Here is a 55,711-nt window from a genome sequence, read left to right on the forward strand (position 1 = left end):
CGACCTTGCCAAGGTCGAGGTCGCGAGTTCGAACCTCGTTGTCCACTCCAAGAAATATGGACCTCAATTCTTTTGAAGAGGGGTCCTTATTCTTTGGCTTTCCAAAGAAGCCAGGCATAAACTTTGGGCGATTGGCGCAGCGGTAGCGCGCTTCCCTGACACGGAAGAGGTCACTGGTTCGAACCCAGTATCGCCCACGAACAGTCAACACATCATGTGTGGATTATTCACGTGGACATAGCTCAGCTGGTAGAGCGCGACCTTGCCAAGGTCGAGGTCGCGAGTTCGAACCTCGTTGTCCACTCCAAGAAATATGGACCTCAATTCTTTTGAAGAGGGGTCCTTATTCTTTTAGCTTTCTCCAGGAAGCTAGGCAGTACCCGGATTCGCCGCGGTGGCTCTCCTCGATTTGATTGATCGGGAAATCACGGTAGAGTTCAGGTGCAGCAACTTTGGGCGATTGGCGCAGTGGTAGCGCGCTTCCCTGACACGGAAGAGGTCACTGGTTCGAACCCAGTATCGCCCACGAAGATCTATACTATTTGTATCGATGTTCATGTGGACATAGCTCAGCTGGTAGAGCGCAACCTTGCCAAGGTTGAGGTCGCGAGTTCGAACCTCGTTGTCCACTCGGAATAAAAGCCGTTCGGTTCTTCGGAATCGGGCGGCTTTTTCGTTAAGCCATCCTTCCTCCCCCGGATCCGGCCGCCAGCTTCAGGCACGCGATCTCCCGGCGTTGCACGTCAGCGTGGTTCCTTCCGGGCAGTGACCGATCCCGTTGGACGCTGCCAATGTTTTGTGACGCGCCACGTCACATTCGATGCCACACGCCACAAATTACGGCGTGTGGCCTGTTGCTTTGTTGACCGTTACACATAGTATGAATCTCAGTCGGGGCATACAAGCCCCCAAATCGAGAGGAGGTGCCTGTTGTCTATTTTTGACGAGCTGAAGGGCAAGGCCGAAGAATTGAAGGACAAGGCCACCGGACTGCTTCACGATAACTCGGAGAAGATCAGCGGTGCGATTGACCAGGCCGGCGACTTCGTCGACGAAAAGACCGGCGGCAAGTTCGCCGAGCACGTCGACAAGGTCCAGGATGGCGCCAAGGGTCTCCTCGACAAGGTCGATGGCGACGACGAGGCTCCGACCGCCTAGTCACCTCCAATCCCAGCAGGACTTGTGCCTTAGGCACGACAAACGGGTGCCGGTACTGCCGAGAGGCGGGACCGGCACTTGTTGTTTTATGAAGAAAGTTACGTCTTGACACACACCGTTCAGCAAAGCCCTGCAAGGCGTTCGAGCACGATCCAACCGATCATGGCGGGGCTGGTCACGGCCCTTGTCGGATACACGTCGTCGTTTGCCGTGGTCCTGACCGGTCTCAAGGCCGTGGGCGCCACGGATGCCCAGGCGGCCTCGGGCCTTTTTGCACTCACCATCACGTTCGCAGTTTGTGCGATCGGCCTGGCATGGTGCACCAAGCGGCCCATCACCACCGCATGGTCGACCCCGGGCGCCGCCCTCCTTGCCGGGGCGGCGGGACTCAACATGGGGTGGAACGAAGCGGTCGGCGCCTTCATCATGACCGGGGTGCTGATCGCCGCTACCGGTGCCATCCCCTGGCTTGGACGGCTGCTGGCCTCGATACCTGTCCCCCTGGCCCAGGCGATGCTGGCCGGCGTGCTGCTGAAGCTCTGTCTGGCCCCGTTTGTGGCGCTTTCGAATATCCCGCTTTACGTCGCCCCGGTGATCGTGGTGTGGCTGGTCTTCCTGCGATTCAGCCCCAGGTGGGCCGTTCCGGCCGCGATGGCCACCGCGCTGGCCATCGCCGGGATCACCATGGCACAGGCCACCGGATCCGGTTCCATGGGTGAACTCATGCCGAGCCTCGTGTTCACCGCACCGGCGTTCAGCGTCGAGGCATTCACGGGAATCACGTTGCCGCTGTTTGTCGTGACCATGGCCTCGCAGAACGTCCCCGGAGTGGCGGTGCTGGCGAGCTTCGACTACGAAACACCGTGGCGGGCCTCGATGCTTAGCACCGGGATCGGGACCTCGCTTGCGGGGTTGTTTGGCGGCCACGCAATCAACCTCGCGGCCATCTCCGCGGCACTTGCCGCCGGGGAAGAAGCTGGCGAGGACCGTTCAAGGCGCTGGATCGCCGCCGTTTCCTCGGGCGGCTTCTACATCCTGCTGGGTCTGGCGTCGGCTGCCATCACGGCGTTGGCGGCCGCCAGCCCCGCCGGCCTCCTGGAAGCAGCGGCCGGATTGGCGCTCCTTGGAACCCTTGGCATGGCGGCATCCTCGGCGCTGGCGGATCCGTCGAGCCGCATGAGTTCCCTGGTCGCATTCCTGGTTGCGGCGTCCGGGCTCAGCTTTGCCGGTATCGGCGGCGCCTTCTGGGCCCTGCTGGCCGGCCTGGCGCTGCGTTTCCTCATCGAACGGAAAGCCGGCTGACCGCACGGCACACATTCTTGACGCGAAAAGGCCGCGTTGCCCATGCATCGAATGCATGGGCAACGCGGCCTTGGTCGTTTCCCGGGCGGGTTGTCCCTAGAGCGCGGGTTCCCCGGCCTGGCCCTCTCGGGCCAGCGCCGTCAGACGGGAGACGGCGCGGAAGTACTTCTTCTGGTAGCCGCCGGACATCATTTCCGGGGTGAAGAGCTCGCTGAACGGCTTGCCGGAGGCAACGATTGGCACGTCCTTGTCGTAGAGGCGGTCGGCCAGCACCACAAAGCGCAGGGCGACCGACTGCTCGGTGATCGTTTCGACGTTGTGCAGCACCAGCACGTCAGTGTCGCCGATCAGGGCACGGTAGCGGCTGGGGTGGACCTTGGAGAGGTGCTCCGCCAGCTCGGAGAACTCGTCGATGGCAAAGGTCTTGTCGCCGTAGCGTTCCTTGGCGAACACCTCGATGGTCGAATCCTCCAGCGGATCCGGCGCGTCGGGCAGGCCGCGGTGGCGGAAGTCGACGCCGTCGACGCGGTGCACGTCGAACTGTTCGGCCAGGACCTTGATTTCACGCTGGAAGTCCACGGCGGCGAAACGGCCCTCGCCCAGGGCCCCGGGCAGCGTGTTGGAGGTCGCTGCGATCTTCACGCCGGCGTCGGAAAGCTCGCGCATGAGGCGCGACATCAGCACGGTGTCCCCCGGATCGTCGAGCTCGAACTCGTCAATGCAAACCAGCGAGTAGGTGCTGAGCACCTCGACCGTCTGGCGGAAGGAAAGCGCGCCAACCAGGTTGGTGTATTCGACGAAGGTGCCGAAGGCCTTGCGGCCCGGGGCCAGGTGCCACAGCGAGGCGAGCAGGTGGGTCTTGCCGACGCCGAATCCGCCGTCAAGGTAGATGCCCGACTTGTGGGCCTTCTTCTTGCCAAAGAGCTTGCCCAGAAGGCCGCCCTTGGAAGCGCCGATGTGGCTGGCGAAGTGCTTGAGCTTGGTGACGGCCTCGGCCTGGGACGGCGCCGACGGATCCGGGCGGTAGGTCTCGAACGACACCTCGCCGAAACGGTAGGACGGGTGGAAGCCGGCAAGCAGCTCTTCAATCGAGACCGTTGGGGTCCGTTGGGAAAGATGCGCAATCGTGGCCATACGGCGGAACGGTCCTTAGCGTCGAGGTGTGGTGATGAGTGGCGCGCGAAACACGCCCCCGCTATTTTACCGCCTCGTGAATCGGCAACCAGCAAATGAGACCCATCACACGTCGGCGTCCAGCGGCCGCAGTCGCCCCGGACGCTGGAAGCGAAATATGGCAGAAGATGACTGCCCGGGCCACCATTGCCCTTCCCGGATCGCTAGGCTGGTAGTGCAGTATCTTTTCCCATATTTCTTGTTGCGAGGTCAATTCATCATGAGCCTGCCCATCGACGCCGATCCCCGGTTCGCCAGCTACGCCCACCCGGAACGGCTGGTGTCCACCGACTGGTTGGCGGCAAACCTCTCCGCCCCGGGCCTGGTCATTGTCGAATCCAACGAGGATTTCCTGCTCTACGACACCGGCCACATCCCCAACGCCATCAAGGTCGACTGGCACACGGACCTGAACGACGAGGACACCCGCGACTACGTCGACGGCGAGGCCTTCGCCGCCCTGATGGCCTCCAAGGGCATCAGCCGCGACAGCACCGTGGTGATCTACGGCGACAAGTCGAACTGGTGGGCCGCCTACGCGCTGTGGGTCTTCACCCTCTTCGGCCACGAGGATGTCCGCCTGCTCGACGGCGGCCGCGACAAGTGGATCGCCGAGGGCCGGGAAATCACCCGCGAAAAGCCCGCGATTGTCCCCTCCGACTACCCGGTGGTCACCCGCGACGACAGCACCGTCCGCGCGTTCCTGCCGCAGGTGCTCGAGCACTTCGGCAATCCGCTGATCGATGTCCGTTCCGCCGAGGAATACAGCGGCGAACGCACCCACATGCCCGCCTACCCGGAGGAAGGCGCCCTGCGCGGCGGTCACATCCCGTCGGCCGCTTCCGTGCCGTGGGCCCTGGCCGCGGCCGAGGACGGAACCTTCCGCTCGCGCGAGGAACTCGAGGAGGTCTACCTCGGCAAGGCCGGCCTGACCCCGGGCGACAAGGTCATCACCTACTGCCGCATCGGCGAGCGTTCCAGCCACACCTGGTTCGCCCTGCAGTTCCTGCTCGGTTTCGAGGACGTGCGCAACTACGACGGTTCCTGGACCGAGTGGGGCAATGCCGTGCGCGTTCCCATCGTCAAGGGCTCGGAACCCGGCGCCGTGCCCGCAGGTATTGGAGCATAATCCCATGAGCACCCTTCCCAAGGAACTTGCCGAAATCGTCGACGATTTCCAGGCCGTCACCGAACGCGAGCGCCTGGAACTCCTCCTGGAATTCTCCGAGGAACTCCCCGCGCTGCCGCAGCGCCTGGCCGACCACCCGGACCTGCTCGAACAGGTCGTCGAGTGCCAGTCCCCGCTGTTCCTGACCATCGAGGTCGAGCCGGCCGGGGAGCAGAACGTTTCGCTGTTCTTCTCCGCCCCGCCCGAGGCGCCGACCACGCGCGGCTTCGCGTCGATCCTGCACCAGGGGCTCGACGGCCTTCCCGCGGCGGCGGTGCTGTCCGTTCCCGACGACATGCCCAACCAGCTGGGGCTCACCCGCGCCCTGACTCCATTGCGTTTGCGCGGCATGACTGCAATGCTGGCACGCATCAAGCGACAGGTTAACGAACGCCTCGCGGCGACCAACGAGTAGCAACACCGGTGGCGGCAGACGCCATCCACCGTGACGGGAATCGAGTTTGGGCATCGGCGAAAGCCGTTGCCCAAACCCTTCTTGAGGAACAGGCGATGACGAAGAAGAAAAACCACGCGACGGCCGGCACCCCAGCAACCACCCTGCTGGACCGCGAAAAGGTCGACTACACGCTGCACCCCTACACCCACGATCCGGCCTCGGTTTCCTTCGGCCTGGAGGCCGCCGAGGCCTTGGGCGTGGCACCCAACCGGGTGTTCAAGACGCTGCTGGTCGCCACCGGCGAACAAGGCGCCTCGGCCCTGGTGGTGGGCATCGTGCCCGTCGACCAGTCGCTGGACCTGAAGGCGATCGCCTCCGCCCTGGGCATCAAGAAGGTCGAAATGGCCGATCCGGTGGCCGCCGAACGCCGCACCGGCTACGTGGTCGGCGGCATCTCGCCGCTGGGCCAGCGGCAGCGTTCGCGGACGATCCTCGATTCAAGCGCAATGGCCCATGAAACCATCTACGTTTCGGGCGGGCACCGCGGTCTGGACATCGAGCTGGCGCCGGCGGACCTGCAGCGGCTGACCGACGCCCAGGTCGCGCACATCGCCCACCACTAGCCCGCGGCTTCGGCGGGCTCCCCCGGACGGGTCGAGTTGAGCACCGCGCCCACGAAGTCCTTGACCTCCCGGTCCCAGCGTTCCGGGTCGACGTTCCATTCACGGGTGTGGCCCGCCCGGGTGAACCGCTTCAGGACCACCGTTTCCGGGTTGAGCTCGGCCAGCTGTTCCGACGGGCCGATGGGCACGAAGTCGTCGTCTTCGCTGTGCATGATCAGCGTCGGGATGCGCAGCTGGTCGTGCCGCTCGACCCAATTCAATTCCTTGAGGTCCAGCGGCGCGGCCAGCCCCGTCATCCACCGGCCGGCCTTGTTGCTGAGCAGCCATTGGCCGAACCGTCCCACGGCCTCCGGAATCCGGTTGAGCTTGGCCTGGTGCGAGAGCACGTCGATCCAATTGATCACCGGCCCGTCAAGCACCATGGCGGAGATGCTGCGGGCGTTGCCGGACCTGTCGGCGGCCTGGAGGCCCACCGCGCCTCCCATGGACCAGCCAAAGAGCATGATTTCCCTGGCGCCCCGGGAAAGCGCATAGTCGATCGCCGCATCGACGTCCGGCCATTCCGTGGCGCCCAGGCCGTAGCGCCCGTCGATGGCGGCCGGCGCGACCCCGTCGTTGCGGTAGGAGACCAGCAGGGCGCTGAGCCCCAGCTCGCCCAGCGTGGGGAGCGCCCGGATTCCTTCCTTGCGGTTGGCCCCGCGCCCGTGCACGCAGATCGCCCAGGTGTCGGCCCGGTCGGTCCCAGCGACGAACCACGCCGGGGCCCCCCCGTTTTCCGTGGGGATCTCAATCTCGGTGTATTCCACGCCGACGTCGGACGGCGAGTTGAAGACGACGCCGGATAGCCTGCCGCGCACCGCGGCGGAAAGGTCGCCTGAGTAGACCTCCTCCACCGGGCGGGTGACGGTGCCGTCGCCGGTGCGGTATCCCTTGGGTTCGCCGAGGCGCGCGTGTCCGCGGTCGGCCGAGAAGAAGAGCGAATACCGGCCCGGGGCCGTGGAGTCCTTGTTGGCGGGAAGGATGATGTCCTGGCCATCGTCGGTCGGGACCACGGCCAGAATCGCCAGGCTCTCCTCCGGCACCGCATTGGGGGTAACCACCCTGCGGGCAAAGTACGCGGCCAGGGCCGAGACGCTGCCGGCGAACAACGACCCGGCCGCGGCGCCCACGCCGACACCCAGTAGAGCGATGCTCAGGCCCTTGCCCGTTGACTTGGTACGCGGCAGACGCGGTGCTTGTTTTGCCATCATGGTTACATCATCGCAAATCTTTGCACCGCTGCCTTGCGGCCGTGCGGCGTTTTCTCCGCCCGGATCCCCGGCGTCCGCGGATCGCGCCGGGCCAACGGGCGCCGATTCCGGGAATGACAACGGCCCATGCGGCGTTGAAACCACCATGAGCGATAGCCAGCAATCAGAGAAATCCCCCGTGCCGGAGGAACCAACGGTGCAAAAGACCGAGGAACAATGGCGCAGCGAGCTGACCCCCGACGAGTTCCGGGTGCTTCGCAAGGCAGGCACCGAGCGACCTTTCACCGGGGAGTACTGGGACACCCAAACCGAGGGCGTCTATGCCTGCCGGGCCTGCGGCCAGGAACTCTTCACCAGCAACGCGAAGTTCGACGCCGGCTGCGGCTGGCCGTCCTTCTTCGCGCCGCTGGCCGAGGACCGCGTTCGGTACATCCGCGACTCGACCCTCGGCATGGTCCGGGTCGAGGTGCGTTGCTCCGCCTGCGATTCGCACCTTGGCCATGTTTTCGAGGGCGAGGGGTTCAACACTCCCACCGACCAGCGCTACTGCATGAACTCGGTCTCCCTTCGGCTGAAAACCACCCAGTAGCGTTCGGTTTTACCGGGCGGGGACGGTCGCTGGCCGTCCGTTCCCGCCCGAGCATTCCCCCGAGTCGCACCTTGGAGGGCCACAGCGATCCGGAGCATTAGAGACACTAATGCTGGGGCATATTTTCAACCAGCAACCATCGCATCTCAGTAGGCTGGTTACAGAAGGCCACGGGCAACTCCGTGGCACGCCCATCCGCACCGAAAGGGGTGTCAGATCATGACCCACGCGACTCTTCCCAAGCCGCTGTCAAACTCCGAGCTCGTATCCTCCGAAGCCTGGACTACCCTCAAGCTAGCCGCGACCGAGTTCCAGACCCTCCAGGTCAAGGATGGATCGGTGCCCGAGGCCGCGGACCACGCCCGCGCGGGCGAACTGGTCGAATCGATCGTCGGGTCGGTCAACGCCCTTGCGCCGCAGTTCCCCCACGACGCCGTCTACCTCGAGGCCCTCATCCGGGACCTGAATGCCTGGCGCTCGGCAGGATTCGGCGTGCCCGACTTCCTGGATTCCCTGCTCGGCTTCCAGCCGCAGACCCAGCGCGAGGACGGACTGCGCCACCTGGTCCTCTTCCCGATGTACACGCAGAACGGTTCCACCAACCGCTTGCTCGAGGCAGTGCTCGTCGAGGTCATCTGGCCCGAGTTCATCGGCGCGCTCGAGGCCGGGGACTACGGCAACAAGCTCTTCGTGCCGCTGCGCTTCCTGGACTTCACCCCCGGCTACGACACCAACTCCGCGGTGCTCTTCCCCGAATCCGTCGCGATCCGCGAAACCCCGTCCTTCACCTGGGGCGCCATCTTCCAGGACCGCGAGGCCGCACGCTTCCGCCGCGTGCTGAAGGCCGCCGCGGAGATCACCAACCTCGAGCTGCCCGCCGACGCCGCGGCAATGCTCGGCGACCAGTCGCTGACCGAGGAAACCTTCGTGATGTGGGACCTGATCCACGACCGCACCCACATGCGCGGGGACCTGCCCTTCGACCCGTTCATGATCAAGCAGCGCATGCCGTACTTCCTGTACTCGCTGGAGGAACTGCGTTGCGACCTGACCGCATTCCGCGAATGCGTGAAGATCCAGGGCGACGAGTCCCAGGACGAGGAAACCCGCCACCACGCCAAGCTGGTCCAGTACGCGGTGATCTTCGACCGCATCTTCCGCTTCGCCATCACCGGCACCCGCCACCGCAACTACGACGCCGTCGGCGGACAGCTGCTCTTCGCGTGGATGCACCAGCACCACGTGCTGCACTGGACCGACACCAAGCTGGCCATCGACTGGGACGAGGTCCCGGCCGTGGTCTCCGCGCTCGGCGACGCCATCGACGAGCTGTACTGGCGCTCGATCGACCGCCCGAAGATCGCCCACTGGCTCGCCGCCTACGAGCTGGTCTCGGCCACGCTGACCCCGCACCCGGCCTCGGTCTGGGCCAAGGGCCCCGACGCCCTGCCGCTGACCGCGCCGCTGCGCGAGATGACCGACCAGGTGCTGGACGACGAGTTCCCGCTCTCGATGTTCTACGAGGCACTGGGCAAGAAGATGACCCCGGTCATCGAGTCGACCATCGGCATGACCGGCTCCAGCGCACTCTAATTCCCCGGGGTTGCAAGTGCACCGCAAGGTGCACTTGCAACCCTTCTACATGTGAGGTCTACACTCAGGATCATGTCAACGCTTACGGATCTGACAATTCTCATCGCCGGTGCCACGTCCCCCGCCGGGGTGGCCGCGGCGCGCGCCCTGTGCGACGCCGGGGCAACCGTCCTGGCCGCCGGCTCCAACGCGGACCGGCTCGCCGAACGCCTGCCCTTCGTCCACGGGCGCTACGAGGTCGACCTGGCCAACCACGCGGCCGTCACCGAGCTGCACCAGCTCATCGACACCGAACGCGGGCGCATCGACGGCCTGCTGCACCTGGTCGGCGGCTGGCGCGGCGGCAAGGGCCTGGCCGGGCAGTCGGACGACGACGCGGACTTCCTGCACACCCAGATCGTCACCACCCTGCGCAACACCACGCGGGTCTTCCACGACGACCTCCTGGCATCCCCGCGCGGCCGCGTGGCGATCGTCAGCGCCACCGCCGTGGATGCGCCCAGCGGCTCCAACGCCAACTACACCACCGCCAAGGCCGGCGCCGAGGCCTGGATGCGCTCCGTCGCCGCGGCCATGAACAGCGCGCAGTCGGGGAACAAGACCGCCCCGGAACCCCAGCGCGCCGCGGCGGTCCGCTGGGTCATCAAGGCCTTCAGCGACGAGGCCACCCGGGCGGCCCACCCCGAGCGCAATGTCGCGGGCTTCACCGACGTCGAGGCGCTCGGCGCCGCGGCGGTGTCCCTCTTCACCACCGACGCCGCCACGCTCAACGGGGCGCGCATCACGCTGCCGGTCCTCTGAGGGCGGCGCTACACTTTTTACCGACGCACGGGCCCTTTGCCCAGGCGATCCACACTCTTGACAAGTTAGGACCCTTCCCCGTGACTTCATCCGTGACTTCGGCATTGCACGACACCTCCGTGCGCGGCTTCGCCTCCGACAACTACTCCGGCATCCACCCGGAGGTGCTTGCGGCACTGGCCGAGGCCAACGGCGGCCACCAGGTCGCCTACGGCGAGGACCAGTACACCGAGCGCCTCGGCGAGGTCATCCGCGGCCACTTCGGCCCGGACGCCACGATCTTCCCGGTCTTCAACGGCACCGGCGCCAACGTCACGGCCCTGCAGTCGCTGCTGCCGCGCTGGGGCGCCGTCATCTGCGCCGAATCCGCGCACATCAACGTCGACGAGAACGGCGCCCCGGAGCGCATCGGCGGCATGAAGCTGCTCTCCGTGCCGACCACGAACGGCAAGCTCACCCCCGAGCTGATCGACCGCGAGGCCTGGGGCTGGGGCGACGAGCACCGCGCGCAGCCGCTGGCCGTCTCGCTGACCCAGTCCACCGAGCTCGGCACGCTGTACACGCTCGAGGAGCTGCGGAACATCACCGCGCACGCCCACTCGCTGGGCATGCGCGTGCACATGGACGGTGCACGGCTCTCCAACGCCGCGGCGGCCCTCGGCGTCGGGCTGGGCGAGATGACCACCGGCACCGGCATCGACATCCTGTCCCTGGGCGGCACCAAGAACGGCATCATGTTCGGTGAGGGCATCGTCACCCTCTCCCCCGGCCCGGCCGACTCGCTGAAGTACCTGCGCAAGATGAACATGCAGCTCGCCTCCAAGATGCGCTTCATCTCCGCCCAGCTGCTGGCCCTCTACGGCACGGACCTTTGGCTGGCCTCGGCCGGCCACGCCAACACCATGGCCGCCAAGCTCAGCGCCGCCGTCGCGGAGGTCGACGGCGTGGAGCTTGTCTACCCGACGCAGTCCAACGGCGTCTTCGCCGCGCTGCCCAACGCCGCGGCCGATAAGCTGCGCGAGCGCTTCCGCTTCTACGACTGGGACCGCGCCGCGGGCCAGGTCCGCTGGATGTGCTCCTTCGACACCACCGAGGCCGACGTCGACGCCTTCGTCGCGGCGCTCAAGGAAGAAATGGCAGCCCTCAAGGTCTGACACCCCCGTTGCAGCGGCAGGGCGCCGGGAGGCGGGGACACGAGTCAAACCCCTCCCGGCGTGCCTTGACGCAACAAAGCGCCGCGGCACTTTAGACTCGCCATGTGAGCTCCCATGGACCGATATCAGTAGTGCCGCCAGCGTTCCTCGAAGCGCTGGCCGCGGTGCGCCGCACCAGCTGCCGCAGCGAATTGCGCCTGGAAGAGATCCCGGCCCCGGCGCGGTTGGCCCCCTACGCGCTGGCGTTGGCCGCCGACGTCCACGAACGCGTCCCGCGCAGCACCCTCGGCGCGGCCAAGGCCGGAGTCGATCCGCACCAGGCGATCCACGGGGAGGAGCTCGCCACCGGCCGCTTCATCCTGCTGCACGACCCGGCGGGATCCGCCCTCTGGGACGGCGATTTCCGGATCGTGACCTACATCAGGGCGCGCATGGAATCTGAAATGGGCAACGACACGATGCTCGGCTCCGTGGCCTGGACCTGGCTGGTCGACGCCCTCACCGAATCCGGCGCGGAGTACCGCCAGGCCGGAGGCACCGCCACCCGCGTGCTCTCGGAGAGCTACGGAACCCTTGCCGAGCGCAACGACACCATCGACATCGAGCTGCGCGCCTCCTGGACCCCCGGGGACGGGAACATCTCGGCGCACCTGGAGGCGTGGGCGGACATGGTCTGCACCTTCGCCGGCCTGCCGCCGCTGCCCAGCGGCGTCACGGCGCTGCCGCACCGCCGCTTTTCCTGAAGGTCCCGAACCGCCCCCGGCGGCCCCAAATCCCGCCGTGCTTGCATTCGGTACTAGAATTGGATGCACCATGACCCGTACCGAACACGCCCAGCGCCCCGGCGCAACAGATGCCCCCAGCCTCGACGCCGCATCCCGGGAGTCGACAGAACCACAGGCCGCGGAGGTTGTTGCCGAACCGACTCTGCTGGACACCCCGCGCGACGGCGTCCCCGAGGTCATCGTCACCGTTCCCGGACTCAAGCGAGCCGCGCGCGCCATCGCGGCGGGCACCGGCCCGGTTTCCGTCGACGCCGAGCGCGCCTCCGGCTTCCGCTACGGCCAGCGCGCCTTCCTGGTCCAGCTGCGCCGCGAGGGTTCGGGCACCTGGCTGATCGACCCCGAGCCCTTCGAGAACCTGGACGAGATCCAGCAGGCCATCGGCGACGAGACCTGGATCCTGCACGCCGCATCCCAGGACCTTCCGTGCCTGGCCGAGCTCGGCATGGCGCCCGCGCGCCTCTTCGACACCGAGCTTGCCGCGCGCATCGCCGGCCTGCCGCGCGTGGGCCTGGGCCCGGCCGTGGAGTCGCTGCTGGGCCTGCGCCTGGCCAAGGAACACTCGGCAGCCGACTGGTCGACCCGCCCGCTGCCCGAACCGTGGCTGCGCTATGCGGCCCTGGACGTCGAGGTGCTGGACCGGCTGCGCGAGGAGCTCATCAAGCTCCTCGAGGAGGGCGGCAAGCTCGAGTTCGCCGAGCAGGAGTTCGAGGCCGTGCGCACCGCGCCCGCCGCTCCCCCGCGCACCGACCCGTGGCGCCGCACCTCCGGGCTGCACCAGATCCGCGACCGCAAGACCCTCGCCGCCGTCAAGCAGCTGTGGGAGGCCCGCGAGGCGCTGGCCCGCAGCCGCGACGTCGCCCCCGGCCGCCTGATCCCGGACTCCGCGCTGGTCGCGGCGGCCAAGGCCATGCCCACCAGCGTCCCGGCACTGCTGAAGACCCCCGGCTTCCACGGCCGCTCGGCGGCCAAGGACGCGCCGCGCTGGCTGCGCGCCCTGCAGGACGCCCGCTTCAGCAAGGACCTGCCGCCGAACCAGGTGCCGTCCAACGCGCCGCCTCCGCCGCGCGTCTGGGCTGACAAGGACCCGGTGGCCGCTGCGCGCCTGCAGACCGCGAAGACCCGCATCACGCGCACCGCCGAGACCTGGAACATCCCGCTGGAGAACCTGCTGACTCCCGACTACCTGCGCCGCCTGTGCTGGAAGCCGCCGGCGGTCATCGATCCGGACACCGTGACCGAGGCCCTGCGCGAGCTCGGCGCCCGCCAGTGGCAGATCGACCTGGTGGCCCCGGTGATCACCGTGGCCCTCCTGGATCCGGACAAGCTGGCCGCCCGCTAAACACCCCGACCGGCATCCCCGCGGCACCACCGCGGGGATGCCGGTTTTTTCATGCCCGGAAGCGGCTCGACGCACTTGTCCCGCGATGCACTTGCGCTCTAAGTTACCGACCAGTAGCGTATGGGGTGGATCACATTCCACCCAGCAATCGCAAGGAGCACCGGTGAGCCCACAGTCAGTGAACACGCGCCAGGCCACACGCCAGGTCCGCGACGTCGTCTTCGTCGACGGCGTCCGCACCCCCTTCGGCAAGGCCGGGGACAAGGGCATCTACCACGGCACCCGTGCCGACGACCTGATCGTCAAGTGCATCCGCGACCTGATGCGCCGCAACCCCTCGCTGCCGGCCGAACGCATCGACGAGGTGGCCATCGCGGCCACCACGCAGACCGGAGACCAGGGCCTGACCATCGGCCGCACCGCCGCGCTGCTGGCCGGCCTGCCCCAGTCGGTGCCGGGCTTCGCCATCGACCGCATGTGCGCCGGGGCCATGACCGCCGTGACCACCACGGCCGGATCCATCGCCTTCGGCGCCTACGACGTGGTCATCGCCGGCGGCGTCGAGCACATGGGCAACCACCCGATGGGGGCCGGCGCGGACCCGAACCCGCGCTTCCTCTCCGAACGCATCGTCGACCCCGCGGCCCTGAACATGGGCAACACCGCGGAGAACCTGCACGACCGATTCCCGGCCATCACCAAGGAACGCGCCGACCGCTACGCCGTCGCCTCCCAGGAGAAGCTCGCCGCCGCCTACCGGGCCGATCAGATCCAGCCGGACCTGGTCCCGGTCGCGGCCCGCCGCCCCGAGGAGGGCTGGGCCCTGCACACCGCAGACGAGCCGCCGCGCCCGGGCACCACGCTGGACTCGCTGGCCGAGCTGCGCACCCCGTTCCGCGCCCACGGGCGCGTCACCGCCGGCAACGCGGCTGGCCTGAACGACGGCGCCACCGCGGCCATCCTGGCCAGCGCCGACGCCGCCGAGGAGCTCGGCCTGCCGGTCAAGATGCGCCTGGTCTCCTACGCCTTCGCCGGCGTCGAGCCGCAGGTCATGGGCATCGGCCCGGTCCCGTCCACCGAGAAGGCGCTGGCCCAGGCCGGACTGGACATCGGGGACATCGGGCTGTTCGAGATCAACGAGGCCTTCGCCGTCCAGGTACTCTCCTTCCTGGACCACTTCGGCATCGACCAGGACGATCCCCGCGTAAACCGCTACGGCGGGGCCATCGCGGTGGGCCACCCGCTGGCCTCCTCCGGCGTCCGCCTGATGACGCAGCTGGCCCGCCAATTCGAGGAAGACCCCTCGGTCCGCTACGGGCTGACCACCATGTGCATCGGGTTGGGCATGGGCGGCACCGTCGTCTGGGAAAACCCGCACCACGCCGACTTTGGAAAGGACGCCTAGCCATGAGCCAGGGCACCATCGAAAACTTCTCCGCCCTCGCGGCGGCGATCCCGAACGAAATCGTCACCCACTCGCTGGTCAGCGACGTGGTCCTGCCCGGCGGCAAGCGGCTGGCGCTGCTGACCCTGGACAACGGCCTTGACCACACCAAGCCGACCACGCTGGGCCCCAACACGCTGATCGAGCTGCACGGCGTGCTCACCGAGCAGAAGGCGCGCGCCGCGGCCGGGGAAATCGACGCGCTGGCGGTGACCGGCAAGCCGTACTTCCTGGTCGCCGGCGCGGACCTCTCCGGCGTCAAGCACCTCTCCTCGCCGGAGCACGGCGCCGCCATGGCCACCCTGGGACACGCGGCCTACGACCTGCTCGCGGACCTGGGCGTGCCGACCTTCGCGTTCATCAACGGCGTCGCCCTGGGCGGCGGCCTGGAGATCGCCCTGGCCTGCACCTACCGGACGGTGTCCTCGGGCGCCAACGGCATCGGCCTGCCGGAGGCCTTCATCGGCCTGGTCCCGGGCTGGGGCGGGGTCTACCGGTTGCCGCGGCTCACCGGCCCGGAGGCCGCCATGACCGTGATGATCGAGAATCCGCTGAACAACAACCGCTCGCTCAACGGCGTTGCGGCGGCCAAGATCGGCATCGCCGATGCGCTCTTCGGGCCCGCCGACTTCCTGGAGCAGTCGCTGCTCTGGGCCGGCGGCGTGCTGGGGGGCAGCGTCGAGGTCGAGCGCCCCAACGCCGTGGACCCCGCCACCGATCCCGCCGTCGCGGCCCGCTGGGCGGCGGCTGCCGCCAAGGCCCGCGCGTTCGTCGAGGCCAAGACCTCCAACGCCGCCCCGGCACCGGCCAAGGTGATCGAGGTCTTCGAGGCCGGCGCCGGCATCAGCCAGGCCGAGTCCGCGCAGCTGGAAATCGCCGCGCTCACCGAGCTCATGCAGACCAACGCCTTCCACAACACCGTGTACTCCTTCCTGGACCTGACGCAGAAGCGTTCCAAGCGCCCCGCGGGGGCGCCGGATGCCAAGCTCGCCCGGCCCGTCACCAAGGTCGGCGTCGTGGGCGCGGGACTCATGGCCGGCCAGCTGGCGCTGCTCTTTGCCAAGAACCTGAAGGTGCCCGTGGTCATCACCGACATCGACCAGGCGCGCGTGGACAAGGGCCTGGCCTACATCCACGGGGAGGTCGACAAGCAGCTGGCCAAGGGACGCATCTCCCCCGACGCGGCGAACCGCACCAAGGCCCTGGTCACCGGATCGGCCACCAAGGAATCCTTCGCCGATGCCGACTTCGTGATCGAGGCCGTCTTCGAGGAACTCGCCGTCAAGAAGCAGGTCTTCGCCGAGGTGGAGGCCGTCGTCTCGCCCGAGTGCATCCTGGCCACCAACACCTCCTCGCTGTCGGTCACGGAGATGGGCCGGGACCTCAAGCACCCCGAACGCCTGGTCGGATTCCACTTCTTCAACCCGGTGGCGCTGATGCCGCTGCTGGAGATCGTGCGCACCGAACACACCAACGACGTTGCCCTGGCCACGGCCTTCGCCCTAGGCAAGACGCTGCGCAAGACCAGCGTGCTGGTCAAGGACGAGGCGGCATTCGTCGTCAACCGCATCCTGCTGCGCCTGATGGGCGAGGTCTCCAACGCCTTCGACGACGGCACCGACGCCACGGTCGCGGACAACGCGCTGCGCCCCATGGGACTGCCGATGACGCCGTTCACCCTGCTGGCCATGGTCGGCATCCCGGTGGCGCACCACGTGTCCGGGTCGCTGAATGCGGCATTCGGCGAGCGCTTCCGCGTCTCGGACAACCTGCAGGTGCTCATCGACAACGGCATCAAGTCGTTGTGGGTCCCGACGGCCGACGGCGGGCAGGAAATCCCCGAATCAACGCTGGAGCTCCTGACGTTCGGTTCGAGCCCGAGCACGGCCGACGAGCTGCTCCTGCGCACCCAGGACGCCCTGGCGCAGGAGATCGGCCTGATGCTGGCCGAGGGCGTCGTGGCTGGCCCCGAGGACATCGACCTGTGCATGATCATGGGCGCGGGCTGGCCCATGCATCTGGGCGGCATCACACCGTACCTTGACCAGGTCGGCGCCTCCGAACGGGTCAACGGGAAGAAGTTCCACCAGATCTAGCCCTCGGGCATTGGTCTGCGGGTGGCTCGGGAGCGCATGCTTCCGGGCCACCTTTTGTTTGTGTCCAGGAGGGGGCGCGCAAAGATTCACCTTCCCCCATCCATCGACCTTGCGCCGTTTCTACGCGACACTGTGCTTATGAAACAGAACATCACTTTGTCGCCCACTCGCAGGGTTGTTCTTGGCACCTCCCTGGCTGCCGGCGCCGCGGCCACCCTGGTGGCCTGCGGGCAGGGCAAGTCCAGCGACGCCATCCCGTCCGCCACCGGCACCGAGTACGACGCCACCGACCTGTCCAAGCTCCCGGTCCTGGGCACCACATCCGTGACGGTCAACGGGCACAACTACCTGCTCTACCGTCCCGATGAAAAGACGGTCCTGGCGTACACCTCGGTCTGCACCCACCAGGGGTGCAAGGTGGGAACCGGTGACAGCAAGAACTTCATCTGCCCGTGCCACGGGTCCGAGTATTCCAAGTTGGATGGCTCGGTCACCCAGGGTCCCGCCCCCAAGCCCCTGACCAGATACGCAGCAAGCATCGAGGGCGACAAGGTCAAGATCTACCTGTAGCCGGGCAGGCTGCCGACCCGTGGAATGATGGAGGGCATGAGTTCCATTTCTCCACAGACCCGTCGTGCCTTTGTTGGATCCACCATGGCGGCCGGTGCCGCCGTTGCCTTGGCAGCGTGCGGCGACGGCTCATCCGCCGCGCCGAACAATGTCCCTTCGGCCCCGCCCGAGCCCAGCGGCGAGGGCACGGTCGTGGCAACGCTTTCGGAGTTGGGCGTTGGTACCCGGCTCTCCGTCACCGCGCCTCGGACCGGCGCCGACGGGAAGACCAAGGATGCGGGCTTCCTGCTCTTCCGCCCCAACGAAAAGACCGTCCTCGCCTACACGGCCATCTGCACCCACCAGGGTTGCGCGGTGACCACCAAGGCACCCCAGGGCGAGGACTTCTACTGCCCCTGCCACGGCTCCTACTTCCAGCCTTCGGACGGCAAGGCCATCGCGGGCCCGGCACGTGGCGCCCTGGAACGCATTGCCGCCCAGATCAAGGGCCAGGACGTGCTGATCTTCGCCTAGAGGCCCGTCCTAGCCCACACGGCGGCCCTGGCGGCCGCTACGGGTTTCCCCGCGCATAAAACCCGCCCACGATCGACTCCATGATTTTCAGGATTTGGTCGGGGCGGGTTTCGCTTGCCCGCTGCCGTTGGAGGATCCTCGAGCTCAGCACATCCTGGACGGCCAACTCCCCCGCCCAGCCTTCGGGGACCCTCAGGTACCAGTCGAAGCCTGATGGCCGTGGAGGAATCCCCGCATCTGCGAGGTACCCATTGACCGATTCGTCGACGTCGGCACGGTCTTCGGCGCCAAAAGTTTCGAGGTAGGTTCCTTCCGAGCCGTGCTCGATGCAAGTGACCCGAACTGTCCTTCCGACATCGCTCCCGGGGAATCTGCGCAGGTTGGACACACCGCAGGCCCAACCGATCATGGCAAACCAGCCGCTTTCCGGCAACGGTTCCCAGCCAGGTTCCGGCGCCAAGACCGGCACGTCATTCCACATGGCCACAACCCTAGGCGGCGAGCACACCCGGTGCCCAGGCCGCCCCGTCGACGGCAGGCCCTTCCCCAAACACCGCAGTGCGTACTAGATTCGCTGGTGATGCCACCTCCGGCAACCATGCACAGACAAGGGAGCCCCTTCATGTCCAACGAATCCACAGCGGTTGTCTTCATAGAGTTCCAGAACGACTTCACCTCCCCAGGAGGCGTGCTCCACGACGCCGTCAAGGACTCCATTGAAGCGAACGCGACGCTGGACAACGCGGCCAAGGTGCTGGCTGCCGCCCGCGAAAACGGGGCCACGGTCATCCACGCGCCGATCAGCTTCGCGCCGGGCTACAACGAGATATCCTCCCACCCCTACGGCATCCTCAAGGGAGTCGTCGACGCCACGGCCTTCGTCAAGGGCCAGTGGGGCGCGGAAATCGACGAACGATTTGCGCCAGTCGAATCCGACATCGTCATCGAGGGAAAGCGCGGCCTTGATGCCTTCGGCAGCACCAACCTCGACTTCATCCTGCGATCCAAGGGCATCACCAAGGTGGTTCTTGCCGGGTTCCTCACCAATTGCTGCGTCGAATCCACAATGCGCACCGCATATGAGCGCGGCTTCGAAGTCGTGACGCTCACCGACGCGGTGGCGGCAACCTCCGTGGAGGAAGGCGAGTCGGCGGTCCGGTTCAACTATCCGATGTTCTCCACCCCGGCCACCGCCGACGAGTTCATCGCCACGCTGGAATCGTCACAGGAGCTTGCCGACACCTCGCGCGGTTACTGAGGTACGCCGGGGGGCTTCGGCGCGAAGCCCCCCGGCTCGCGAACCCGGCGGTTGGAAAATCCACCCCGGGCGAAGGGACCGAGGATGATTGACACGGAAATTCTCGCCAAGGAGTCAAACGGCGATGATCGTGCAGAACTGCGGATAGGCTCCTGCCATGGACGAGTATCGACTTCACCCGAGCCTGGTCACGCATTGGCACGATGGCGATTTGGAACCACTTCCGGATAGTGCGGCAGCGAACGAAACGGTCTGGTTCGCATTGCCGGTGGATGAAGACGGCGTTCAATACTGGGAAGGCCTAAACGGGAAGGTCGAAAGCGATGGCTCCATCACCGTTCTGGGCGTGCCGGCCTACGCCTACGATCTACGTTTCGGCGACCGAGTCACCGTCGTTCGATCGGCGGAGGGACCCTTCGTGGCTACGGGAATGGCGCAACGCAGCGGCAACTACACGTTCAGGTTCCTCTTGGCCGACGCGAGCGATGAAACCGGGTGGTACCCATTGGCTCAGGAATTCGCCACTTTGGGATGCTTGGTCGACGTACTCACGCCCAGGTTTACGGCGCTGTCCTGCGACCCCAATGTTTCACAGGCGGTAACCGAACGCTTGGCGCAGCTCAGTCAGGAAGGACTCCTGGAGTACGAAATCGGCCATATGTACTCAGACTGAAACGGGGTCGATTTCTTCCCGCAGCCCGCTCGGCATGCGGTCAAGACGATGAGGCGATCCAGCCACCCGTGACAACGCAAGGGACGTTGGCGTGAACGATCCATTTGAGCCGGCCGAGCCGCTGCCACGGCTGCCGGCGCCGCCACCCCGGTACTTCGGCGAATACAAGCCGGTGGACCCGACCGATACGGCACCTCCACCAACCAACGTTGGCGGCTATGACGAACTGCTCCAGTACTTCCGGGTACGGGGCCAGGAGTTGCCGCGCACCCCCGACGGCCTTGCCGCGATCGATGCCCTGATCGACAGCACCGTCGAGGACGGGCTGACAGAGCTTGCCCGTCCAATCGGCATGTTCTACGGAGACGTCCTGACACACAACGTTCCCGACGCGCACTGGGAGGCAACAGGCGGATCCCCCTGCGTCCAAGTCACCAAGACCGTCGCCGTTGACGTCATTGGAGTTGCAGAACGACGCCTCACCATCGCCTACCCTAGCCTCGTGCAAAGCTATGCCCACGTTCTTGAGATCGTCGCCCGCGACGCATAGTGGGCACCAGTCAGCTCAGCGTTCCCCTTCTGCGGCAATGGCGCAGTGCCGTCGTGCATCCCTTCGGTCGCCATGTCAGGATGAGGTAGGAAAAGAACCGTTCCCCCGAAAAGATCGGCTCTCGCCTAAGTCGCTCCATGAGCGAACTTCTGCCAGTATACATTTCCCGCCATTGCGCCCCGAACGAACTATTCGGCGGCATCGTGCTCGATCTGGACGCCGAGCGGGTCCTCCTCGCAGGTCTCCGGGACGGCGGCTACTTCGATGGATACACGATTTTCAGGCTCGCCGACATCCGCGCGGTGAGGGCCAGCAAGACTTTCATTCCATTCCTCCACTCGCACCAACCATGGCCTCCGGCCCGACCCCCTGAACCCATCGACCTAGCGGGGCCGGCGTCGTTCCTCGCGGACATTTCACAAACGGCCGCCGTCATCGGCCTACATACGGAAGTTCGACGCCCGAACATGCTCTGGATTGGTACACCCGTGGAATGGGGAAAGAAGTCCGCATGGTTCCACACCATCGATCCCCGCGCGCAATGGGACGACCTCCTGATCAAGGTCAAGTTCAAGCACCTGACACGGGTCGACTTCTCCGACGACTACATCAACGTAGTATTTGAACTTGCCGGCCACGCGCCCGCCAAATCCACTCCTGGATGCGAGAACACCGCATCGGCAATTCTCGACGAATCGATGCCCCACGGAACGTTCCCCACATGAACCGGCGATCTGCGATCCAGTGCTCACCCATTCTCTTCGTGAAGACTGTGAATGTCAGCGGCAAGTGGCGGTGTTCAGGTATCTCTCCGGCCGCGGGACGACGCGACCGATGCCGCCACGATTGCCGCGTCGAGGCCCACTCCGAACATGAGCGCGGAACGCCGGACCCGCATGAAGTGCACGCCGCAGAAGAACAGCCCGGGATTCGGGCTCGTTCCGGCGTCGGTGATCGGAAAGCCCATGTCGTCACAAACCGGGAGCTCGATCCATCGGTAATCCGGCCTGAAGCCCGTGGTGTAGATGACCACCCCGATGTCGTGGAGGTCGACCTCCGTCACCGGGTCGTAACGGAACGGATCCGCAATCGGCAACTCGGGCACGGCGTACCCCCGTGTCGGGAGTTCGCTGGCGAGGAGGGCGCGCCACTCGGCCCAGCGCGCGTCGCCAAAGGCCACCGACGCGCCCAGGTCATCAACGAATGAAGCGCGGTGCCCGTTGACGCCGGCCAGACGCCCCAACAGAACGACGCCGAGCCGTTGCAGCGTGCGGAAGTGGAGGTCGCGACCACCGCCAGCGCCCGTGGTCTGCGGGTTCGCCAGCAGTCGGCCCGCGGGTGACGGCAAGGAGTTCAACGGCTGGTCGAAGAAGCCAATACGGGCAAGCCACGTGATCGTGTCAACGTCATCCAGCCGTCTGGGCACCCAGGGCGCGCGACCGCAGGACAAGAACACCTCGCGCCCGGCCAGGAAGAGTTCCTCGGCCAGTTGGCAGCCGGTCTGCCCGCTCCCGATCACCAAGACCTTGCCGGCTGGGAGTTCAGCGGGGTTGCGATACTCGAGCGCATCGATCACCGGCATCCCGGGCGGCAGTACGCCGGTGGGTGGCCGGTACGGCTTCTGGAACGAACCGGTGCAGACGACGACGTTGTTCGCGGCTATCCGACCGAGCGATGTGGCCAGTTCAAAACGCGAACCGCTCGCGGCCCGCAGCGAGTCGACGTCCACTCCCTCCCGGACCGGCGCGTCCCAGGTCGAGCGATAATTCTCGAGGTAGCTGATGATCTCGTCTCGCGACACGTGGCCCTCGGGGTCCGGGCCGGCGTACGGAGTCCCCGGCAGGTCCATGGTCCAGTTGGGTGTCACCAACGAGAAGCTGTCCCACCGGTCGCGCCACGCCTGCGCGACCCGAGACCGCTCGAGAACCACATGCTCGACGCCGCGAACACCGAGTTCGCGACTGACGGCGAGGCCAGCCTGCCCGGCTCCGATGATGACCGTGTCGATGTGTTCCGACATCGCATCCCCTCTCACGTCGAGGCTGCTTCGACGATCAGGATCGCCAGCGTCGGCGCGGTTCCCGGAGTTCGACCCAAGGAGCGCGCCGCGGGGGCCCGCGGCCCAGCCCGCACGGCGTCGATGGCGGCCTCGCCACGTCGCCGGGTGCGGATCGCTCGACGGTCTTGCCCGTCATGCACGAGGCGTGTGTTCAAGAACCCGTCCGGGACATCTTGCGCCAGGATTGCCTGGTACACCGATACGACGGCTCCGGCCCGCTCGACCGGAACTTCAGCGCTCGTGATGGTGACGATCTGCTTGCTCAAGGAATGACCTCCCGAGCCCCGGACAGGATGCCGCATTCAGCTGACGGAGCGCCCAAGGCTTAATTTTCATACTGGCACCGCCACAGGTACACCACAAGAGGTTCCCCAGATGGACGCAGCCGTGGGGCCGCATCTGGGCAAATGACGATATGGAGGAGTACATGCGGTCGCTGGCTAGCGGCATTTTCAGCACCATCGGCCCAGGTATCGGTGGTGTTGGCACTCGCCGGCTTCCTACGACCCAGTCACCGACCAGATGGCAGAAGTGGAGGTCGTTCGCGCTCCAGGGGATGCAGTGGTCGTGGTGGAAGGCATGACCCCGATGGTCGGGGGCCGGACGAATGATGCCGTAACAATGGATTTGCCGGAGACGTGTTGATCTACCGCAAGGACGGTTGCACCCAGCTTGTTGCCCCGTTGCAGTCAGTTAGGCCACTCAAGGATCCCTCGCGTTGGAGGTTTCAGGGACGCCCGGCGCGTCCTGGGCGTCAGTGCGTGGCCTCCGCGACCAGGCGATGGGGTCCGTGTCAGGCGGTGGGGTCCGTGTCAGGCGGTGCCGTCGTTGGGGTCCTGCCAACCCTCGCGCTTCTTGAGTAGTTCGATGTCCTCTTCCTCAAGCTGCCCGGGCTCGATGTCGGCCGTGCAGTACTTGCACTTGATGGCGTCGATGGCCACGAATTCCTTGCAGTACGGGCATTCCTGCTGGCCCTGGGCACGGAAGTTGCCCATGCCAAAACGCTTGAGGAGCTTGACGATCCCGAACAAGACAACCGCCAGCAGCAGGAACCGGATCAGCACAGTGAGGAAACTGCCGTACCTGATTTCGGCGTTGTTGAGAGTGAAGCTCAGCGCCGTGAAGTCCGGGGTGCCAAAGATTGCTGCCACGAGCTGCAGGAGGATGTCGTTGGCCAGGCTCTCCACCAGGGCAGCAAATGCGATTCCGATGATGAAGCCAAGGGCAAGGTCAAACATGTTGCCGCCCATGGCAAAGGCTTTGAATTCTTTCCACATATTCGACATGGCACGATGCTAGCCCTCCCGGGGCCGCAACGGGAGGCCCCCTAAGGTCGGGACTCGGTCCCCGTCTGCAATCCCGAGAGGTGCTGGCGGCCAGCCGACCGGGCAGCGGCCCTGCAGCCAGCACGGGATGATGTAGCACGTGGCGACTGCGCACAAGACCACAGGTTCCCAAATTCCGGCGATGACCAATGAGGTCGCCAGAAAACAGAACGACAGCAGCTCCGGTTCCTCTTCTGGTGGCGTGATTTTTCACTAATCGCATTGGCAGGCCTGATGCCCAACGGAAGGATGGCTTACGGTCCACCACTGCCTGCCTGACGTAACTTCTGGTCTGGCGATTCCACCAGTGCCTTGAGGCTGATTCATCCGCCTTGTGGGTCCGGCATCATCCTGCCCCCTTGCCATGGCTGAGTAGGAAGTAGGACGAATCGCTGGTCCTCACCTTCAGCCAGGGTTCCGACGGGACACTCGTGCCAACAAGCGGTTGGGCTCATGCCACACGCGACATTCCTGCCCTTGCATGAGGCTTGAGAGCCATGCTTGGGGCATGGGATGCCTGCATTGTCCTGCTCTATTGCCGGATCGTGTCCGTCAAGGAAAGGTCTTCGACATTCACGCGGGCAATGGAAAGGTCCCGGTTCAACACATACGCCCGGTTTTGGTCAGCACTGAACACAATTGCCTGGCGGGGCTCCTTGAACCCATTGAGCGTCTTCACGACGGTGTTCTCGGTGACGTCGATGACGTCGATTGTGTTGTCGGCCTTGTTGCTGGCAAAAAGGGTCGTGCCGTCCGGCGATAGGGCGGCACCGTACGGTTCGCGACCGACTTCGATTTCGTTCGTTACCTCCCCGTTCCGTACGTCGACCACGGAGATGCTGTTGCGCCCGCTGTTGGCGGCAAACAGGGTGTTCCCGTCAGCGGTCACCGAGATTCCCCGGATCTTGGAGAATCCGGTCAGTTCGCGGAGAACCTGCCTGCTGTCGGCGTCGACAACGGTGACCTTGTCACCCTCGAAGTTCGTCACAAAGACACGTTTTCCATCCGGGGACACCTTGATGCCTTGCCGCGGCCGGGAAAAGCCGGTGATCACGTCGGTCGGCTTCCGCGCCTCGAGATCGACAACCGTGACGGAGCTATGTGCCTGGTTGTTTACATAGAGGGTCTTTCCATCCGGACTCACCGCTGTTCCGAATGCTCCCGGTCCAACCACTACTTCATCCTGCAGCGTACAGTCATCCGTGCTGTAAAAACGGAGGGTGCCGAGGCTGCTGTCGGAGACGACAAATTGCGAGCCTTCATTGATAAACACAATGTTTCGCGGCGTGCCAAAGCCATCAATCTTCTTGCGCAGCCCACCTGCGGCCAGGTCATAGACCAGGAGCGATTTTTCGCGGCTATCCGAGACCACCGCGGTCTTCTCATCCGGGCTCACGGCAAGGGAGTTGTTGGTAATGTCGGCGTCAAAGGCGGTTCCGCCGTCTCCGGCAACCACCGGATCCGAACTGGCGGCAGCATCGGTGGACTGGTAGGTTGCGCCATTGGCCGTGTCTGATGCGGCGCCGCAGCCGGTGAGTGACAGCGCGATCAGGGATAGCGCCGCCGTGGTCGTTCCGATTCGTTTGTGCATAAAGCGTGGCTCCTCTGTGGGTCTATTTTGCGGCCAGGCGCGACGCCCGAGGCACACCGGAAAATCCGGTTGACGTGCCTGGCCGGTTCAGGCAGGAGCGCATTCGTGGCAACTCCCTGCCGAAGAACCAGACGATTGCGCCCAACACCCCCCAGAGCAGCCGGCCACAGCGGGAATTCGACGGTTACTGGTTTCGTCGTGGTTCTTCCTCGGCTCGGCTGGCAGATGGATAAGGGAATGTTGCGGCGCCAAAGACCGGCTCCAGAGAGTAAGACGCGGGATTGGGCCGCATCGTTCACTTGCAAAAAATTCTCTCCGCCGCACCAGGGCCATTCGGGATCCGTTCAATGCGCAGGGTGGACCCCGGGGGTCGACATGCCCACGCCGAGGGCGGGCCACGGTGGCCGTGCAAAAGCTTCCGAGGTTACCGGAAAACACGCCTTGGGCGCGCCCGCACCTGTCTGCATCCGGATGCGGGACGCCACCTAGATCCTGACGGGAGCGTCCGGTTCCATCCGGTGCACGCGGTGCGCGGTGGCGTTCATGAACGCCTCATCGTGGCTAGCGAACAGCACCGCGCCGCCGCGCTCCAAGACTGACCCGATCGCCGCGTGCAGCCGGGCCATCCCGTCCGCATCCAGCGCCTCGGTCGGCTCGTCGAGCAACAAGACCATCGGCTCCCGCACCAGCACCGTGGCCAGGGCGACCAGCCTGCGGGCCGAGGCCGGCAACTCGTAGGGATGGGTCTCCGACTCGTCCGCCAGCCCCAACGAGGCCAACACCTCAGGGACCCGCGCGGCCCGGGGACCACGCTTGGGAAGGCCGAACGAGACCTCGCGACGGACCGTCCGTTCGAACAGCTGGTCGACCGGATTCTGCAGCAGCAGGCCCACGGATCCCCCCGGGGATCCGTTCCCGGTCACGTTTCCGGCGCCGGGTCGCATCAGGCCGGCGGCGGCCTTGAGCACAGTGGTCTTGCCGGTCCCGTTCGGACCGGCAAGCGCAACGCATTCCCCGGCCCGCAGCTGCAGGTCCAGGCCGGCCACCACGGGCGTGGCGGAACCCGGGTAGCCGAGGTCGGCACCCGTGAACTCGAGCAGTGCGGGTGCGTCGGGCACCGGTCGTCGCCCCGGAGAGGTTGAGACGGGTGTCGTGAATGCGGCCGCCGTGTCCCACACCTCGTGGCAACGGCCATCGCGCAGGAACAGCACCCTGTCGGCACCGACCGCCAGCCGGTCCATGAAGCGGGTAAGCAGCACCACCGCGGTGCCCCCGGAGCGCAGCCGGTCCACCAGTGCCGAGACCCGGGCCGCGGCCGCGGTGTCCAGGCCGGCCAGCGGCTCGTCGAGCACCAGCACCGGCGCCTCGCCCAGCGCGAGGGCGGCCAGCGCCACCAGGCGTTCCTGCCCTCCGGAAAGCTTGCCGGGGTCGCGGCCCATCAGCTGGTGCAGTCCCAGCCGGTCCGCGAGCGCGGCGATCCGCTCACGCATCTGCGCGCGCGGCACCCCCGCGTTCTCCAGGCCCAGGGCCAGTTCCTCCTCCACGGTCTCGCGCACCCCGGAGAGGTAATGCCGGGCGTCCTGGGGCAGCATCCCGACCTGGCGGGCCCACCCCACCGGATCGATGCGCACGTTGCTGCCGGCGCCGTGGCGGATCTGCCGCCCGGCCAGGGTCAGCGTCGCCTCCAGCTCGTCGCCGTCGTGCCGCGGCAGCATCCCGGCCAGCACCGCACCGAGCGTGGACTTGCCGGACCCGGAGTCCCCCACGATGGCAGTCAGCGATCCCGGCGCCAGGGACAGGTCGACCCCGGCGAGCGTGTCGATCGCGGCCCCGTGGTAGCGGAACCTCGCCAGGTCCACCCCGAGCACCGCGGTGTCCTGCGCGCTCATGCCAGTCCCGCCCACGTCGGGGTCAGGACGGCCAGCGGACCCAGGACGACGCACGCCAGGGCAATCCAGCGCAGCCGCAGCTGGGCGGCCGAATCCGGGACGGAACGCAAACGGGTGTGCGCACCGGCCGCGGGGAAGCCGCGTGCGGCCAGGTGGGCCGCACGGTCCGCGGAATCCTGCAGGGAGGAGAGCACCAGCGGCACTGCGCGCAGGGTGACGCGCCGCCACCAGCCCCGGATCCCGGTCCCGGTGGCGGCGCCGCGCAGCGCCTGTGCCTCGCCGATGGCCCGCTGCCGGTCGGCCATCCGGGGCAGCAGGGAGAGCGTTGCCGCCAGCAGGTAGCCCAGCTGGGGCGGGGCCGGCGAGAGGTCGACCGCGGCGACCAGGTCGTGCCGGTCGATGAGCAGCGTGCACAGCAGCCCGGCGACCACCAGGACCGCGGTGCGCAGCCCCAGCTGGCCGGTGGTCGCCAGCCCCTCGGCGGTGATCCGCAGCGGGCCTGCCGCGGCCAGCACGTGGCTGCCGGTGGTGTCGACCATCCCGTGGATGAGCAGCTGGGATCCCCAGGCGGGCAGCAGGATGGCGGCGGCGAGCCCCGCCAGTTTCCGGGCGCGGCGGGCCCACGCGGCCAGCAGCAGGCACCCGAGCAGCACGGCGCAGCTGAGCCACCAGCGGCCGGCGGCCGTGGTGGTTGCCGTGACGGCGGCGGCGAGGCTCAGCACGGTGAAGGGGTGCAGCGGAGCTGTGCGGGGCCGGGGCATTGGCTAGCGGGAGCTGCGGCTGCCGAGCACGCGGTAGCGGCGCACGAAGGCGAAGCTTGCGGTCAGGCGTCCGGGCAGCGCGTAGATGAGCAGCGCGGCAAGAAGGAAGACGATGGCCTTGTCCCCCGGGTCGGAGATCAGCGCCTGCTTGGTCACGGCGGAGAGCAGCGAGTCGCCCATGGAGCGGAACGCGGCGACCACGGCGCCGGTGCCGACGCCCGAGGTGCCGCCGAAGACGAAGGCCGCGACCGGGGCGGAAACCACGCCGACCAGCACGCCGGCGGCAAGGCCGGCGACCGGTGCCAGGTAGGGGCGGCGCAGCGCGCCGAAGCGGGCGGCGGTGCCGGCCAGGAAGCCGACCAGTGCGGCGCCGGCCGCGAAGGGCAGCACCGTCGGGTTGAACAGCGACCAGATGAGCGTGCCGAGCACGCCGGTGGCGGCCCCGGCCCGGCGCCCGGCCAGGAAGCCGACCAGCACGGTGCCCAGCGAGTCCAGGTACAGCGGGACCATCACGGAGCCGACGAACTGGCCCAGCACGATGTTCAGCGCCAGCGCCACGGGGATCAGGGTGAGCGTGGAGACCGGCAGCTCGGGAAGCACGGCGGCCAGGAGCAGGAGCGCGGCGACCAGGTAGGCGGCGAAGGTCGCCAACGCCACGGAAGCCCCGAGGCCGTCCGTGAGTCCGGCGGGCTGGGTCAGCACCAGGGTGGCGTAGGTGCCGGCGAGCAACAGGGCTCCGGCCGCGGCCATCAGGCGGCGGCGCAGCGGGGTCCCGGCGGCGGTCTCGGGCAGGGTCAGGTTCGGTGACATGGGGGAATTCCTCGGATGCAAAGACGCCAGCGGGAACACCGGTGGCGCCGGGGAGTGTGATCGACGGGCCTATGTCACCTTGACCCGGACAACGATTCTAGCCGACGTGCGCACACTCCCCCGGCCGCCCGACTTCTCAGTCGGCCGCCTCCAACCTCCGGGCCAGCGCACCGAGCCGATCGACGAGCTCGGCGAACCCGGTGTCCGGGTCGTTCCAGGACACCACGTGCGCGTTCGCCGGCTTGCCCCACAGCGAGCGGAAGTCCGCCACGGTGGTCCCGAACAGCAACTTGGATTCGGTTTCGACGTCCACGGTCGCCAGGCGGGTGCGGTGCTGCAGGGTCCCCGCGGCGATCCCGGCGGCGAAGAAATCGTGCACGTGGGCGATGTAGCCCTGGTCGTAGAGGCGGTGGAACTCGAAGTAGAAGCGCAGCGCGTCGGAGAGGTAGCGCACCAGCGGGTTGGAGGCGGTGCTGCGCTTCCCCTCCGGGTCACCGGCAAGCACGACCTCGGGTTCGGCGCAGCCGGCCGCCGCGGCCAGGTCCGTCAGCAGCGACGGCTGCATCTCGAAGCGCTCGGTGGTGTCCAGCGAGCAGACGATCGGCAGCTTCGCCGCATCAAGCCCGGCCTCGGCGGCGGCCGTGTAGGCGGCGAAGACCTCTGCCGCGGCGTGCGGATCCACGTGCATGTTCCACTCCGCTGTCGGGGTCGTGTTGCCCTGGTAGTAGAAGGCGCCGCCCATGATCACGACCTTCCCGAGCAGCCACGGAAGCCGCGGTTCGCGGCGCAGGGCCAGCGCAAAGTTGGTCAGCGGTGCGGTCAGCAGGGCCGTCAGTTCCCCGGGGTTGGCGCGGGCTGCCTCGATCCAGTGGTCGACGGCGTCGCGCTCCCCCGACCCCGGATCGGCCGGTCCGGGGTCGGGCAGCGTGGCGTAGCCGACCCCCTGCGGGCCATGGGTTTCCGGGGTGGTGACCAGCGGGACGCGCAGCGGTTCCCGCGCCCCGATCAGCACCGGCACCTGCGGCTGCCCGCACAGCGCCAGCAGGGCCCGGTTGTTCGCGGCGACCTGGTCGGCGTCGACGTTGCCCGGCGTGGCGGTGATCGCGACGATCTCCACGTGCGGGCACGCGGCCAGATAGGCAAGAGCGAGCGCGTCGTCGATCCCGGTGTCGTTGTCGAGCAGGATCCGGACGCGTGGCGGTGTCAGTGGCGGGTTCATGGGCTAGAACAGCGCGATCTTGGGGATCTTGGGGAAGATCTCGTCGAGCTCCGCCAGGTCCTCGGGTCCCGGTGTCCAGGAGACCGCGCGCGCATTCTGCTCGACCTGCTCGGGCAGGGTCGCCCCGGCTATCACGCTGGCAACGCTCGGCTGTGCGGCCAGCCAGGAGAACGCGACCTCGAGCTCGTTGAAGCCGCGCTCCCGGGCAAAGTCGGAGAAGCGGCGCAGTTGGCCGAAGTCGACGGTGTGCATCAGGTGTTGCCGCGCGTGGGTCAACCGGCTGCCTTCCGGCGCCTGCCCCGAGGAGTACTTGCCGGTCAGCAACCCGTTGGCCAGCGGGAAGTACGGCAACAGGCCCAGCCCGAAAGCCTCCGCGGCCGGGGTGACCTCGAGTTCGGCGCGGCGGTCGAGCAGGTTGTAGTGGTTTTGGGTGGAGACGAAGCGCTCGCCGCCCTGCAGCCGGGCGGTGAACTCCGCCTCGGCAATCTGCCAGCCCGCGCGGTTGGAGTGCCCGATGTAGCGCACCTTGCCGGCCCGCACCAGGTCGTCGAGCGCGGCAAGCGTCTCGGCGATCGGGGTTTGTGCATCGGGGGTGTGGAATTGGTACAGGTCGATGTAGTCGGTTCCCAATCGCGTCAGGGACGCCTCGACCGCACGGATGACGTACCTGCGCGAACCGCGGGCCCCGAAGTCGTTGCCGTTGGCCCCATTCATGTCCAGGCCGAACTTGGTGCCGATCACGACCTCGTCGCGGCGCGACCCCAGCGCCTTGCCGAGCATGATTTCCGAGAGGCCGGGCTCCATGCCGTAGACATCCGCGACGTCGAAGAATGTGATTCCGGACTCAAGTGCGGCATTGACGACCGCGTCCGTTCCGTCCTGTGTCTGAGTGGCGGTCCCGGCCCGACCCAGGTTGTTGCAACCCAATCCGACGACCGAAACCGCCAGCCCGGAATTGCCCAAACGTCGATGCTCCACCGTACTCATAAGGATTCATCCCTTCAAATATTTATGCATTCACAGTTTCTCGCACGGGCGTCGCCGGCGAGGACCGGGGACCACAGCCCCCAGAAAATTCAAGCACGGCCCGCGCCCGGCGGCACAGTGTGTCACCGATCAGTCTTGCCGAGTTCTCCGGAAACGCCCAATGACCCTATAGGATGGGGAACATGTCTAAAGTCCTCACCTCCCTGCCCGTTGGCGAACGCGTAGGTATCGCGTTCTCCGGTGGCCTCGATACGTCCGTTGCAGTTGCCTGGATGCGTGAAAAGGGTGCCATTCCCTACACGTACACCGGCGACCTTGGTCAGTACGATGAACCGAATATTGATGCAGTCCCGGGCCGCGCCCTGGAGTACGGTGCGGAAGCCGCGCGCCTTGTCGACTGCAAGCCGGCACTGGTTGAAGAGGGCCTTGTTGCCCTGGCCTGTGGCGCCTTCCACATCCGCTCCGGCGGAAAGTCCTACTTCAACACCACCCCGCTGGGCCGCGCCGTAACCGGCACCCTGCTGGTTCGCGCCATGCGCGAGGACGGCGTTGACGTCTGGGGCGACGGCTCCACCTACAAGGGCAACGACATCGAGCGCTTCTACCGCTACGGTCTGCTCTCCAACCCGAAGCTGCGCATCTACAAGCCTTGGCTGGACCCGGCATTCGTCGCCGAACTCGGCGGCCGCCAGGAGATGAGCGAATGGCTCGTTGAGCGCAACTTCCCGTACCGCGACTCGGCCGAAAAGGCCTACTCCACCGACGCCAACATCTGGGGCGCAACGCACGAGGCCAAGACCCTCGAGCTGCTGAGCACCTCGCTGGAATCGGTTGAGCCGATCATGGGCGTGCGCTACTGGGACGAGTCGGTCGAGGTCAAGACCGAAGACGTCTCGATCACCTTCGAGGCCGGCCGCCCGGTCGCCATCAACGGCGTCGAGTTCGCCAACGCCGTGGCGCTGGTCGACGAAGCCAACAAGATCGGTGGCCGTCACGGCCTGGGCATGAGCGACCAGATCGAAAACCGCATCATCGAGGCCAAGAGCCGCGGCATCTACGAGGCACCGGCCATGGCCCTGCTTCACATTGCCTACGAGCGCCTGCTCAATGCCATCCACAACGAAGACACCGTGGCCAACTACCACGCAGAGGGCCGCCGCCTGGGCCGCCTGATGTACGAAGGCCGCTGGCTGGACCCGCAGGCCCTGATGCTGCGCGAATCGCTGCAGCGTTGGGTCGGCTCGGCCGTCACCGGCACCGTCACCGTGCGCCTGCGCCGCGGCGACGACTACACGGTCCTGGACACCGTGGGCCCGAACCTCAGCTACCACCCGGACAAGCTGTCCATGGAGCGCGTTGGCGACTCGGCCTTCGGCCCGTTGGACCGCATCGGCCAGCTGACCATGCGCAACCTGGACATCGCCGATTCCCGCTCGCGTCTTGAGCAGTACGCCACCCAGGGCCTGCTGGGCAACAAGACCGTCGAACTCGTCGGCAAGCTGGAAGCAGGCGGAGCCTCGGCGATCGTCGACGCCGAAGCAGCTGACGCCGACGAACTGGCCCAGGACCGCTCGCTGGAGCGCGCCGCCTTTGATTCGGGAACCGACTAGGCACTAGCCTTGTTGGCGCAGGACTGACGTACAAAGGGCCTTGTTCATCCCCGGGAAACCGGGAATGAACAAGGCCCTTTCGCATGCGCAACGCATACATATGCGAAAGGGCCGGGTGCTGCAACGAATTTCTCGTTGCAGCACCCGGCCCACCGGCGCTTGTGAAAGCGAGCCCTACGAAAGGGAGAAGGTGCCCTTGGCCGGCAACGGGTGTGCCTGCTTGAGGTTTTCCAGTCCGTCGAACGGCGCGGTGGCGATGGAGAGCTTGGTGAAGTCCAGCTTCGCCTCGCGCAGGCAGGTCTTGATGGCCGAGACCGCACGCTTGGGCTCCGGGGACAGGATGCGGATGTTGAGCTTGCGCGGTGCGTAGTCCGAGGACTCGACGGTGCCCAGGCCGCGCCAGGCCAGGTGGCCCGTCAGGGCTTCCTTGGCGGTGGTTTCCAGGTACTTGTCGCGGTCGGTGCCCTCGACGGACTTCAGCGTGTACTGCACGATGACCCAGTACTGGTCGGCTTCGGTCAGCGGCAGGAAGCCGTCCTCGGTGCACTGTTCGGTGAAGGCGTCGAGCAGGCCTTGGGCGGTCGCCTCGGTGACGTCCTTGGCGGTCTCGGTCTTGGACTGGTGGCCGACGGTGCCGTGGTTGACGACGAACTGTCCCAGCTCTTCACCCTCGTACTGGGAGAACCAGGCTTCGCGGAAATTCAGGGTGCCGTCTTCGTCGCGGCGGTAAGTGCGAACAATTGACATGTGGTGGTGCTCCTTTAGCGGGATGTTGCGTCGGAATATGCGGCGCGGCCGCGGGTAAACCAAGCGGTCATGGTGTCGTCAAAGGGCGCGTGCCCGGTGCCGACCAGATTCAGTAGTGATGCTGCTTCATTCTCGATGGCCGCCACCAGCTCCTGGGGGTAGGCCATCTGCGCCGAGTGCTCGGCAAATTCGTCTTGGTCGTCCAGATAGACACCGCGTTCCCGGGATTCGATGACATCCAGGTCCATGTCCACGGAGTTCACTTCCCATCCCCCGCGGGGCAGCCCGCGCCAACCGATGTGGGATGACAGGTCCAGGTAGATGCGCAGGTCCTCGACGGCCGGGTCGTCGTAGAACGTGCCGACCCAGTACCCGGTGTGCGGCACCAGGCACACCGCGTCGGTGTCCGCCCAGTGCCCGTGGCCGGGACGCGAGACAAGCGATCCCGCGGGTTGGTAGATCCAGTGGCCGTGGAGGTCCTTGCCCAGGTAGTAGCCGGGAACGACCCAGTGGGGCTGCCCGTCGTACTTCCAGGCGCGGGCCACCACGATGTCGCCGACCGCGGCGTTCGCCGGGTCGCGTGGAAGGTCTGCGGGGATCACCGCTGCCGGCTTCATACCTGCGGGATCTGTCCGGTGGGCAGTTCCTGGCCGGGCAGCGGGCGGGCGAACGGCACCTTGGTGCCCAGCACCTGCGCCAGGGTGTCGTTGGCGATCTGCGCCGCACTCAAGCCCACGCGGTCCATGACCTCGCTGCGGGTTCCGTGGGCCAGGAACTCGGTGGGCAGGCCGACCTCGTTCAGGGCGGTGTCGACACCTGCCGCGCGCATTTCCTGGCGGATCCGGGAGCCCACGCCGCCGGCGCGCACGCCGTCCTCGACGCAGACGACGATGCGGTGGCGGGCTGCCAGGCCGATGATCGAGCGCGGCACCGGAAGCACCCAGCGCGGGTCCACGACCGTGACGGAGACGCCCTGGGCGTTCAGCCGGCCCGCGACATCCAGGCAGAGCTCGCTCATGGCGCCGACCGAGACGATCAGCACGTCGCGTTCCTCGCCGGAGCCGAGCTTCGCGAGCACGTCGACTCCGTCGTGCAGCCGCTCGAGGGCAACGATTTCCGGCCCGACCTCTCCCTTGGAGAAGCGGACGACGGTCGGCGCGTCCTTGATGGCGACGGCCTCGCGCAATTCCTCGCGCAGACGCACCGCGTCGCGCGGGGCGGCCAGGTGCACGCCGGGAATAATCTGCATCAGGGCCATGTCCCACATGCCGTGGTGGCTTGGCCCGTCCGGACCGGTCACGCCTGCGCGGTCCAGGATGACCGTGACGCCGGCCTTGTGGAGCGCCACGTCCATGAGCAGCTGGTCGAAGGCGCGGTTCAGGAAGGTCGCGTAGATGCAGACCACCGGGTGCAGCCCGCCGAAGGCAAGGCCGGCGGCGGAGGTCATGGCGTGCTGTTCGGCGATGCCGACATCCAGCACGCGGTCCGGGTGCCGTTCGGACATGGCCTTGAGTCCCACCGGCTGGAGCATGGCCCCGGTGATGGCCACGATGTCCTCGCGGTCGTCGGCGATGTCCGCGATTTCCTCGCCGAAGACGGAGGTCCAGGAGCGTGCGGAGGCCTTCTTCAGCGGCTCGCCGGTTTCCGGGTCGATGACCCCGACGGCGTGGAACTGGTCGGCCTCGTCGGCGCGGGCCGGCGCGTAGCCGCGGCCCTTTTCGGTCAGCACGTGGACGATCACCGGTCCGGAGAAGTGCTTGGCCTGCTGCAGGGCCTCTTCGACGGCTGCCTGGTTGTGCCCGTCGATGGGGCCCAGGTACTTCATGCCGAGGTCCTCGAAAAGCCCCTGCGGAGCCCACCAGTCCTTGACGCCCTTCTTGGTGGCGTGCAGCGACTTGTAGGCGAACTGGCCCACGGCGCCCGAGTCCTTCAGGCGGTCCTTGAGCTTGTCCATGGTGTGTTCGTAGGCCGGAAGCGTGCGGAACTTGTCGAGCTGGCGGCGAAGGCCCGCGAGCTGGTCCGCCAGGCCGCCGATGGTCGGCGCGTAGGAGCGGCCGTTGTCGTTGACGACGATGACCACGCGGCGGTCCTTGTCGGCGGCGATGTTGTTCACGGCCTCCCAGGCCATGCCGCCGGTCAGCGCACCGTCGCCGACCAGGGCCACGACGTAGCGGTCCGATTCGCCGGTGAGCTTGCGGGCGCGGGAAATCCCGTCGGCCCAGGAAAGGGAGGAGGACGCGTGCGAGGACTCGACGATGTCGTGCACGGACTCGGCGCGTTCCGGGTATCCGGAGAGCCCGCCCTGCTGGCGCAACGTGGAGAAGTCCCGGCGGCCCGTCACCAGCTTGTGCACGTAGGACTGGTGCCCGGTGTCGAAGATGATGGAATCGCGCGGGGACTCGAAGATCCGGTGGATGCCGAGCGTCAGCTCGACGACGCCGAGATTGGGGCCCAGGTGCCCGCCGGTGCGTGCCACGTTGTCGATGAGGAACGTCCGGATCTCCTCGGCAAGCTGGTGCATTTCGGCCATGTTCAAACCCTGCAGGTCGCGTGGATCGTTGATGGCCTGAAGCAATGACACGGAGGCGGTCCTTTCGAAGTGACAAATACCCGTTCAATCTTACCGCTCTGGATTTGCCTCCGGGGCAACATAGCGGCGGATGCCACAGTGGCACGCGGCACCAGCGTGGCAGGCCTGCGTAAGATCGTGGGGCACGAATGCTCGCTTTCCCGATTCAACGTAGAGGATGAAGCCCCGAATGAACTCCCAAGACAGCACTGCACAGCCAACGGTCCTGTTCGTATGCAACACCAACGGCGGCAAGTCGCAAATGGCAGCCGCCCTGCTGCGCCGGGCCGCCGGGGACGGCGTCCGCGTGGAATCGGCGGGACTCATCCCGGCCCACCACGTCAACGAGCTGGCCGCGGACGTGGTCCTCGAGGCAGGGGCGGACATGCGTGCCGAGGTTCCGTCGGCGTTGACCGAGGAGCGCCTGAGGGCGGCAGACCGGGTCATCATCGTGGGCGAGGCCCGGATCCCGGAACTGGAGGGCGTCGAGATGGAACGTTGGATTCCCGCCCCGGCACCGAAGGAACTCGCCACCGAGCGCGAACGCATGGAGTTCCTGCGCGACGACCTTGCGGCGCGGGTCGCGTCGTTGAACGAGGGACTCGGCCAGGCAGGCAGCTGATCCGCCCGTGGCCATTGCGTGATCCGTAATTTTCCGTAAGCTGGCCTCGTGGCCAACAAGTGCCACGTCCCCTGGGATTCTCCGGCGGTCCAAGGTGCATCCCACGCCCGCAAGGATCATTGCCCATGCGATTCCATGCCCTGTCCGTCGCCGCCGTGCTGGCGCTGGCTCTGGTTGTTCCGGCACCGGCTGTCGCCGCCGGGCAGCCGGCCGGCCCCGCGTTCTCAGTCTCCGTGGCGGCAGCGCCGCAACCGGCCGCCGCGCAAACGCTTCCCCGGCACCGGTACGAAGCCCTCCGGAAGACCAGCCTGCGCTCCTCGCCCAGCAAGGGCACCATCGTGGCAGTCGTGGCCCGGGGCAAGGAACTGTCCTCCACCGGGCGGACCAGCGGCAAATACGTCCAGCTCTCCAGGGCGGGAAAGACCGGCTGGGCCGCATCCACCGATATCCGGCGAGCCATCGTGGCCAAGTACCAGACCTCCTCCGCAATCCCGCTGTATGCCTCGGCCTGTTCAACGAGGCAACTGGCGAAGGTCCCTGCCGACTACACGCTGGGCACCCGGACCAATGCCAGGTCCAACGGGCGGGTCAAGGTCGAGTACGCGGGCAAGTCCGGGTGGATCCGCTCCTCCCGCGTTGCCAAGGTTTCCCTGGGGGTTCCGATCGGCAAGCTGGGCTGGAAGGCCTCCGCGGCAAAGAACATCGCCAAGTGGTGCAAGGGGGTGCCGCTGTCGGTCGGAGCGAACAAGCCCAACATGGCCGAGGCCAGCGGCCGGATCGGCCACATGAATGAGCTGATCACCCTGGACACCAGCGGCTTCGGCGGCAAAAAACTCGACCCGAACCACCCCATGGCCGTTGCCGTCCAGTACCACGAGTGCGCCCACATCCTGCAGTACCGGACCTACAAGTACGACTTTGCCAAGCTGGATCGACGTATGGACGCCGTGTACGGGAAGCCCCGGGTCGCCGACGGGGCCGAGCACATGGCCGATTGCATGGCCGTCGCCATGGGGGCCAAGCTCACGGGCTCCGAGTACGATCCCGGATCGGGGAATACCCTCACGTGGTGGGCGGGATATGGCGGGAAATGCAGCTCCCATCACCTGGCCGCCGCCCGGAAGGTCATTGCCGGCCAGCAAGTCTGACCGACCGTCAACGAAGTACGGGCCACAGAAAATAATGCGGGCAACCCCGACCCTTCGTACTCCTCGTGGCCGGCCCGGCGGATCGCGAAACCCCGGCATGATGCAGCACTCCCGGCCCCATTGCCTTCAAGGTTCCGGGGGCGCTTGTGCTTCAAGGAGGTCTACGCTCAGGTACATGGAGCCTTCATCGAACGGCCAACATGTTCCCGCGGCTGATAGTGGCGCTGGTGGGACAGGCGCGAGTTTCCGTGCCGAGCTTGACAGCAAACGCTACGATGTCGTCGACGAGAACTGGGCCGGCGCTGTTCCCGCGCAGTACGGAGTTGCCCCGCGGATCCGGATCGGCCACGGCAAGTGGTTCAACCTCTTGTGGCTGATCCCCATCGGATTGGTGCTGCTGGTAGTCGGCATCGCCGTCGCGAAGGGCATCCGCGAGCTCCCCGCCGTGCAAGATTTTATGCACCGCTACCCGGGCACCTCTGGGCTGCCTGAGAACGCACCCGTCGGGCTCCCTGCATGGCTGGGCTGGCAGCACTTCATGAACCTGTTCCTGATGACTTTCATCATTCGGTCCGGGGCGACCATCATGGCCGACCATCCCCGGCTCTACTGGACCAGGCACTCAACACCGGGCAAGGAATGGTTTCGCGTCCAGAAACCTGTACCGACGGATCCTCTGTACACAGCCAAGCAAGACTCGATCACGTTGCCCGACGGTGTCGGGCTGCCCGGGCGGCGCCACTCCATCGGCCTGGCCCGTTGGTGGCACCTCGGGATAGACACCTTGTGGCTGCTGAACGGGATCGTCTTTTACGTGCTGATCTTTTCCACCGGCCAATGGATGAGGCTGGTGCCGTCGGGCTGGGACGTCATCCCGAACTCCGCCTCGGTTGCCCTCCAATACTTGTCCTTGGACTGGCCGGTGGAAACGGGCTGGGTGAACTACAACGACCTCCAGCTGGTGGCGTACTTCGTCACCGTGTTCATCGCCGCGCCTGCGGCACTGATCACTGGATTGGGGATGTCACCTGCCCTTTCAACCCGGTTCCGTTCCATCAGCACCGCGTTCAGCATCCAGATGGCCCGTTCCCTGCACTTTCTGGTGCTCTGCTGGTTCGTCATGTTCATAGTCGTTCACGTGACGCTGGTGCTGACCACCGGAGCGCTGCGCAACCTTAACCACATGTACGCCTCCCAAGACAGCGACTCGTGGGCGGGTTTCTGGATCTTTGCAGCCTCGATGGTTCTGGTGGTTGCGGCGTGGGTGGCGGCCACACCCTTGACGTACCGGCGTCCGCGGGTTGTGCAGAAAGTTGGCTATGCCCTGATCGGCCCGGCCCAGCGCCTGTTCGAACACATCGACTCGAGGCCCGGCCAATATACCGAGAAGGACATTTCCCCGTACTTCTGGCACAACGGCAAATACCCGGAAACCGAGGAATACAAAAAGCTTGAGAGCGGCGATTTCGATAACTACAAACTGCGCGTCAACGGGCTCGTCGAGAATCCCCTGGAGCTGAGCCTCAAGCAATTGCGGGCTCTACCCCATCATGAGCAGATCACCCAGCACTTTTGCATTCAAGGCTGGTCCGGAGTCGCAAAATGGGGAGGTGTCTCCATGCAGACCATCCTTGACCTCGCCAAGCCCAAGCCGGAGGCCAAATGGGTGATCTTCTATTCCTTCGCGGCCGGGCCCGATGGCGGAATTTATTATGACGCACAACCCATTGAGCAGATGGGTTACAAGCTGACAATGTTGGCGTACGACATGAACGACGAAGCACTCCCGTTCGGACACGGAGCGCCGCTTCGCCTCCGCAACGAAACCCAGCTCGGCTTCAAGCTCGTCAAGTGGATAAAGGGAATCGAGTTCGTGGAGAGGTTCGACGAGGTCGGCGGAGGACTTGGCGGTTACAACAACGACCACGAGTTCTTCGGCTACCGCCAATCAATCTAGGGCCATGGGCACGGGTAGCCGGAGGGCAGGAACCTCGGGCGTAGGTCCCCGCGCCAAGTAATTTTCCGGAGACGCCCGCCCGGGATAGCCGCTCCACTTACGTGGCCAACGCTTCACCAGCGAAGCGGTTTTCATAGGTCAACATGGGATTGGTTTGTCGTGCTCAACAGACGAAATCTGCCAACGGTCCTGTCAGTCGAGCTCGTCGTCATGCGCGCGGCGCTCAGCCGGCGGGGCATTTCGGCGCCCTTGTCGTTTCCTTGCACCAAAGAAGTATCCGTAGAGCAAGTAGGCAACCACGCCGATGATGACCAAAATTGCCAGCACGACCAAATGCCAGCTCTGCAGCCCGTCCATATCATCTCCACCCGTGCTTGAGGATGCTTTTCTCGAGGCTAGCAGCGGTACCGCTTTAAAAGCCGCAAGGGCGGGTCGACTTGGAGAATTTCCAAGCCGGCCCGCCCTTGCGTGCGTCGGTCTTCGCTACCTGGTTAGTTGGCGGAGATCTGGCGCAGGACGTACTGCAGGATGCCGCCGTTGCGGTAGTAGTCCGCTTCGCCCGGGGTGTCGATGCGCAGGACCGCGTCGAAGGAGACGGTCTTGCCGTCTTCCGCCACGGCGGTGACCTTCAGGGTCTTGGGGGTGGTGCCGTTGTTGAGTTCGGTCACTCCCTCGACGGAGAAGGTCTCGGTGCCGGTCAGGCCCAGGGTGTCGGCGTTCTCGCCGGCCGGGAACTGCAGCGGAAGAACGCCCATGCCGATGAGGTTCGAGCGGTGGATGCGCTCGAACGACTCGGTGATGACGGCCTTGACGCCCAGCAACGCGGTGCCCTTGGCGGCCCAGTCGCGCGAGGAGCCCGAGCCGTATTCCTTGCCACCGAGGACGACCAGCGGGGTGCCGGCTTCCTTGTAGTTCTGCGCCGCGTCGTAGACGTAGGCCTGCGGGGCGCCTTCCTGGGTGAAGTCGCGGGTGAAGCCACCCTCGATGCCGTCCAGGAGCTGGTTCTTGATGCGGATGTTCGCGAACGTGCCGCGGATCATGACCTCGTGGTTGCCGCGGCGCGAGCCGTAGGAGTTGAAGTCCTTGCGATCCACGCCGTTGGCCAGCAGGTACTTGCCGGCCGGGGTGTCCGACTTGAAGGAACCGGCCGGGGAGATGTGGTCGGTGGTGACCGAATCGCCCAGCTTCAGCAGCACGCGGGCGCCGGAGATGTCCTCAACCGGTGCCGGGGTCGCGGTCATGCCCTCGAAGTATGGTGGCTTCCGGACGTAGGTCGAATCCTCCGCCCATTCGAAGGTGTTGCCCGCCGGGGTGTCCAGCGCCTTCCAGCGATCGTCGCCGTCGAAGACACCCTCGTAGCCCTTGGCGAACATGCCCTCGTCGATCGACGAATCGATGGTTGCCTGGACCTCGAGCGGGGTCGGCCAGATGTCCTTGAGGAACACCTCGTTGCCGTCCGTGTCGGTTCCCAGGGAATCGGTTTCGAAGTCGAAGTCCATGGTGCCGGCCAGGGCGTAGGCGATGACCAACGGCGGGGAAGCCAGGTAGTTCATCTTCACGTCCGGGTTGATGCGGCCTTCGAAGTTGCGGTTGCCCGAGAGCACCGCGGTGGCCGCGAGGTCGTTGGCCTGGATGGCCTCGGAGATCTCGGCGTCCAGCGGGCCGGAGTTGCCGATGCAGGTTGCGCAGCCGTAGCCCACGACGAAGAAGCCGAGCTTCTCCAGGTACGGCAGCAGGCCGGACTTCTCGTAGTACTCGGTGACGACCTTCGAGCCCGGGGCGACCGAGGTCTTGACCCATGGCTTGGAGGTCAGGCCCTTCTCAACGGCCTTGCGTGCCAGCAGTGCCGCGGCAAGCATGACCGAAGGGTTGGACGTGTTGGTGCACGAGGTGATCGAGGCGATGGAAACCAGGCCGTGGTCGATCGAGAACGTGGTGCCGTCCGCCTTGCTGACCTCGACCGAGGTGGAGGGGCGGCCGATGTTCAGCTCGTCGGCGGCGCCTGCGGCGTAGTTGTGGATGTCCTTGCGGAACTGTTCCTTGGCGCTGGAGAGCTCGATGCGGTCCTGCGGACGCTTCGGGCCGGCGATCGACGGAACCACGGTGGACAGGTCCAGTTCCAGGAACTCCGAGAAACGGATCTCGCGCTCGGCATCGTGCCACATGCCCTGTTCCTTGGCGTAGGCCTCCACGAGGGCCACGTTCTCGGCCGAGCGGCCGGTCAGGCGCAGGTAGTCAAGGGTGACGTCATCGATCGGGAACATGGCCGCGGTGGAACCGAATTCCGGGGACATGTTGCCGATGGTGGCGCGGTTTGCCAGCGGAACCTGGGCAACGCCCTGGCCGTAGAACTCGACGAACTTGCCGACGACACCGTGCTTGCGCAGCATTTCGGTGATGGTCAGCACGACGTCGGTTGCGGTGGCGCCTGCCGGGATCGAGCCGTTGAGCTTGAAGCCGACAACGCGCGGGATCAGCATGGAAACCGGCTGGCCGAGCATTGCTGCCTCGGCCTCGATGCCGCCAACGCCCCAGCCCAGCACGCCCATGCCGTTGACCATGGTGGTGTGGGAGTCGGTGCCGACGCAGGTGTCCGGGTAAGCGCGCAGCACGCCGCCGACCTCGCGGGTCATCACGGTGCGTGCCAGGAATTCGATGTTGACCTGGTGCACAATGCCGGTTCCCGGGGGAACGACCTTGAAGTCGTCGAATGCGGTCTGGCCCCAGCGCAGGAACTGGTAACGCTCCCCGTTGCGCTGGTACTCGATTTCCATGTTGCGCTCGAGCGCGCCGGCGTTGCCGGCGACGTCGATCTGCACGGAGTGGTCGATGACCATTTCGGCAGGTGCGAGCGGGTTCACACGGGTCGGATCGCCGCCGAGTTCCTTCACGGCTTCGCGCATCGTGGCAAGGTCAACGATGCACGGAACACCGGTGAAGTCCTGCATGATGACGCGGGCCGGGGTGAACTGAATCTCGGTGTTCGGTTCGGCGTTTGCATCCCACTGGCCAATTGCATTGACGTGGTCCGCGGTGATGTTCGCACCGTCTTCGGTGCGAAGCAGGTTCTCCAAAAGAACCTTGAGGCTGTACGGAAGGCTTTGCGCACCTTCTACTGCGTTCAGCCGGAAAATTTCATATTCGTTGCCATCGACGTCCAGTACGCCTTTGGCCCCAAAGCTGTCCACATTGCTCATTGGGACTCCTCTCGCCAGATTCTCATCTTCGTTGCACGCGTGCACCCGATTCCAGTTAGGATTCCCTAACTGAGTTCGTCGTGCGTTGGTTCGCGGCAGAGCTATAGACAGTCTATCCCCCACACGCGCGAAGACCCCGCCGACCCGACACGTTCGGGTCGAACGGAGTCACATCCACGACTAGCGGCGCTCGAAAAGGCCCACGGTTTCCATGTGGTGCGTGTGCGGGTAGAGGTCGATCACGTCGACCTCGCTCAGCCGGAAACCTGCGGCAACCAGGTCCGCGGTGTCGCGCGCGAACGACGCGGGATCGCAGGAAACGTAGGAGATCTTCTTGGCGCCCGAGCGGACCATCGCGGAGACCGCCGCCTTGCCGGCGCCGGTGCGCGGCGGATCGAGCACGATCGAATCCAGCTTGGTCTTGCGGGTGTTCAGCTCACGGGACAGCGTCTTCTCGACGCGCCCCTGCGAGATGACGGCCTGCGGGAATTCGCGCAGGTTCTTCACGGCGTCCTTGCTGGTGCCCGGGGCACCCTCTATGGACAGGACCATTCCGTCGTCCCCGACGGCCTTGGCCAGCGGGGCGCTGAAGAGCCCGGCACCGGCGTACAGGTCGGCAACGCGGGCCCCGTAGCCCGGGGCCAGATGGGCCATGACGCGCTCGACCAGGGTGGCCGGCGCCAGGCGGTGGATCTGCCAGAAGCCCTCGCCGGTGATCCGGTAGTCGTGCCCTGCCACCGACTCGGAGAGCCAGGTGCGGCCGCGCAGGCGCTGCAGCTCGCCGCGGCCGTCGGCAACGGAGCCGCCGACCTGGGTGACGGAGGCGGCGGACGCCCATTCCGGAAGGCGCTTGGCCGCACGGCCCGCGGCGCCCGCGTGCGTGCCGTCCTCGACGAAGAGCACCAGCACGCCGGCGTCCCGGCCGGAACCGACGGCAACCTCGACGCGACTGATGCCCAGCAGCGGCAGCTCCCAGAGCTTGAGCTCGTTGACCTTCGGGTGCGCCAGCGGCATTTCCTTGACCGGGATCAGGTCGTTGGAGCGGAACGGGCTCATGGCCAGGCGACCCTTGGAGTCGACGGCGAACGCCGTGCGGGTGCGCCAGCCCAGCGCGTCCTCGCTCTCGCCCTCGGGGGCGCGCACGCCGGTGAACCCGTGTTCGGCGGCGTCGAGCTTGCCCAGGCGTTCCATCTGCTCGAGGAAGACCTGGCCCTTGATCTCGCGCTGGGCCTCGAGGGTCATGTGGCCGAACTCTGCCCCGCCCACCGGGAGGATGCCGCGATCGGCGGCGCGCAGGGAATCGGCGGCGGCCCAGAAATGCGGCACGCGGTGCTCGGAGGCCTCGTGGACCTCGATGACGTCGCCGCGCCAGAAGCGGGACTTCTCCCCCGAGTCACGCAGGGCGATGCTGACCTCTTCGCCGGGAATGCCGTGGCGGACAAAGATCACCCGGCCCTCGTGGCGGGCGACGCTGTGTCCGCCGTGGGCTGCAGCGCCGAGGCGTACTCGCAGGATGTTCGTGTCGGTGCTCATGGGGTTCATTCTTTCGCGTTGGAAACCGGCGGTATTGCCGAAATGGTCTTGTGGCCCGGGGAGGCCTGCTCGGTGGATCCGCCGTAGGCGGCCGCGTCCGAGGACGAGAGGCGCCACGGGACGGAGGCCACGACGACGCCGGGCTCGTAGTGCAGGCGGTTCTTGATGCGCACCGCCGTCTGGTTGTGCACCAGCTGCTCCCACCAGCGGCCCACCACGTACTCGGGGATGTAGACGACGATCAGGTCGCGCGGGGAATCGCGCTTGATGGAGCGGATGTATTCGATCAGCGGCGGGGCGATCTCGCGGTAGGGGGAGGCCAGCACCGTGATGGGAACCGGGATGCCCAGGCGCTCCCACTCGGCGACGCTCGCCTCGGTCTGCTCGGAATCGGCGTCCACCACGATCGCGTCCAGCTTGGAGGGCCTCGAGGCGCGGGCGAAGGCCACGGCGCGCAGCACCGGCTTGCGCACCGTGGACACCAGCACCAGCGCGTGCACGCGCGCCGGCAGCGCGGTGGGCGACTGCCCGGTGTCGATGGCCAGCTCCGCGTCGACGGCGACGTAGTGCCGGTGCAGCGAATCCATCAGGGCGTACAGCACCACGATGCCCAGCACGGCCAGCCATGCCCCGTGGATGAGCCGGGTCCCGAGCACGATGGCCAGCACCGCGGCGGTGAGCACGAAGCCCACCAGGTTCAGTAGGCGCGAGCGCCGGATGCGGGCGCGCAGCCGCTTGTCCGGGGTCATCGCCAACGCGCGCCCCCAGTGCTTGATCATGCCCAGCTGGCTGAGCGTGAAGGAGACGAAGACGCCCACCACGTAGAGCTGGATCAGCGTCTGCACGTGGGCGTTGAACAACCAGATCAGCGCGATGGCCGCGAAGGCCAGCGAGAGGATGCCGTTGGAGAACCCGAGCCGGTCGCCGCGCGTGCGCAGCTGGCGCGGCAGGTAGCCGTCCGTGGCCAGGTGCGAGGCCAGGTTCGGGAAGGAATTGAAGGCGGTGTGCGATGCGACAAGCAGCACCGCGACGGTCAGCAGGACGATGGCGAAGAAGCCGACCGATCCCCCGCCGAAGATCGCGTGGGCCAGCTGGCCGAGCACCGGGTGCTGGATGTAGTCTGCGGGAACCGGCCCGCCGTCCAGCCGCAGGCCCGTGGCGGGGTTCTCCACCACGTGCACGTTCACCGCCCGGGCCAGGTACATGGTCCCGAGCGTCAGCACCGCGGCGATGAGCCCCAACATCAGCAACAGGGCCGCGGCGTTCTTGGCCTTGGGTTCGGCCAGGGTGTGCACGTTGGAGATCGGGACCTCGACGCCGGTCAACGCCGCCGAACCGGTGGAGAAGGCACGCAGCACCAGCAGGATCCCGGCCACGCCGGTGAGCCCGTGCGGGTAGGCCGGGTCGGGGACGACCTCGAAGCCCGCGCTCGGGGCCGCGCCCAGGTTTCCCGTCGCCGCAAAGATCCCGCCGAGGGCCAGCATCAGCAGCAGCGTGCCGATGAACAGGTACACGGGCGCGGCATTGGCCAGGCGCGAACGCCCCCGGCCGCGCAGGTTCAGCAGCGTGAGGATGACGACGCCGGCCGTGGCGATCCAGGCTTGCTTCCCGGCCAGCGCGGGGAACGCGGCGATCACGTAGTGGGCGGCGGAGGAGATCGACACCGCCACGGTGAGCACGAAGTCGACAAGCAGCGCCGCGGCAACCGTGGTCCCGGCCTTGGGCCCCAGGTTCACCGACGCGATCTCGTAGTCGCCCCGCCCCGACGGGTAGGCCTTCACCGACTGCCGGTAGGAGGCGATGATCACAAACATGACGACCATGATGACCAGCCCCACGGTCGGCGAGATCCTCGTGGCGGTGACCCCGGCCAGGGCCAGGGTCAGCATCACCTCGTCCGGGGCATAGGCGATGGATGACAGCCCCGAGGCCGCGAATACGGGCAGGGCAAGGCGTTTACGCAGCGGCGCCTGCTTCAGGCGCTCTGTCCTAAACGGGCGCCCCACCAGAATCCGCTTGACGGCGTCGAGGAATGAAAGCACGATCCAAAGTTAGCCGCTTTGACCCGCCCTGTCATACACAGCACCGCGGGACCGAACGTGAAGAATCCCGCATCGACCCGCTTTTCCATGAAAGACTGGGTCCCTGGCGGCCGCGTCCGGGGGCCAACCCCGGGAGGCAGCCGCAGGTTTGTCGGTGTTCCACCAAGGAAAAGGCAGGGTCGGGCGCGTGGCGCATTTTGTCATTATGGGTTGCGGCAGGGTCGGGGTCACGTTGGCCCACACCCTGGATGATGCGGGGCATTCGGTGGCGATCATCGACCAGGATGATGCGGCCTTCCGCAGGCTCCGCCGGAACTTCTCCGGGACCAAGGTCTCGGGCGTCGGCTTCGACCGGGACACCCTGGAACGGGCGAACATCTCCCAGGCCTACGCCTTCGCCGCGGTGTCCAGCGGCGACAACTCAAACATCCTGGCCACCCGCGTCGCCCGGGAGACCTACCACGTCCCGCACGTCGTCGCCCGGATCTACGACCCGGGACGGGCCGAGATCTACCAGCGCCTGGGCATTCCCACGGTTGCCGCCGTGCGCTGGAGCAGCGACCAGGTGCTGCGCCGCATCCTTCCCGAGCACGCCCTGCGCGGGGACTTCCGCGAGGCCTCGGGCCGGCTGATGCTGGGCGAGGTCAACGTCCACGAGGGCTGGTTCGGCCATGCGCTGGAAGACCTTGAAGCAGCGGCCCCGATCCGCATCGCCTACCTCTCGCGTTTCGGCGAGGGTATGTTGCCCGTGCCTGGCACGCGACTGCAGCAGGGTGACATCGTCCACGCCATGATGCCCGTGGATGCCACCAGCGAAATCGAAAAAGCCCTGTCCACCGCGCCGAACCCAGTCACGGAGTAGACACCCCCATGAAGGTCATGATTGCCGGAGCAGGTTCCGTGGGAAGTTCCATCGCCAAGGAACTCATCTCCCACGGGCACGAAGTGCTGCTCATCGATGAAAAGCCCGAGGTCGTATCGCGCGCCGGGGTCCGGGGCGCCCGCTGGCTCTTCGGCGACGCCTGCGAACTGAGCGTGCTCAAGGAGGCGAAGCTCGAGGAGGTCGACGTCGTCGTCTCGGCGACGGGCGACGACAAGGTCAACCTCGTGGTCTCGCTGCTGGCCAAGAGCGAGTTCGGCGTCGGCCGCACCGTGGGCCGGGTCAACAACCCGAAGAACGACTGGATGTTCGACGACGCCTGGGGCGTCGACGTCGCGGTGAGCACGCCGCGCCTGATGACGGCCCTCGTGGAGGAGGCAGTGGAAATCGGCGACCTGGTGCGCCTGATGACCTTGCAGTCCGGCGTGGTTTCGATGGTCGAGTTCACGGTGCCGCACGATTCGGCGCTCATCGGGCACACCATCGGCATGGTGCCGTGGCCCACCGACGCGACCGTCGTGGCGATCCTGCGCGACGACATCCCGCTGACCCCGAGCCAGGACGACGTCATCGAGGGCGGGGACGAGCTGTTTTTTGTCACCACCATTGTGGCGGAGGACCAGCTGCGCACCGTGCTGCGCAGCACCGGAACCGAATAGGCCCCGCTCCCCCGGAAACATCGTTCCGGGGGTCACGGCCTCAGGAGTTTGGTGGGGTTTCCGCCACGGCTTCGGCGCTCTTCAGCGGCCGGGAAATCATCCAGGCGACCCACAGGCCCGCCGCGTACAGCGGCACGCCCATGGCCAGGCGCGCGGCCCCGAGGGCGGCGATGTTGTCGGCGAAGTACAGCGGGACCTGCACCGCCAAGCGGGCGGCGAACACGGCCACCACGATCCAGGTGGCCCAGGCATACTGCCGTGCCCGAATCTTGTCGGCACGCCAGACCGTGTTCTCCGAGCGGATGAATCCGAAGATCACGCCCATCAGCGGCCAGCGCACCAGGATGGAGATGACCAGCGCGGCGCCGTAGGCGATGTTCGTGTAGAAACCCGGGACGTAGTAGTCCTTGGCCTCTCCTGTCGCCCGGGAAACCACCGCGCAGATGACCACGCCGCCCAGGCCCGTCAGCGCCTGGACCAAGGTGCCGCGGCGAACCAGTCGGGCCACCGTGAAGCCAAGGGCCACGGCCACGGAGGCGATCAGCGCGATGTTCAGTTGCTGGCTCAGGATGAAGATCGACAGGAACACCAGGCCCGGGAGCAGCGACTCGATGAGCCCACGCACACCGCCGATGGTCTTGAGCACGTCGATCTGCCCGTCTTCGCGGCGCTCGATGCCGGCGTTTGCACCGATGCGCGCGGCAATTTCCTCGGCCGAGGGCGCGGCATGCTCCTCGGGTTCGGGAGTGTTCGGGGTGGGATCGCTCATGGCTGGGATGTTCCTCGGGTGCGGTGCGGCCGGCGGCCGAACGGGGGCGGGGGCGTAGGTCTTGCAGCGCGCACGGTCAGGCGCCGGGCCGGGGCTTCGGCGCGGGGCCGGCGCCGCGGCCGGGCAGGATCTCGTAGCGCGGGTTGTAGATGGTGGGCACACCGTCGATCGGCGCGACCATTCCCTCGTAGCGCAGCCGGGTTCCGGCCCAGATCCCCGGCACCCGGCGCTGGCCGACGAAAATCAGGCGCAGGTGCGGCACCGCGGCGCGGCGTCCGCCGGGCGGCGCCGGGCGGTCGACCACCGAGATGGAAAACATCGGCGCCTGCTGGGCCGGCAGGATCGTGATGGATTCCACGAAGCCCCGGTGGCTGACGTGCCCACGCTCGGGCAGTTGCGCCAGGGATTCCACGCTTTGGCTACGCGCGAGGGCACCGGGCAACTCCTCTGCCGCCGCCGCGGGCGGGGAACCGGCATTCTTCCGGAGCCTGGCCGCGCGTTCCTTCGGCACGGGAGTCCTAGCCGATCTGCGTGGTTTCCGGGCCGCGCTCGGGGCGCTCGGTGCCCGGGGTTTCCGCTGCGGCATCGGGGTGCGTCAGGGCACCCTGCGGCACGGTCAACGGCAGCAATTCGGTCGGCGGCATCGGGACGTCGCCGCGGACCACCACGATCTGGGCCAACGCGTCCTCCATGGCCTTCGCCTCCTCCGGGTCGGTCAGCGCCGCGCCGCCGATGACGGCTCGCAGGAACCAACGCGGGCCGTCGATGCCGAGGAAGCGCAACACCACGTAGCCCTGGCGGCCGTCCGGCGCGGTCTGCGGCACGCGGGCCAGCAGTTCGTTGCCGAAGCGGCCGGGAACCATTTCGGTTTCCCCGCCCTGGTCGGCAATGCCGGTGGCGATCTGGGTGGAAATGCCCGGCCAGAGCTCGTCGGTCTTCGGGGCAGCGAAAACCTGCAGCTGCATCCGCGAGGCTCCCATTTCCAGGGCCACGGCGATCACGCGCTGGGTCGATTCCTCGACCTCGAGGCGCAGCTGCAGGCCGGGGACCGGCTTGATCAGCAGGGCGCCCATGTCCAGGTAGTCGCTGTGGTCCTCGATGGAGTCCCCGTCGAAGGGACCCTCGTTCGGGTTCCGCTTGGCCGGTGCCGGAGCATTTCCCTGCGTCTCGGCGGCGTCCGCGACGTCGGCCGGCGCCTGGGCCTGCACCTCGTCAACGGGGTCCGATTCAAGGTCTTTCGACGCTGCGGCGTTCAACTCGGCGATGGTCTGCTCGGGCTGCGCCTCGGCGACTGCCGCTTTGTTCTTGCGCTTGAAAATCATGGAAGTGGCTCTCTGCTTTATCGACCGTCAGGTTGCGGTGCGGGATTTAGCTTTGGGTGGAAGCGGTCTCGAAGCCACCGGTGGAACCGAAGCCGCCTGCGCCGCGCACCGTTTCATCGAGTTCTTCGACCTGGATGAAGGTGGCCCGCTCAACCTTCTGGATAACCAGCTGGGCGATCCGGTCCCCGCGCTTGAGCGCAATGGGTGTCCGCACATCGGTGTTCAACAATGTGACCTTCAACTCACCACGATAACCCGCATCGACGGTTCCCGGCGCATTGACCACGGTCAGGCCGTGTTTTGTGGCAAGTCCGGAGCGCGGGTGGATCAGTCCGACGTAGCCCAGCGGCAGTGCGATGGAGACTCCGGTGGGCACCAGGACGCGCTCCCCCGGGGCCAGCGTCACGTCTTCGCGTGCGCACAAATCCGCACCGGCATCGCCCTCGTGAGCGTAGCTGGGCACCGGCAGTTCCGGATCCAGCATTCGCAGGGCAATATCGACTGTCGATTCGGACATGTTTTTCACTCCAGGGGGTGCTAGTTCTCGGGCCGCCAGGCGGCTCCACTCGTGCACTACAACTCTAGTGCCTCGGCGGGCCGAGTGTGGCAATCGCCCCCGTTGCCACGGCCTATGCTTGTAGGTATGGCCGAGAACTCTTCAACACCGCCCCATGCCCCCGCGATCTTCCAGGAAAAGCTCTGGCCGGCCTGGTGGATTTGGTTGATCTCGCTGGGACTGGGCGCCACCGCCGCCGTGGCATTCATGCCCATCGGCATCACCTGGGGCCTCACCGCCGGCTTGGTCGCCTTTGCGCTCATCACCTTCGGGTTGCTCACCAGCACCCCGACCATCGAGGTCACCGCCGACACCGTGCGCGTGGGCCGGGCAAGCATCGAACGCGAGTTCGTCGGCGAGGTCACCGGATATCGCGGCTCGGCCGCATACAACCAGCGCGGCCCGGGCCTGAACGGCATCGCCTTCATGTGCATCCGCGGCTGGATCGACCCCGTGGTCCGCATCGAGATCACCGACGAGCGCGACTCCACCCCGTACTGGCTGGCATCGACCCGTCGCCCCGAGGAACTCACAGCGGCCCTGGGCGGCGTCATGTTCCAGTTCCGCGAGGCAGAGGCCGCGCGCAACGAGGTCAAGCCCGCGGAGGAGCCAGCGGACGGCTCCCCCGCCCAGGCCGCAGACAACGAGTAGTCTGCAGCCCGGTCCCCCTGGACAAAGAAATGGCGTGGTTCCCCACTTGGGAACCACGCCATTTTTCTTGCCGTCGGGCCTTAGCCTTCGCAGTCGGTGCAGTACAGCAAACCGCCCTTTTCCAGGGCGATCTGCGAACGGTGCCGCACGAGGAAGCATGAGGCACAGGTGAACTCGTCGGCCTGGGCCGGAAGCACCATGACCTGCAGCTCCTCGCCCGAAAGATCGGCGCCGGGCAGTTCGTAGCTGTCGGCCAGGTCGACCTCGTCCTCGTCGATCAGGTTCGAGGTGTTGGCGCTGCGCTGGGCCTTAAGCTCCGGCAGGGCCTCGGGCTTCTCGTCCTCTTCGGCATGCTTCCGAGGTGCATCGTAGTCGGTTGCCATAATTGCTGCTTCACACTCCGCTTGGTTCAAGCTGTAGTTCTGGTCGGTCGCCGCGGTGCGGGTTGTTTCCCGTCCCGTGGCATCCACGCGTATGCATGCGCCTATGATTCAACACCGGCGCACCCGTTTTTGTGCCCGCAAGGGAACAAGATTGTTCATCATCCCACTTTTCTGCCCGTGATCAGGGATTCCGTGACCAAGAACAAGGACTTCCGCCCGTGTCTGGCGCAGTTCGCGGGCGGTTCCACGCCGTTCCATGGGAAGAATCATAAAGCCGATCCGCGCCACACCAAGGCATATCTTAGGTAATTGCGCCCACAGGTGGCAGAGTTTTACTCAATACACGACGGTTTGTGGAGGATAGTCATGCGTCAACTCCGACTGGTGGGCATCCACGAGAACGGTGAAAGCCTGCACCTGAGCAGCGAGGATGGCAACAGCTTTGCGCTGCCCATCGATGAAGCGTTGCGCAGTGCGTTGACCCGTGCAGCCAGGGCCGACCGCACCGAGGCGCCCGCAGCCCCGCTCTCGCCCCGCGAAATCCAGACAAGGATCCGCGCCGGAGCGACCGCCGAGGAAGTCGCGGCGGCCTCCGGAATGTCGATCGAGCACATCATGCGCTACGAGGGCCCGGTGCTGGCCGAACGCGAGTACATCGCGACCCAGGCCCGCAACGTCGAGGTCTCCGCCCCGCAAACCCACGACGGCTACCGCAGCATCTTCGGCGAAGAGCCCGCGAACCTCGGCGAAATGGTGGCCTACCGGGCACATTCGCTGGGCATCGACGGTGCCTCGCTGGAATGGGATGCGTGGCGCTCCACCGACGGCTCGTGGGACATCGTCGCCACGTTCGACGTTCCGGGCGCAACCGCCGCGTTGAACGTCGAATCCATCAGCGAGGATTCGCTGGCACGCTGGATCTTCAACCCGGGACGCAAGTCCCTGCAGAACGCCAACCGCTGGGCCCAGGTGCTCAGCGAACTTGAGCCGATCGAGGCGCAGCAGGCCGGCACGCGCCGGCTGGCCGCCGTCGTTGACCACCCGTTCGACGTGGAGGCCAACGCCGACGGATCCGAGGCCGTGGACTTCGAGGCCGCCGTCGCCGATTCCGAGGAACTCCTGGACGTCCTGAGCGCCCGCCGCGGCCAGCGCCTGGGCCTCGACGAGGCCGGCGACGACAACCTTGCGGCGATGCTCACCCGCATCCCGTCCACGCAGCGCCCCGGAACACCGCACCCGGACGACGACCCGCGCCTCGCCGGACCGGCGAACCCGGAGACCGGCGGACTCCCCCGGCTCTACGACGGCGTCAGCACGCGCACCACGCAGATTTCGGTGGTTCCGGCCCTCCGCCCGGCTGCCGACCCGGTCGAGGAAGCGGACGCCGAGGGCTCCGGCGACGAGGATGCGGCGGGCAAGAAGAAGGCCAAGCGCTCCTCGGTTCCCAGCTGGGACGAGATCGTCTTCGGCCGGCGCAACAACAACGACTAAGCGTCACCGCACCAAAAAGACCGGGCTCCCTTGCGATTGCGCAGTGGGAGCCCGGTCTTTTGCGTCCGGCCTCGGGGCCGTGGGCCGCGTGGCTACTTCTTGGTTTTCGGGCTGGCCAGGGTCAGCAGCGGGATCTCACGTTCGGCACGGGTCATCGAACCGTGCTGCCCGATCATGGTGAAGGCCGCGGGGTTGACCCGGCGCCCGTCGAGGAAGGCCACGTCCTCCGCCGCGAGGACCAGCAGGTCCCCGATGCGTTCGCGCACCGAGTCGTCGACCCGGCCGAAGAGGCCGTGCTCGATCGCCTGGTCGCGGGTGAGCACCCACGCCTTGGACCCGAAGTTCTCGCGCCAGGCATCCGCCACGGCCGCGCGCTGCGCGTCGCCGGTGTTCGCCGCGAAGTGCAGCTGCACCGCGCGCGGTTCCCCGGCCGTCAGTTCGACGCCCGCAACGAGTTCCGGGTACTCCGAGTAGTCGATCCGCCATTTCTCCGGTACGTCGACCATGCCGTGGTCGCCGGTGAGCAGCAGCAGCGTCCCGGCCGGGACGCGGGAGGCCAGGGTTCGCATCAGCGAGTCGACCTCCTCCAGCGCGTGCCCCCACTCGAGGGACTCCTTGCCGTAGCGGTGCCCGGCCTTGTCCAGCTCGTTCCAGTAGCAGTAGAGCAGCGTGCGGGGGTTGGCGGCGAGGATCTCCGTGGCCGCGCGCACCCGCGCGTGCGGCCCGTTCGCCGCGGTGAATTCGGTTCCGCGCAGCGCGGCCCGGGTCAGCGCCGAGTCCTGGAACTGCGACATGCTCACCGTGGCGGTGTGCACGCCCTGGGCCGCGGCGCGCTCGAAGACCGTCTCGTGCGGCTGCCAGGCCACCGGGTCCAGGTCCGCGGGCCAGCCGCTGAGCTGGTTGACCACGCGCCGGCCCGCCGGATCCACGGCGTCGTAGCCGACGATGCCGTGCTGCCCCGGCACCAGGCCGGTGCCCAGCGACGTCAGCGAGGTTGCGGTGGTGGAGGGGAACGGCGACTGCAGGGTCTGCGAGTTATCCGTCAGCTTGCGCAGGAACGGTGCGTGCCCGCCGCGGGCCTTCAGCAGGGCCTTGCCCAGGCCGTCGACCATCACCACGCACACGCGCGAGGCGGCCGGGAGCCCCAGGGTGTTCTGGTACCCCTCGACCCCCAGCGCGGCGGCCGCGCTGGGCAGCAGCTCGGCAATGGTCTTGCTGCCGTAGGGCGGCGGCGGCGGGAGTTCGGTGGAAGGGACCAGCTTGGTGCTTGTAGCCACGTGTCGGTGCCTGCGCCCTAGCCCTGGTGGGTGTTGCGGCCGAAGCGGGAGCCCACGCGGCCGCGGACCTCGGGGGCGGCCGGGGCACTCTGGATCTTGGCCTCGACGGCGTTGCCGCGGGGTGCGGAGGCCCGGCGGATGGCCTTGGCGAAGGTGCGCGCGGCGTTCACCGCGGCGACGCCGTCGGCCTCGGCGCTGACGCGCAGCACCAGGTCCTCCTGCTGGCTGGTGCCGGTGTAGCCGTGGTCGGCGTCGCACGCCGGGTCCGGGCATCCGGCCGGTGCCAGGTCGATGCGCTGGGCGCCAGCCCAGGCAATGCCCAGGGTCAGCTCCTTGACGGTGTCCCCGGTGCGGTAGTTCTGCGGCTGGTGGTAGACGTAGCTGGTGGCCACCGTGGTGACCTTGGCCAGCTGGACCAGCTCGGTGGAGATCTGGGCCATGACCTCCTTGCCGTTGTCGTCCAGCTGCTGGTCGTCGACGTGTGCGACCAACAGCACGTCCTGGGCCAGGACCAGCACCGTGATGTGCCGGTGGACCTCGTTGTGGTCGAAGTGGGTTTCCAGGTGCACCAGGTGATCACCCGGTTCCCGGCCGTCGAGCACCTCGTCAATGATGTCCGAAACCATTTTCGGGTAGAACCCGGCACGGTTGAGGTCAGCTTGCAGGTCACGGCCTTTGGCCGAAGAAAGGGGGGTCATGCCCTCAAGTCTACCTAAGCCCCCGCGGCCCGGGCGCGGGTGCACTAGTGGCTCATGGCCCGGCGCGCCGAGTCGGTGCGCTGCCCCGGGTTGCCGATCCACACGTCGACGGCCAGCACGATGGTCCCCTTCTCGGTGACCATCACCGGGTTGATCTCCAGCAGGGAGACCTCCGGGTGGTTGTCCTTCAGCGTGGCGACCCGGTTGAGCAGGTCCTCCAGCGCGGCAACGTCCACCGCGGGCAGGCCCTGATAGCCGCGCAGCCGGGCGGAGGCGCGCGGCGCGCGCACCAGGTCGGCGAGGTCCGTGTTGGTCAGCGGCGGGATCCCGTGGGCCCAGTCGTCGAGCAGGTTCACCGCGTCCCCGGAGAGCCCGAAGGAGACCACCGGGCCCAGCAGCGGGTCCTCCACCGCGCGGATGACGCAGCCCTGGCCGGCCGGGGCCATCGACTGGACCTCCAGCTCGTGGGCCGCATAGGGGGCAAGCACCTCGCGCATGTGGCCGATGTTCCCGCGCAGCGAGG

54 protein-coding genes and 4 tRNA genes (1 of these 58 running past the window's edge) are annotated in these 55,711 nt (G+C 66.7%); 31 read left to right on the top strand and 27 right to left on the bottom strand.

The genetic code is table 11. The features are described 5' to 3' along the window. The first annotated feature begins 125 nt into the window (after window positions 1-125). From ACFY5D_RS04315 to ACFY5D_RS04340, 6 genes are all read left to right on the top strand, one after another. Window positions 126-197, top strand: a tRNA-Val gene (locus ACFY5D_RS04315). 34 nt (window positions 198-231) lie between these two features. Further along, window positions 232-307, top strand: a tRNA-Gly gene (locus ACFY5D_RS04320). A 147-nt stretch (window positions 308-454) separates the two neighbouring features. Next, window positions 455-526, top strand: a tRNA-Val gene (locus ACFY5D_RS04325). A gap of 32 nt (window positions 527-558) precedes the next feature. Further along, window positions 559-631, top strand: a tRNA-Gly gene (locus tag ACFY5D_RS04330). 299 nt (window positions 632-930) lie between these two features. After that, the gene (locus ACFY5D_RS04335) at window positions 931-1,158 is read left to right on the top strand and encodes an antitoxin (protein ID WP_387525496.1); all 228 of its coding nucleotides are present in this window, start codon (window positions 931-933) and stop codon (window positions 1,156-1,158) included. A 105-nt stretch (window positions 1,159-1,263) separates the two neighbouring features. After that, window positions 1,264-2,460 carry a benzoate/H(+) symporter BenE family transporter gene (locus ACFY5D_RS04340; RefSeq protein WP_387525499.1) on the top strand — a complete coding sequence of 399 codons (1,197 nt, stop codon included), beginning with the start codon at window positions 1,264-1,266 and terminating at the stop codon, window positions 2,458-2,460. 96 nt (window positions 2,461-2,556) lie between these two features. Here ACFY5D_RS04340 and zapE read toward each other — a convergent pair whose 3' ends face one another. After that, window positions 2,557-3,594 (bottom strand): cell division protein ZapE, encoded by a 1,038-nt coding sequence (gene zapE, locus ACFY5D_RS04345; protein WP_387525502.1) that lies wholly within the window; start codon window positions 3,592-3,594, stop codon window positions 2,557-2,559. 259 nt (window positions 3,595-3,853) lie between these two features. Here zapE and ACFY5D_RS04350 point away from each other — a divergent pair, with 259 nt between their 5' ends. The 3 genes from ACFY5D_RS04350 (at window position 3,854) to ybaK (ending at window position 5,821) form a co-directional block, all read left to right on the top strand. Next, window positions 3,854-4,762, top strand: coding sequence for a sulfurtransferase (locus ACFY5D_RS04350; RefSeq protein ID WP_387525505.1), 909 nt, complete (start codon window positions 3,854-3,856; stop codon window positions 4,760-4,762). Between the two features lie 4 nt (window positions 4,763-4,766). After that, window positions 4,767-5,216 carry a SufE family protein gene (locus tag ACFY5D_RS04355; RefSeq protein WP_387525508.1) on the top strand — a complete coding sequence of 150 codons (450 nt, stop codon included), beginning with the start codon at window positions 4,767-4,769 and terminating at the stop codon, window positions 5,214-5,216. A gap of 95 nt (window positions 5,217-5,311) precedes the next feature. After that, complete coding sequence (ybaK, locus tag ACFY5D_RS04360) at window positions 5,312-5,821, top strand: Cys-tRNA(Pro) deacylase (RefSeq protein ID WP_387525511.1); 510 nt, start codon at window positions 5,312-5,314, stop codon at window positions 5,819-5,821. On the opposite strand, the gene ACFY5D_RS04365 is transcribed toward ybaK, so the two are convergent. After that, the gene (locus ACFY5D_RS04365) at window positions 5,818-7,071 is read right to left on the bottom strand and encodes an alpha/beta fold hydrolase (protein WP_387525514.1); all 1,254 of its coding nucleotides are present in this window, start codon (window positions 7,069-7,071) and stop codon (window positions 5,818-5,820) included. The two genes, ybaK and ACFY5D_RS04365, sit on opposite strands and share 4 nt — an antisense overlap. 145 nt (window positions 7,072-7,216) lie before the next feature. On the opposite strand from ACFY5D_RS04365, the gene msrB reads away from it, so the two are divergent. The 10 genes from msrB to ACFY5D_RS04415 all read left to right on the top strand — a co-directional run bounded on the left by msrB (window position 7,217) and on the right by ACFY5D_RS04415 (window position 17,955). Continuing rightward, window positions 7,217-7,660 carry a peptide-methionine (R)-S-oxide reductase MsrB gene (msrB, locus tag ACFY5D_RS04370; RefSeq protein ID WP_387525517.1) on the top strand — a complete coding sequence of 148 codons (444 nt, stop codon included), beginning with the start codon at window positions 7,217-7,219 and terminating at the stop codon, window positions 7,658-7,660. Window positions 7,661-7,879: 219 nt separating this feature from the next. After that, window positions 7,880-9,253 (top strand): DUF6421 family protein, encoded by a 1,374-nt coding sequence (locus tag ACFY5D_RS04375; RefSeq protein WP_387525520.1) that lies wholly within the window; start codon window positions 7,880-7,882, stop codon window positions 9,251-9,253. 72 nt (window positions 9,254-9,325) lie between these two features. After that, on the top strand, window positions 9,326-10,054 hold the full coding sequence (locus tag ACFY5D_RS04380; RefSeq protein ID WP_387525523.1) for an SDR family NAD(P)-dependent oxidoreductase: 729 nt from the start codon (window positions 9,326-9,328) through the stop codon (window positions 10,052-10,054). 80 nt (window positions 10,055-10,134) lie between these two features. Then, window positions 10,135-11,208 (top strand): threonine aldolase family protein, encoded by a 1,074-nt coding sequence (locus tag ACFY5D_RS04385; protein WP_387525526.1) that lies wholly within the window; start codon window positions 10,135-10,137, stop codon window positions 11,206-11,208. Between the two features lie 104 nt (window positions 11,209-11,312). Continuing rightward, window positions 11,313-11,951 (top strand): DUF3000 domain-containing protein, encoded by a 639-nt coding sequence (locus tag ACFY5D_RS04390; protein WP_387525529.1) that lies wholly within the window; start codon window positions 11,313-11,315, stop codon window positions 11,949-11,951. 70 nt (window positions 11,952-12,021) lie between these two features. After that, window positions 12,022-13,332 (top strand): HRDC domain-containing protein, encoded by a 1,311-nt coding sequence (locus ACFY5D_RS04395; RefSeq protein WP_387525531.1) that lies wholly within the window; start codon window positions 12,022-12,024, stop codon window positions 13,330-13,332. Between the two features lie 163 nt (window positions 13,333-13,495). After that, a complete protein-coding gene (locus ACFY5D_RS04400) occupies window positions 13,496-14,737 on the top strand; it encodes a thiolase family protein (protein WP_387525534.1) in 1,242 nt (413 codons plus the stop codon). Between the two features lie 2 nt (window positions 14,738-14,739). Next, complete coding sequence (locus ACFY5D_RS04405; RefSeq protein WP_387525537.1) at window positions 14,740-16,872, top strand: 3-hydroxyacyl-CoA dehydrogenase NAD-binding domain-containing protein; 2,133 nt, start codon at window positions 14,740-14,742, stop codon at window positions 16,870-16,872. 138 nt (window positions 16,873-17,010) lie between these two features. Continuing rightward, complete coding sequence (locus ACFY5D_RS04410; RefSeq protein WP_387525540.1) at window positions 17,011-17,442, top strand: ubiquinol-cytochrome c reductase iron-sulfur subunit; 432 nt, start codon at window positions 17,011-17,013, stop codon at window positions 17,440-17,442. 36 nt (window positions 17,443-17,478) lie between these two features. After that, a complete protein-coding gene (locus ACFY5D_RS04415; protein ID WP_387525542.1) occupies window positions 17,479-17,955 on the top strand; it encodes a Rieske (2Fe-2S) protein in 477 nt (158 codons plus the stop codon). Window positions 17,956-17,992: 37 nt separating this feature from the next. Here the strand turns inward: ACFY5D_RS04415 and ACFY5D_RS04420 are convergent, their stop codons facing one another. Further along, complete coding sequence (locus tag ACFY5D_RS04420; protein WP_387525545.1) at window positions 17,993-18,436, bottom strand: DUF5956 family protein; 444 nt, start codon at window positions 18,434-18,436, stop codon at window positions 17,993-17,995. Window positions 18,437-18,577: 141 nt separating this feature from the next. On the opposite strand from ACFY5D_RS04420, the gene ACFY5D_RS04425 reads away from it, so the two are divergent. The 4 genes from ACFY5D_RS04425 (at window position 18,578) to ACFY5D_RS04440 (ending at window position 21,161) form a co-directional block, all read left to right on the top strand. Continuing rightward, a complete protein-coding gene (locus tag ACFY5D_RS04425; RefSeq protein WP_387525548.1) occupies window positions 18,578-19,213 on the top strand; it encodes a cysteine hydrolase family protein in 636 nt (211 codons plus the stop codon). A gap of 157 nt (window positions 19,214-19,370) precedes the next feature. Continuing rightward, window positions 19,371-19,886 (top strand): DUF4265 domain-containing protein, encoded by a 516-nt coding sequence (locus tag ACFY5D_RS04430; protein WP_387525551.1) that lies wholly within the window; start codon window positions 19,371-19,373, stop codon window positions 19,884-19,886. A gap of 91 nt (window positions 19,887-19,977) precedes the next feature. Further along, on the top strand, window positions 19,978-20,436 hold the full coding sequence (locus tag ACFY5D_RS04435) for a DUF6278 family protein (protein WP_387525554.1): 459 nt from the start codon (window positions 19,978-19,980) through the stop codon (window positions 20,434-20,436). A gap of 137 nt (window positions 20,437-20,573) precedes the next feature. Beyond that, on the top strand, window positions 20,574-21,161 hold the full coding sequence (locus tag ACFY5D_RS04440; RefSeq protein WP_387525557.1) for a hypothetical protein: 588 nt from the start codon (window positions 20,574-20,576) through the stop codon (window positions 21,159-21,161). Window positions 21,162-21,235: 74 nt separating this feature from the next. Here ACFY5D_RS04440 and ACFY5D_RS04445 read toward each other — a convergent pair whose 3' ends face one another. From ACFY5D_RS04445 to ACFY5D_RS04485, 9 genes are all read right to left on the bottom strand, one after another. Then, complete coding sequence (locus ACFY5D_RS04445; protein ID WP_387525559.1) at window positions 21,236-22,456, bottom strand: NAD(P)-binding domain-containing protein; 1,221 nt, start codon at window positions 22,454-22,456, stop codon at window positions 21,236-21,238. An 11-nt stretch (window positions 22,457-22,467) separates the two neighbouring features. Further along, window positions 22,468-22,761, bottom strand: coding sequence for a hypothetical protein (locus ACFY5D_RS04450; protein WP_387525562.1), 294 nt, complete (start codon window positions 22,759-22,761; stop codon window positions 22,468-22,470). 546 nt (window positions 22,762-23,307) lie between these two features. Then, window positions 23,308-23,781: a large conductance mechanosensitive channel protein MscL gene (gene mscL / locus ACFY5D_RS04455; protein ID WP_387525565.1), complete on the bottom strand. Its 474-nt coding sequence runs from the start codon at window positions 23,779-23,781 to the stop codon at window positions 23,308-23,310. A gap of 571 nt (window positions 23,782-24,352) precedes the next feature. After that, complete coding sequence (locus ACFY5D_RS04460; protein ID WP_387525568.1) at window positions 24,353-25,411, bottom strand: YncE family protein; 1,059 nt, start codon at window positions 25,409-25,411, stop codon at window positions 24,353-24,355. A 485-nt stretch (window positions 25,412-25,896) separates the two neighbouring features. Continuing rightward, window positions 25,897-27,300 (bottom strand): ABC transporter ATP-binding protein, encoded by a 1,404-nt coding sequence (locus tag ACFY5D_RS04465; protein ID WP_387525571.1) that lies wholly within the window; start codon window positions 27,298-27,300, stop codon window positions 25,897-25,899. After that, entirely contained in the window at window positions 27,297-28,061 is a 765-nt protein-coding gene (locus tag ACFY5D_RS04470) for an energy-coupling factor transporter transmembrane component T family protein (protein ID WP_387525574.1), read from the bottom strand. Before ACFY5D_RS04470 ends, ACFY5D_RS04465 begins: the two co-directional genes overlap by 4 nt. Window positions 28,062-28,064: 3 nt before the next feature. Next, complete coding sequence (locus ACFY5D_RS04475) at window positions 28,065-28,871, bottom strand: ECF transporter S component (RefSeq protein WP_387525577.1); 807 nt, start codon at window positions 28,869-28,871, stop codon at window positions 28,065-28,067. Window positions 28,872-29,007: 136 nt separating this feature from the next. Continuing rightward, complete coding sequence (locus ACFY5D_RS04480) at window positions 29,008-30,090, bottom strand: nucleoside hydrolase (protein WP_387525579.1); 1,083 nt, start codon at window positions 30,088-30,090, stop codon at window positions 29,008-29,010. 3 nt (window positions 30,091-30,093) lie between these two features. After that, window positions 30,094-31,077 carry an aldo/keto reductase gene (locus tag ACFY5D_RS04485; protein ID WP_387525582.1) on the bottom strand — a complete coding sequence of 328 codons (984 nt, stop codon included), beginning with the start codon at window positions 31,075-31,077 and terminating at the stop codon, window positions 30,094-30,096. A gap of 182 nt (window positions 31,078-31,259) precedes the next feature. Between ACFY5D_RS04485 and argG the strand changes: the two genes are divergently transcribed. Then, entirely contained in the window at window positions 31,260-32,687 is a 1,428-nt protein-coding gene (gene argG / locus ACFY5D_RS04490; RefSeq protein WP_387525585.1) for an argininosuccinate synthase, read from the top strand. 174 nt (window positions 32,688-32,861) lie between these two features. Here the strand turns inward: argG and ACFY5D_RS04495 are convergent, their stop codons facing one another. Genes ACFY5D_RS04495 through dxs form a run of 3 tightly spaced genes read right to left on the bottom strand, consistent with a single transcriptional unit; the run spans window position 32,862 to window position 36,015 of the window. Next, entirely contained in the window at window positions 32,862-33,434 is a 573-nt protein-coding gene (locus ACFY5D_RS04495; protein WP_387525587.1) for a hypothetical protein, read from the bottom strand. Window positions 33,435-33,448: 14 nt separating this feature from the next. Continuing rightward, window positions 33,449-34,051 (bottom strand): DUF402 domain-containing protein, encoded by a 603-nt coding sequence (locus ACFY5D_RS04500; RefSeq protein WP_387525590.1) that lies wholly within the window; start codon window positions 34,049-34,051, stop codon window positions 33,449-33,451. Further along, window positions 34,048-36,015, bottom strand: a complete 1,968-nt coding sequence (gene dxs, locus ACFY5D_RS04505; RefSeq protein ID WP_387525593.1) for a 1-deoxy-D-xylulose-5-phosphate synthase — start codon at window positions 36,013-36,015, stop codon at window positions 34,048-34,050. The genes ACFY5D_RS04500 and dxs overlap by 4 nt, the downstream gene beginning before the upstream one ends. 178 nt (window positions 36,016-36,193) lie before the next feature. Between dxs and ACFY5D_RS04510 the strand changes: the two genes are divergently transcribed. From ACFY5D_RS04510 to ACFY5D_RS04520, 3 genes are all read left to right on the top strand, one after another. Next, complete coding sequence (locus ACFY5D_RS04510; RefSeq protein ID WP_387525596.1) at window positions 36,194-36,625, top strand: low molecular weight phosphatase family protein; 432 nt, start codon at window positions 36,194-36,196, stop codon at window positions 36,623-36,625. A gap of 125 nt (window positions 36,626-36,750) precedes the next feature. Next, the gene (locus ACFY5D_RS04515) at window positions 36,751-37,773 is read left to right on the top strand and encodes a hypothetical protein (protein WP_387525599.1); all 1,023 of its coding nucleotides are present in this window, start codon (window positions 36,751-36,753) and stop codon (window positions 37,771-37,773) included. Window positions 37,774-37,870: 97 nt separating this feature from the next. Beyond that, the gene (locus ACFY5D_RS04520) at window positions 37,871-39,730 is read left to right on the top strand and encodes a molybdopterin-dependent oxidoreductase (protein WP_387525602.1); all 1,860 of its coding nucleotides are present in this window, start codon (window positions 37,871-37,873) and stop codon (window positions 39,728-39,730) included. 192 nt (window positions 39,731-39,922) lie between these two features. On the opposite strand, the gene ACFY5D_RS04525 is transcribed toward ACFY5D_RS04520, so the two are convergent. The 4 genes from ACFY5D_RS04525 to ACFY5D_RS04540 all read right to left on the bottom strand — a co-directional run bounded on the left by ACFY5D_RS04525 (window position 39,923) and on the right by ACFY5D_RS04540 (window position 46,502). Then, on the bottom strand, window positions 39,923-40,087 hold the full coding sequence (locus ACFY5D_RS04525; protein WP_387525605.1) for a hypothetical protein: 165 nt from the start codon (window positions 40,085-40,087) through the stop codon (window positions 39,923-39,925). A gap of 134 nt (window positions 40,088-40,221) precedes the next feature. Next, window positions 40,222-42,927 carry an aconitate hydratase AcnA gene (gene acnA / locus ACFY5D_RS04530; protein ID WP_387525608.1) on the bottom strand — a complete coding sequence of 902 codons (2,706 nt, stop codon included), beginning with the start codon at window positions 42,925-42,927 and terminating at the stop codon, window positions 40,222-40,224. Between the two features lie 180 nt (window positions 42,928-43,107). Next, on the bottom strand, window positions 43,108-44,460 hold the full coding sequence (locus ACFY5D_RS04535; protein ID WP_387525611.1) for a class I SAM-dependent RNA methyltransferase: 1,353 nt from the start codon (window positions 44,458-44,460) through the stop codon (window positions 43,108-43,110). A gap of 5 nt (window positions 44,461-44,465) precedes the next feature. Beyond that, window positions 44,466-46,502 carry an APC family permease gene (locus tag ACFY5D_RS04540; RefSeq protein ID WP_387525614.1) on the bottom strand — a complete coding sequence of 679 codons (2,037 nt, stop codon included), beginning with the start codon at window positions 46,500-46,502 and terminating at the stop codon, window positions 44,466-44,468. Between the two features lie 187 nt (window positions 46,503-46,689). Between ACFY5D_RS04540 and ACFY5D_RS04545 the strand changes: the two genes are divergently transcribed. Beyond that, on the top strand, window positions 46,690-47,364 hold the full coding sequence (locus ACFY5D_RS04545; protein WP_387525617.1) for a potassium channel family protein: 675 nt from the start codon (window positions 46,690-46,692) through the stop codon (window positions 47,362-47,364). A gap of 8 nt (window positions 47,365-47,372) precedes the next feature. Further along, the gene (locus ACFY5D_RS04550) at window positions 47,373-48,041 is read left to right on the top strand and encodes a potassium channel family protein (RefSeq protein ID WP_387525620.1); all 669 of its coding nucleotides are present in this window, start codon (window positions 47,373-47,375) and stop codon (window positions 48,039-48,041) included. Between the two features lie 40 nt (window positions 48,042-48,081). On the opposite strand, the gene ACFY5D_RS04555 is transcribed toward ACFY5D_RS04550, so the two are convergent. The 4 genes from ACFY5D_RS04555 to dut all read right to left on the bottom strand — a co-directional run bounded on the left by ACFY5D_RS04555 (window position 48,082) and on the right by dut (window position 50,649). Next, on the bottom strand, window positions 48,082-48,810 hold the full coding sequence (locus tag ACFY5D_RS04555) for a DUF3159 domain-containing protein (protein ID WP_387525622.1): 729 nt from the start codon (window positions 48,808-48,810) through the stop codon (window positions 48,082-48,084). Between the two features lie 76 nt (window positions 48,811-48,886). Further along, entirely contained in the window at window positions 48,887-49,321 is a 435-nt protein-coding gene (locus ACFY5D_RS04560) for a hypothetical protein (RefSeq protein WP_387525625.1), read from the bottom strand. Between the two features lie 7 nt (window positions 49,322-49,328). Then, entirely contained in the window at window positions 49,329-50,132 is an 804-nt protein-coding gene (locus ACFY5D_RS04565; RefSeq protein WP_387525628.1) for a DUF3710 domain-containing protein, read from the bottom strand. A 46-nt stretch (window positions 50,133-50,178) separates the two neighbouring features. Then, entirely contained in the window at window positions 50,179-50,649 is a 471-nt protein-coding gene (gene dut / locus ACFY5D_RS04570) for a dUTP diphosphatase (protein ID WP_387525629.1), read from the bottom strand. A gap of 126 nt (window positions 50,650-50,775) precedes the next feature. Between dut and ACFY5D_RS04575 the strand changes: the two genes are divergently transcribed. Then, window positions 50,776-51,339 carry a DUF3093 domain-containing protein gene (locus ACFY5D_RS04575; protein ID WP_387525632.1) on the top strand — a complete coding sequence of 188 codons (564 nt, stop codon included), beginning with the start codon at window positions 50,776-50,778 and terminating at the stop codon, window positions 51,337-51,339. An 80-nt stretch (window positions 51,340-51,419) separates the two neighbouring features. Here ACFY5D_RS04575 and ACFY5D_RS04580 read toward each other — a convergent pair whose 3' ends face one another. Then, window positions 51,420-51,722, bottom strand: coding sequence for a DUF4193 domain-containing protein (locus tag ACFY5D_RS04580; protein ID WP_387525635.1), 303 nt, complete (start codon window positions 51,720-51,722; stop codon window positions 51,420-51,422). A gap of 366 nt (window positions 51,723-52,088) precedes the next feature. Between ACFY5D_RS04580 and sepH the strand changes: the two genes are divergently transcribed. After that, window positions 52,089-53,213, top strand: coding sequence for a septation protein SepH (gene sepH, locus ACFY5D_RS04585; protein ID WP_387525637.1), 1,125 nt, complete (start codon window positions 52,089-52,091; stop codon window positions 53,211-53,213). 92 nt (window positions 53,214-53,305) lie between these two features. Here sepH and ACFY5D_RS04590 read toward each other — a convergent pair whose 3' ends face one another. The 3 genes in view from ACFY5D_RS04590 to ACFY5D_RS04600 are tightly spaced (at most 44 nt apart) and all read right to left on the bottom strand, a layout consistent with a single transcriptional unit that may run on beyond the window. Next, the gene (locus ACFY5D_RS04590) at window positions 53,306-54,490 is read right to left on the bottom strand and encodes an alkaline phosphatase family protein (RefSeq protein WP_387525640.1); all 1,185 of its coding nucleotides are present in this window, start codon (window positions 54,488-54,490) and stop codon (window positions 53,306-53,308) included. 17 nt (window positions 54,491-54,507) lie between these two features. After that, window positions 54,508-55,188 (bottom strand): DUF5998 family protein, encoded by a 681-nt coding sequence (locus tag ACFY5D_RS04595; RefSeq protein ID WP_387525643.1) that lies wholly within the window; start codon window positions 55,186-55,188, stop codon window positions 54,508-54,510. 44 nt (window positions 55,189-55,232) lie between these two features. After that, on the bottom strand, window positions 55,233-55,711 hold the 3' end of the coding sequence (locus tag ACFY5D_RS04600; RefSeq protein ID WP_387525646.1) for a GNAT family N-acetyltransferase. 2,224 nt of this gene lie beyond the right edge of the window; the window shows 479 of its 2,703 coding nt (coding positions 2,225-2,703); the start codon falls outside the window, past its right edge; its stop codon occupies window positions 55,233-55,235.

Origin of the sequence: Paeniglutamicibacter sp. NPDC012692 (genome assembly GCF_042901625.1) — a bacterium.
In the GTDB taxonomy this organism is placed as follows: Bacteria; Actinomycetota; Actinomycetes; order Actinomycetales; family Micrococcaceae; genus Paeniglutamicibacter.

Bases quoted from the DNA above. Each gene is read 5' to 3' on its own strand.
- ACFY5D_RS04550 (WP_387525620.1), top strand. From the start codon at position 47,373: ATGAAGGTCATGATTGCCGGAGCAGGTTCCGTGGGAAGTTCCATCGCC.
- ACFY5D_RS04470 (WP_387525574.1), bottom strand. From the start codon at position 28,061: ATGCCCCGGCCCCGCACAGCTCCGCTGCACCCCTTCACCGTGCTGAGC.
- ACFY5D_RS04575 (WP_387525632.1), top strand. From the start codon at position 50,776: ATGGCCGAGAACTCTTCAACACCGCCCCATGCCCCCGCGATCTTCCAG.
- ACFY5D_RS04420 (WP_387525545.1), bottom strand. From the start codon at position 18,436: ATGTGGAATGACGTGCCGGTCTTGGCGCCGGAACCTGGCTGGGAACCG.
- ACFY5D_RS04430 (WP_387525551.1), top strand. From the start codon at position 19,371: ATGGACGAGTATCGACTTCACCCGAGCCTGGTCACGCATTGGCACGAT.
- ACFY5D_RS04495 (WP_387525587.1), bottom strand. From the start codon at position 33,434: ATGTCAATTGTTCGCACTTACCGCCGCGACGAAGACGGCACCCTGAAT.
- ACFY5D_RS04445 (WP_387525559.1), bottom strand. From the start codon at position 22,456: ATGTCGGAACACATCGACACGGTCATCATCGGAGCCGGGCAGGCTGGC.
- ACFY5D_RS04460 (WP_387525568.1), bottom strand. From the start codon at position 25,411: ATGCACAAACGAATCGGAACGACCACGGCGGCGCTATCCCTGATCGCG.
- ACFY5D_RS04380 (WP_387525523.1), top strand. From the start codon at position 9,326: ATGTCAACGCTTACGGATCTGACAATTCTCATCGCCGGTGCCACGTCC.
- ACFY5D_RS04555 (WP_387525622.1), bottom strand. From the start codon at position 48,810: ATGAGCGATCCCACCCCGAACACTCCCGAACCCGAGGAGCATGCCGCG.
- acnA (WP_387525608.1), bottom strand. From the start codon at position 42,927: ATGAGCAATGTGGACAGCTTTGGGGCCAAAGGCGTACTGGACGTCGAT.
- ACFY5D_RS04465 (WP_387525571.1), bottom strand. From the start codon at position 27,300: ATGAGCGCGCAGGACACCGCGGTGCTCGGGGTGGACCTGGCGAGGTTC.
- ACFY5D_RS04510 (WP_387525596.1), top strand. From the start codon at position 36,194: ATGAACTCCCAAGACAGCACTGCACAGCCAACGGTCCTGTTCGTATGC.
- ACFY5D_RS04595 (WP_387525643.1), bottom strand. From the start codon at position 55,188: ATGACCCCCCTTTCTTCGGCCAAAGGCCGTGACCTGCAAGCTGACCTC.
- sepH (WP_387525637.1), top strand. From the start codon at position 52,089: ATGCGTCAACTCCGACTGGTGGGCATCCACGAGAACGGTGAAAGCCTG.
- ACFY5D_RS04515 (WP_387525599.1), top strand. From the start codon at position 36,751: ATGCGATTCCATGCCCTGTCCGTCGCCGCCGTGCTGGCGCTGGCTCTG.
- ACFY5D_RS04520 (WP_387525602.1), top strand. From the start codon at position 37,871: ATGATGCAGCACTCCCGGCCCCATTGCCTTCAAGGTTCCGGGGGCGCT.
- ACFY5D_RS04355 (WP_387525508.1), top strand. From the start codon at position 4,767: ATGAGCACCCTTCCCAAGGAACTTGCCGAAATCGTCGACGATTTCCAG.
- dut (WP_387525629.1), bottom strand. From the start codon at position 50,649: ATGTCCGAATCGACAGTCGATATTGCCCTGCGAATGCTGGATCCGGAA.
- zapE (WP_387525502.1), bottom strand. From the start codon at position 3,594: ATGGCCACGATTGCGCATCTTTCCCAACGGACCCCAACGGTCTCGATT.
- ACFY5D_RS04405 (WP_387525537.1), top strand. From the start codon at position 14,740: ATGAGCCAGGGCACCATCGAAAACTTCTCCGCCCTCGCGGCGGCGATC.
- ACFY5D_RS04350 (WP_387525505.1), top strand. From the start codon at position 3,854: ATGAGCCTGCCCATCGACGCCGATCCCCGGTTCGCCAGCTACGCCCAC.
- ACFY5D_RS04365 (WP_387525514.1), bottom strand. From the start codon at position 7,071: ATGATGGCAAAACAAGCACCGCGTCTGCCGCGTACCAAGTCAACGGGC.
- argG (WP_387525585.1), top strand. From the start codon at position 31,260: ATGTCTAAAGTCCTCACCTCCCTGCCCGTTGGCGAACGCGTAGGTATC.
- ACFY5D_RS04485 (WP_387525582.1), bottom strand. From the start codon at position 31,077: ATGAGTACGGTGGAGCATCGACGTTTGGGCAATTCCGGGCTGGCGGTT.
- ACFY5D_RS04500 (WP_387525590.1), bottom strand. From the start codon at position 34,051: ATGAAGCCGGCAGCGGTGATCCCCGCAGACCTTCCACGCGACCCGGCG.
- ACFY5D_RS04395 (WP_387525531.1), top strand. From the start codon at position 12,022: ATGACCCGTACCGAACACGCCCAGCGCCCCGGCGCAACAGATGCCCCC.
- ACFY5D_RS04535 (WP_387525611.1), bottom strand. From the start codon at position 44,460: ATGAGCACCGACACGAACATCCTGCGAGTACGCCTCGGCGCTGCAGCC.
- ACFY5D_RS04410 (WP_387525540.1), top strand. From the start codon at position 17,011: ATGAAACAGAACATCACTTTGTCGCCCACTCGCAGGGTTGTTCTTGGC.
- ACFY5D_RS04375 (WP_387525520.1), top strand. From the start codon at position 7,880: ATGACCCACGCGACTCTTCCCAAGCCGCTGTCAAACTCCGAGCTCGTA.
- ACFY5D_RS04480 (WP_387525579.1), bottom strand. From the start codon at position 30,090: ATGAACCCGCCACTGACACCGCCACGCGTCCGGATCCTGCTCGACAAC.
- ACFY5D_RS04580 (WP_387525635.1), bottom strand. From the start codon at position 51,722: ATGGCAACCGACTACGATGCACCTCGGAAGCATGCCGAAGAGGACGAG.
- ybaK (WP_387525511.1), top strand. From the start codon at position 5,312: ATGACGAAGAAGAAAAACCACGCGACGGCCGGCACCCCAGCAACCACC.
- msrB (WP_387525517.1), top strand. From the start codon at position 7,217: ATGAGCGATAGCCAGCAATCAGAGAAATCCCCCGTGCCGGAGGAACCA.
- mscL (WP_387525565.1), bottom strand. From the start codon at position 23,781: ATGTCGAATATGTGGAAAGAATTCAAAGCCTTTGCCATGGGCGGCAAC.
- ACFY5D_RS04440 (WP_387525557.1), top strand. From the start codon at position 20,574: ATGAGCGAACTTCTGCCAGTATACATTTCCCGCCATTGCGCCCCGAAC.
- ACFY5D_RS04425 (WP_387525548.1), top strand. From the start codon at position 18,578: ATGTCCAACGAATCCACAGCGGTTGTCTTCATAGAGTTCCAGAACGAC.
- ACFY5D_RS04525 (WP_387525605.1), bottom strand. From the start codon at position 40,087: ATGGACGGGCTGCAGAGCTGGCATTTGGTCGTGCTGGCAATTTTGGTC.
- ACFY5D_RS04415 (WP_387525542.1), top strand. From the start codon at position 17,479: ATGAGTTCCATTTCTCCACAGACCCGTCGTGCCTTTGTTGGATCCACC.
- ACFY5D_RS04475 (WP_387525577.1), bottom strand. From the start codon at position 28,871: ATGTCACCGAACCTGACCCTGCCCGAGACCGCCGCCGGGACCCCGCTG.
- ACFY5D_RS04565 (WP_387525628.1), bottom strand. From the start codon at position 50,132: ATGATTTTCAAGCGCAAGAACAAAGCGGCAGTCGCCGAGGCGCAGCCC.